General features: G+C 40.6%; 64 protein-coding genes and 2 pseudogenes (2 of these 66 only partly in view). 50 read left to right on the top strand and 16 right to left on the bottom strand.

Features of this window, described 5'->3' with window-relative positions:
- From dxs to ACB088_RS18305, 9 genes are all read left to right on the top strand, one after another.
- Nucleotides 1-1,485, top strand: the 3' portion of a protein-coding gene (gene dxs / locus ACB088_RS18265; protein WP_375037649.1) for a 1-deoxy-D-xylulose-5-phosphate synthase. 420 nt of this gene lie to the left of the window's left edge; the window shows 1,485 of its 1,905 coding nt (coding positions 421-1,905); its start codon lies beyond the left edge, outside the window; the stop codon is at nt 1,483-1,485.
- Between the two features lie 118 nt (nt 1,486-1,603).
- Entirely contained in the window at nt 1,604-2,434 is an 831-nt protein-coding gene (locus ACB088_RS18270) for an inositol monophosphatase family protein (RefSeq protein WP_003653693.1), read from the top strand.
- A 406-nt stretch (nt 2,435-2,840) separates the two neighbouring features.
- On the top strand, nt 2,841-4,826 hold the full coding sequence (locus ACB088_RS18275) for a DEAD/DEAH box helicase (protein ID WP_132070377.1): 1,986 nt from the start codon (nt 2,841-2,843) through the stop codon (nt 4,824-4,826).
- A 108-nt stretch (nt 4,827-4,934) separates the two neighbouring features.
- Nucleotides 4,935-5,144, top strand: coding sequence for a hypothetical protein (locus ACB088_RS18280; protein ID WP_375037650.1), 210 nt, complete (start codon nt 4,935-4,937; stop codon nt 5,142-5,144).
- A gap of 90 nt (nt 5,145-5,234) precedes the next feature.
- Nucleotides 5,235-6,053, top strand: coding sequence for an ABC transporter ATP-binding protein (locus ACB088_RS18285; RefSeq protein ID WP_092710406.1), 819 nt, complete (start codon nt 5,235-5,237; stop codon nt 6,051-6,053).
- Nucleotides 6,050-6,829 (top strand): lipid asymmetry maintenance ABC transporter permease subunit MlaE, encoded by a 780-nt coding sequence (gene mlaE, locus ACB088_RS18290; protein ID WP_005038455.1) that lies wholly within the window; start codon nt 6,050-6,052, stop codon nt 6,827-6,829. Before ACB088_RS18285 ends, mlaE begins: the two co-directional genes overlap by 4 nt.
- Nucleotides 6,829-7,512, top strand: coding sequence for an outer membrane lipid asymmetry maintenance protein MlaD (locus ACB088_RS18295; RefSeq protein ID WP_198078130.1), 684 nt, complete (start codon nt 6,829-6,831; stop codon nt 7,510-7,512). The genes mlaE and ACB088_RS18295 overlap by 1 nt, the downstream gene beginning before the upstream one ends.
- A gap of 26 nt (nt 7,513-7,538) precedes the next feature.
- The gene (locus ACB088_RS18300; RefSeq protein WP_005038459.1) at nt 7,539-8,180 is read left to right on the top strand and encodes a phospholipid-binding protein MlaC; all 642 of its coding nucleotides are present in this window, start codon (nt 7,539-7,541) and stop codon (nt 8,178-8,180) included.
- Between the two features lie 11 nt (nt 8,181-8,191).
- Nucleotides 8,192-8,479, top strand: coding sequence for a lipid asymmetry maintenance protein MlaB (locus ACB088_RS18305; protein ID WP_003653685.1), 288 nt, complete (start codon nt 8,192-8,194; stop codon nt 8,477-8,479).
- Nucleotides 8,480-8,551: 72 nt separating this feature from the next.
- Here the strand turns inward: ACB088_RS18305 and ACB088_RS18310 are convergent, their stop codons facing one another.
- The gene (locus ACB088_RS18310; protein ID WP_004639553.1) at nt 8,552-9,565 is read right to left on the bottom strand and encodes a magnesium and cobalt transport protein CorA; all 1,014 of its coding nucleotides are present in this window, start codon (nt 9,563-9,565) and stop codon (nt 8,552-8,554) included.
- A 158-nt stretch (nt 9,566-9,723) separates the two neighbouring features.
- Here ACB088_RS18310 and ACB088_RS18315 point away from each other — a divergent pair, with 158 nt between their 5' ends.
- Entirely contained in the window at nt 9,724-10,305 is a 582-nt protein-coding gene (locus tag ACB088_RS18315; protein WP_375037651.1) for a TIGR00730 family Rossman fold protein, read from the top strand.
- 13 nt (nt 10,306-10,318) lie between these two features.
- Nucleotides 10,319-10,717 carry an NUDIX domain-containing protein gene (locus ACB088_RS18320; protein ID WP_133747466.1) on the top strand — a complete coding sequence of 133 codons (399 nt, stop codon included), beginning with the start codon at nt 10,319-10,321 and terminating at the stop codon, nt 10,715-10,717.
- 5 nt (nt 10,718-10,722) lie between these two features.
- On the opposite strand, the gene ACB088_RS18325 is transcribed toward ACB088_RS18320, so the two are convergent.
- Entirely contained in the window at nt 10,723-11,352 is a 630-nt protein-coding gene (locus tag ACB088_RS18325) for a ComF family protein (protein WP_375038825.1), read from the bottom strand.
- Nucleotides 11,345-13,390 carry an ATP-dependent DNA helicase RecG gene (gene recG, locus ACB088_RS18330; RefSeq protein ID WP_375037652.1) on the bottom strand — a complete coding sequence of 682 codons (2,046 nt, stop codon included), beginning with the start codon at nt 13,388-13,390 and terminating at the stop codon, nt 11,345-11,347. The genes ACB088_RS18325 and recG overlap by 8 nt, the downstream gene beginning before the upstream one ends.
- A 20-nt stretch (nt 13,391-13,410) precedes the next feature.
- On the opposite strand from recG, the gene ACB088_RS18335 reads away from it, so the two are divergent.
- Both ACB088_RS18335 and ACB088_RS18340 read left to right on the top strand, forming a co-directional pair.
- Complete coding sequence (locus ACB088_RS18335) at nt 13,411-14,226, top strand: SDR family NAD(P)-dependent oxidoreductase (protein ID WP_375037653.1); 816 nt, start codon at nt 13,411-13,413, stop codon at nt 14,224-14,226.
- A 79-nt stretch (nt 14,227-14,305) separates the two neighbouring features.
- Nucleotides 14,306-15,289, top strand: coding sequence for a putative solute-binding protein (locus ACB088_RS18340; protein WP_375037654.1), 984 nt, complete (start codon nt 14,306-14,308; stop codon nt 15,287-15,289).
- A 46-nt stretch (nt 15,290-15,335) separates the two neighbouring features.
- Here ACB088_RS18340 and plsB read toward each other — a convergent pair whose 3' ends face one another.
- Complete coding sequence (gene plsB / locus ACB088_RS18345; RefSeq protein ID WP_045433169.1) at nt 15,336-17,900, bottom strand: glycerol-3-phosphate 1-O-acyltransferase PlsB; 2,565 nt, start codon at nt 17,898-17,900, stop codon at nt 15,336-15,338.
- 277 nt (nt 17,901-18,177) lie between these two features.
- Between plsB and ACB088_RS18350 the strand changes: the two genes are divergently transcribed.
- Complete coding sequence (locus tag ACB088_RS18350) at nt 18,178-19,050, top strand: acyl-CoA thioesterase II (RefSeq protein ID WP_092710363.1); 873 nt, start codon at nt 18,178-18,180, stop codon at nt 19,048-19,050.
- A gap of 109 nt (nt 19,051-19,159) precedes the next feature.
- Complete coding sequence (locus ACB088_RS18355) at nt 19,160-20,425, top strand: dicarboxylate/amino acid:cation symporter (RefSeq protein WP_009388008.1); 1,266 nt, start codon at nt 19,160-19,162, stop codon at nt 20,423-20,425.
- Between the two features lie 48 nt (nt 20,426-20,473).
- Here the strand turns inward: ACB088_RS18355 and ACB088_RS18360 are convergent, their stop codons facing one another.
- The 7 genes and pseudogenes from ACB088_RS18360 to ACB088_RS18390 form a co-directional block, all read right to left on the bottom strand.
- Nucleotides 20,474-21,424 carry a metal-dependent hydrolase gene (locus ACB088_RS18360; protein WP_375037655.1) on the bottom strand — a complete coding sequence of 317 codons (951 nt, stop codon included), beginning with the start codon at nt 21,422-21,424 and terminating at the stop codon, nt 20,474-20,476.
- A gap of 124 nt (nt 21,425-21,548) precedes the next feature.
- Nucleotides 21,549-22,325 (bottom strand): ribosome biogenesis GTP-binding protein YihA/YsxC, encoded by a 777-nt coding sequence (gene yihA, locus ACB088_RS18365; RefSeq protein WP_092710353.1) that lies wholly within the window; start codon nt 22,323-22,325, stop codon nt 21,549-21,551.
- 100 nt (nt 22,326-22,425) lie between these two features.
- A complete protein-coding gene (locus ACB088_RS18370; protein WP_004639536.1) occupies nt 22,426-22,863 on the bottom strand; it encodes an Rrf2 family transcriptional regulator in 438 nt (145 codons plus the stop codon).
- Nucleotides 22,864-22,950: 87 nt separating this feature from the next.
- Nucleotides 22,951-23,715, bottom strand: coding sequence for a globin domain-containing protein (locus ACB088_RS18375; RefSeq protein WP_375037656.1), 765 nt, complete (start codon nt 23,713-23,715; stop codon nt 22,951-22,953).
- A gap of 2 nt (nt 23,716-23,717) precedes the next feature.
- Nucleotides 23,718-23,869, bottom strand: a pseudogene (locus ACB088_RS18380) (hypothetical protein).
- Nucleotides 23,859-25,406: a helicase HerA-like domain-containing protein gene (locus tag ACB088_RS18385; protein ID WP_375037657.1), complete on the bottom strand. Its 1,548-nt coding sequence runs from the start codon at nt 25,404-25,406 to the stop codon at nt 23,859-23,861. The pseudogene ACB088_RS18380 and the gene ACB088_RS18385 overlap by 11 nt, the downstream one beginning before the upstream one ends.
- A 43-nt stretch (nt 25,407-25,449) precedes the next feature.
- Nucleotides 25,450-26,640 carry a PLP-dependent transferase gene (locus ACB088_RS18390; RefSeq protein WP_375037658.1) on the bottom strand — a complete coding sequence of 397 codons (1,191 nt, stop codon included), beginning with the start codon at nt 26,638-26,640 and terminating at the stop codon, nt 25,450-25,452.
- 168 nt (nt 26,641-26,808) lie between these two features.
- On the opposite strand from ACB088_RS18390, the gene ACB088_RS18395 reads away from it, so the two are divergent.
- The 30 genes and pseudogenes from ACB088_RS18395 to ACB088_RS18540 all read left to right on the top strand — a co-directional run bounded on the left by ACB088_RS18395 (nt 26,809) and on the right by ACB088_RS18540 (nt 43,020).
- Nucleotides 26,809-27,537, top strand: coding sequence for a type 1 glutamine amidotransferase (locus ACB088_RS18395; RefSeq protein ID WP_307012150.1), 729 nt, complete (start codon nt 26,809-26,811; stop codon nt 27,535-27,537).
- Between the two features lie 252 nt (nt 27,538-27,789).
- Complete coding sequence (rpsJ, locus tag ACB088_RS18400; protein ID WP_000070912.1) at nt 27,790-28,101, top strand: 30S ribosomal protein S10; 312 nt, start codon at nt 27,790-27,792, stop codon at nt 28,099-28,101.
- Nucleotides 28,102-28,159: 58 nt separating this feature from the next.
- A complete protein-coding gene (rplC, locus tag ACB088_RS18405; protein ID WP_004639526.1) occupies nt 28,160-28,798 on the top strand; it encodes a 50S ribosomal protein L3 in 639 nt (212 codons plus the stop codon).
- An 11-nt stretch (nt 28,799-28,809) separates the two neighbouring features.
- Nucleotides 28,810-29,412, top strand: a complete 603-nt coding sequence (rplD, locus tag ACB088_RS18410; RefSeq protein ID WP_003653663.1) for a 50S ribosomal protein L4 — start codon at nt 28,810-28,812, stop codon at nt 29,410-29,412.
- Nucleotides 29,409-29,729: a 50S ribosomal protein L23 gene (gene rplW / locus ACB088_RS18415; RefSeq protein ID WP_003653662.1), complete on the top strand. Its 321-nt coding sequence runs from the start codon at nt 29,409-29,411 to the stop codon at nt 29,727-29,729. Before rplD ends, rplW begins: the two co-directional genes overlap by 4 nt.
- 11 nt (nt 29,730-29,740) lie before the next feature.
- Nucleotides 29,741-30,565, top strand: a complete 825-nt coding sequence (gene rplB / locus ACB088_RS18420) for a 50S ribosomal protein L2 (RefSeq protein WP_004789629.1) — start codon at nt 29,741-29,743, stop codon at nt 30,563-30,565.
- A 13-nt stretch (nt 30,566-30,578) separates the two neighbouring features.
- Nucleotides 30,579-30,854 carry a 30S ribosomal protein S19 gene (gene rpsS, locus ACB088_RS18425; protein WP_001138119.1) on the top strand — a complete coding sequence of 92 codons (276 nt, stop codon included), beginning with the start codon at nt 30,579-30,581 and terminating at the stop codon, nt 30,852-30,854.
- An 11-nt stretch (nt 30,855-30,865) separates the two neighbouring features.
- Nucleotides 30,866-31,195, top strand: a complete 330-nt coding sequence (gene rplV / locus ACB088_RS18430) for a 50S ribosomal protein L22 (protein WP_004639524.1) — start codon at nt 30,866-30,868, stop codon at nt 31,193-31,195.
- Between the two features lies 1 nt (nt 31,196).
- Nucleotides 31,197-32,013: pseudogene (gene rpsC / locus ACB088_RS18435) on the top strand (30S ribosomal protein S3).
- Nucleotides 31,953-32,366: a 50S ribosomal protein L16 gene (rplP, locus tag ACB088_RS18440; protein ID WP_002049688.1), complete on the top strand. Its 414-nt coding sequence runs from the start codon at nt 31,953-31,955 to the stop codon at nt 32,364-32,366. Before rpsC ends, rplP begins: the two are co-directional and overlap by 61 nt.
- Nucleotides 32,366-32,563, top strand: coding sequence for a 50S ribosomal protein L29 (gene rpmC / locus ACB088_RS18445; RefSeq protein WP_000849928.1), 198 nt, complete (start codon nt 32,366-32,368; stop codon nt 32,561-32,563). The genes rplP and rpmC overlap by 1 nt, the downstream gene beginning before the upstream one ends.
- Complete coding sequence (rpsQ, locus tag ACB088_RS18450) at nt 32,560-32,817, top strand: 30S ribosomal protein S17 (RefSeq protein ID WP_001291845.1); 258 nt, start codon at nt 32,560-32,562, stop codon at nt 32,815-32,817. The genes rpmC and rpsQ overlap by 4 nt, the downstream gene beginning before the upstream one ends.
- 92 nt (nt 32,818-32,909) lie before the next feature.
- Nucleotides 32,910-33,278 (top strand): 50S ribosomal protein L14, encoded by a 369-nt coding sequence (gene rplN / locus ACB088_RS18455; protein ID WP_001982634.1) that lies wholly within the window; start codon nt 32,910-32,912, stop codon nt 33,276-33,278.
- A gap of 9 nt (nt 33,279-33,287) precedes the next feature.
- Nucleotides 33,288-33,605 (top strand): 50S ribosomal protein L24, encoded by a 318-nt coding sequence (rplX, locus tag ACB088_RS18460; RefSeq protein WP_002116820.1) that lies wholly within the window; start codon nt 33,288-33,290, stop codon nt 33,603-33,605.
- Nucleotides 33,606-33,620: 15 nt separating this feature from the next.
- On the top strand, nt 33,621-34,157 hold the full coding sequence (gene rplE, locus ACB088_RS18465) for a 50S ribosomal protein L5 (protein ID WP_003653658.1): 537 nt from the start codon (nt 33,621-33,623) through the stop codon (nt 34,155-34,157).
- Nucleotides 34,158-34,166: 9 nt separating this feature from the next.
- Nucleotides 34,167-34,472, top strand: coding sequence for a 30S ribosomal protein S14 (rpsN, locus tag ACB088_RS18470; RefSeq protein ID WP_003653657.1), 306 nt, complete (start codon nt 34,167-34,169; stop codon nt 34,470-34,472).
- A gap of 11 nt (nt 34,473-34,483) precedes the next feature.
- Nucleotides 34,484-34,879 (top strand): 30S ribosomal protein S8, encoded by a 396-nt coding sequence (gene rpsH, locus ACB088_RS18475; RefSeq protein ID WP_003653656.1) that lies wholly within the window; start codon nt 34,484-34,486, stop codon nt 34,877-34,879.
- A gap of 13 nt (nt 34,880-34,892) precedes the next feature.
- Nucleotides 34,893-35,426 carry a 50S ribosomal protein L6 gene (rplF, locus tag ACB088_RS18480; protein WP_003653655.1) on the top strand — a complete coding sequence of 178 codons (534 nt, stop codon included), beginning with the start codon at nt 34,893-34,895 and terminating at the stop codon, nt 35,424-35,426.
- Nucleotides 35,427-35,440: 14 nt separating this feature from the next.
- Nucleotides 35,441-35,791: a 50S ribosomal protein L18 gene (rplR, locus tag ACB088_RS18485; RefSeq protein WP_003653654.1), complete on the top strand. Its 351-nt coding sequence runs from the start codon at nt 35,441-35,443 to the stop codon at nt 35,789-35,791.
- A 2-nt stretch (nt 35,792-35,793) separates the two neighbouring features.
- Nucleotides 35,794-36,291: a 30S ribosomal protein S5 gene (rpsE, locus tag ACB088_RS18490; protein WP_003653653.1), complete on the top strand. Its 498-nt coding sequence runs from the start codon at nt 35,794-35,796 to the stop codon at nt 36,289-36,291.
- A gap of 6 nt (nt 36,292-36,297) precedes the next feature.
- Nucleotides 36,298-36,474 carry a 50S ribosomal protein L30 gene (rpmD, locus tag ACB088_RS18495; protein WP_003653652.1) on the top strand — a complete coding sequence of 59 codons (177 nt, stop codon included), beginning with the start codon at nt 36,298-36,300 and terminating at the stop codon, nt 36,472-36,474.
- A gap of 3 nt (nt 36,475-36,477) precedes the next feature.
- Complete coding sequence (gene rplO, locus ACB088_RS18500; protein WP_003653650.1) at nt 36,478-36,918, top strand: 50S ribosomal protein L15; 441 nt, start codon at nt 36,478-36,480, stop codon at nt 36,916-36,918.
- A 45-nt stretch (nt 36,919-36,963) separates the two neighbouring features.
- Entirely contained in the window at nt 36,964-38,283 is a 1,320-nt protein-coding gene (secY, locus tag ACB088_RS18505; protein ID WP_170834093.1) for a preprotein translocase subunit SecY, read from the top strand.
- Nucleotides 38,284-38,303: 20 nt separating this feature from the next.
- Nucleotides 38,304-38,420, top strand: coding sequence for a 50S ribosomal protein L36 (rpmJ, locus tag ACB088_RS18510; RefSeq protein ID WP_000867907.1), 117 nt, complete (start codon nt 38,304-38,306; stop codon nt 38,418-38,420).
- Nucleotides 38,421-38,525: 105 nt separating this feature from the next.
- Nucleotides 38,526-38,882: a 30S ribosomal protein S13 gene (gene rpsM / locus ACB088_RS18515; RefSeq protein WP_003653646.1), complete on the top strand. Its 357-nt coding sequence runs from the start codon at nt 38,526-38,528 to the stop codon at nt 38,880-38,882.
- Nucleotides 38,883-38,901: 19 nt separating this feature from the next.
- Nucleotides 38,902-39,288 carry a 30S ribosomal protein S11 gene (gene rpsK, locus ACB088_RS18520; protein ID WP_001040166.1) on the top strand — a complete coding sequence of 129 codons (387 nt, stop codon included), beginning with the start codon at nt 38,902-38,904 and terminating at the stop codon, nt 39,286-39,288.
- A 12-nt stretch (nt 39,289-39,300) separates the two neighbouring features.
- Entirely contained in the window at nt 39,301-39,927 is a 627-nt protein-coding gene (gene rpsD / locus ACB088_RS18525; protein ID WP_003653643.1) for a 30S ribosomal protein S4, read from the top strand.
- A gap of 17 nt (nt 39,928-39,944) precedes the next feature.
- Entirely contained in the window at nt 39,945-40,952 is a 1,008-nt protein-coding gene (locus ACB088_RS18530) for a DNA-directed RNA polymerase subunit alpha (RefSeq protein ID WP_003653641.1), read from the top strand.
- 18 nt (nt 40,953-40,970) lie between these two features.
- Nucleotides 40,971-41,348, top strand: coding sequence for a 50S ribosomal protein L17 (gene rplQ / locus ACB088_RS18535; protein ID WP_375037659.1), 378 nt, complete (start codon nt 40,971-40,973; stop codon nt 41,346-41,348).
- Between the two features lie 181 nt (nt 41,349-41,529).
- Nucleotides 41,530-43,020: a flavin-containing monooxygenase gene (locus ACB088_RS18540; protein ID WP_375037660.1), complete on the top strand. Its 1,491-nt coding sequence runs from the start codon at nt 41,530-41,532 to the stop codon at nt 43,018-43,020.
- A 51-nt stretch (nt 43,021-43,071) separates the two neighbouring features.
- On the opposite strand, the gene ACB088_RS18545 is transcribed toward ACB088_RS18540, so the two are convergent.
- Nucleotides 43,072-44,244, bottom strand: coding sequence for an acyl-CoA dehydrogenase family protein (locus ACB088_RS18545; protein ID WP_017388309.1), 1,173 nt, complete (start codon nt 44,242-44,244; stop codon nt 43,072-43,074).
- Nucleotides 44,245-44,433: 189 nt separating this feature from the next.
- On the opposite strand from ACB088_RS18545, the gene ACB088_RS18550 reads away from it, so the two are divergent.
- From ACB088_RS18550 to ACB088_RS18570, 5 genes are all read left to right on the top strand, one after another.
- On the top strand, nt 44,434-44,691 hold the full coding sequence (locus ACB088_RS18550; protein WP_017388310.1) for a succinate dehydrogenase assembly factor 2: 258 nt from the start codon (nt 44,434-44,436) through the stop codon (nt 44,689-44,691).
- 6 nt (nt 44,692-44,697) lie between these two features.
- Nucleotides 44,698-45,087, top strand: coding sequence for a hypothetical protein (locus ACB088_RS18555; RefSeq protein WP_375037661.1), 390 nt, complete (start codon nt 44,698-44,700; stop codon nt 45,085-45,087).
- Between the two features lie 770 nt (nt 45,088-45,857).
- Nucleotides 45,858-46,946 carry a hypothetical protein gene (locus ACB088_RS18560; RefSeq protein WP_375037662.1) on the top strand — a complete coding sequence of 363 codons (1,089 nt, stop codon included), beginning with the start codon at nt 45,858-45,860 and terminating at the stop codon, nt 46,944-46,946.
- 83 nt (nt 46,947-47,029) lie between these two features.
- Nucleotides 47,030-47,605 (top strand): rhombosortase, encoded by a 576-nt coding sequence (rrtA, locus tag ACB088_RS18565; protein ID WP_003653628.1) that lies wholly within the window; start codon nt 47,030-47,032, stop codon nt 47,603-47,605.
- Between the two features lie 178 nt (nt 47,606-47,783).
- A complete protein-coding gene (locus tag ACB088_RS18570; RefSeq protein ID WP_281836256.1) occupies nt 47,784-49,979 on the top strand; it encodes a TRAP transporter large permease subunit in 2,196 nt (731 codons plus the stop codon).
- Between the two features lie 161 nt (nt 49,980-50,140).
- Here ACB088_RS18570 and ACB088_RS18575 read toward each other — a convergent pair whose 3' ends face one another.
- The 4 genes from ACB088_RS18575 to rnr all read right to left on the bottom strand — a co-directional run.
- Nucleotides 50,141-50,566 carry a hypothetical protein gene (locus ACB088_RS18575; protein ID WP_092710319.1) on the bottom strand — a complete coding sequence of 142 codons (426 nt, stop codon included), beginning with the start codon at nt 50,564-50,566 and terminating at the stop codon, nt 50,141-50,143.
- A gap of 11 nt (nt 50,567-50,577) precedes the next feature.
- Nucleotides 50,578-50,787: a YheV family putative zinc ribbon protein gene (locus ACB088_RS18580; protein ID WP_004639498.1), complete on the bottom strand. Its 210-nt coding sequence runs from the start codon at nt 50,785-50,787 to the stop codon at nt 50,578-50,580.
- A 40-nt stretch (nt 50,788-50,827) separates the two neighbouring features.
- Nucleotides 50,828-52,882 (bottom strand): M3 family metallopeptidase, encoded by a 2,055-nt coding sequence (locus ACB088_RS18585; protein WP_375037663.1) that lies wholly within the window; start codon nt 52,880-52,882, stop codon nt 50,828-50,830.
- A gap of 134 nt (nt 52,883-53,016) precedes the next feature.
- On the bottom strand, nt 53,017-55,415 hold the 3' portion of the coding sequence (gene rnr, locus ACB088_RS18590) for a ribonuclease R (protein ID WP_005038501.1). The gene runs 16 nt beyond the window's last position; only the last 2,399 of its 2,415 coding nucleotides appear in the window; its start codon lies off the right edge, out of view; it ends in the stop codon at nt 53,017-53,019.

The raw sequence follows: 55,415 nt of genomic DNA on the forward strand, positions 1-55,415 counted from the left end.
GCACGTCGTTATCAAAACGACCCATGTGAAGTAGTTTGTATTGTAGGTGATGGTGCAATGACAGCGGGTATGGCATTTGAAGCCATGAACGATGCTGTTGCACATAATGCCGATTTAATTGTTGTGCTCAATGACAATGACATGTCAATTTCTTGTAGTACAGGTGGCTTTGCTAAACATTTGGCTGCAATTTGGGAAAAAGGTCATTTAGTTAACGTTAATGAAGATGGCGAAGCGTATATACAGCCACATCCAAAATGGACTTATAACTCTCGTTTGCATCAATCAGCAACAGACGCAGCCGATAATTTATTTAAAGCAATTGGTTTTGATTACTTTGGTCCATTTGATGGCCATGACGTAAATCAACTGGCGCAAGTATTTTATGCTCTAAAGAAGCGTAAAGGTCCACGTTTAGTACACGTCTATACTAAAAAAGGTAAAGGTTTTACTCCTGCAGAAGCGGATCCGATTACCTATCATGCAATTAGCAAAATTAATGCAACCTCAGCAGGTAAAACACCACCTAAATATTCTGATGTATTTGGTCAGTGGTTATGTGATGAGGCGGCGCAAGATGAGCGTCTACTCGCGATTACACCTGCAATGTGTGAAGGCTCAGGCATGGTTCAGTTTGCTAAAGAATTCCCACAGAGATTCTTTGATGTTGCGATTGCTGAACAGCATGCTGTAACACTTGCAGCAGGAATGGCTTGTGAAGGCTTAAAACCTGTTGTTGCAATCTATTCGACGTTCTTGCAGCGTGGTTACGATCAGTTTATTCATGATGTTGCATTACAAAACCTTGATGTGACTTTCGGGATTGACCGTGCTGGTTTGGTTGGTGAAGATGGTCCAACTCATGCAGGTGCATATGATTATGCATACATGCGTACAGTTCCAAACATAGTCATCATGGCGCCAAAAGATGAAAATGAATGTCGTCAGATGCTTCATACAGCCTATGTCTATAATGGACCCGCTGCGGTACGTTACCCACGTGGTGCTGGTGTAGGTGTTGAAATTCAGCAAGAGTTGACCACTATTGAATTAGGGAAAGCTGAAATCGTTGCTGAAATAAAGACTAGCTGTGAAGAGCAGATTACAATTTTGGCATTTGGTAGCAGAGTGATGGTTGCTATAGAGGCTGCTGAACAATTTGCACAAAAACATGACGTGGGTGTGCGTGTTGTAAATATGAGGTTTGTGAAACCGCTTGATGAAAAAATGATTCGTGATTTAGCTGAAAATACTCATTTATTTGTTACAGTTGAAGAGCATGCCGTTATGGGCGGTGCAGGTAGCGCTGTCAATGAGTTTATGGCGCAAGAACAAATTGTGAAACCTATCATTAATTTAGGATTGCCAGATTTGTTCATACAACAGGCTTCACACGGACAAATGTTACAAGACTGCGGGTTGGATGCTAAAGGTATTTTGAGCTCAATTGAGAGAGTTTGGCTTAAGCTCAATCAGGTGGTTTAGGCCTCCAATAAAATTTTTGAAACATTTTCCCCCTAAAAGCGCATATATTTGCTAAAATATCTGCGCTTTTATGCATTATTCTTTGTCAAAATCTTCAAATTTGTCTAGTGGGTGTTCAATGGAACCTATGGTGGTTATGGCTGCGCGTGCGGCTCAAACAGTTGGTCAAGAGCTTTTAAAAGCGCATCAAAATCGTCATAAACTCGATTTACAAGTTGAAGAGAAAGGCATTGATGGCCCAGTAACACGTGTAGATCGTTATTTAGAACAATTAGCGATTGATACGTTACGTAAAAGTTATAAAAACCATAGCTTCTTAGGTGAAGAGTTTGGTTTGCAAGAAGGCAAAGGCCATGATGCAGAGTGGTGCTGGGTAATTGACCCGCTTGATGGCACACAAAACTTTATTAATGGTTTCCCTCATTTCTGTATTTCTATTGCAGTTCAACATAAAGGTGTTACTCAACACGGCGTAATCTACGATCCAGTACGTGATGAGTTGTTCTCTGCTAGCCGTGGTCGCGGTGCAGTTATGAATCAACGCCGTATTCGTGTAAATGTAAAAGATAGTTTAGAAAATACATTCTTGGCAGTAGGCCATCCTTACCGCGCTAAACGTGCTGGCGAAATCGTATCTTATGCAGAGCAGCATTTCGCATCGTTATTAGCGGTTACTCAAGCAGGTGCACAAATCCGCCGTGGCGGTTCAGCTGCTCTAGATTTAGCATATGTAGCTGCTGGTCGTTTTGATGGTTTCTTTGAGCTTGGTTTAAAGCCATGGGATATTGCTGCTGGTGAACTTATTCTTAAAGAAGCAGGTGGTGTAGTTGTTGACGCGCGTGGTGGCAATAACTCATTTGAAAATGGTCAAGTACTTGCATGTTCGCTTAAGTTATTAAAACCTTTAATGCAAACAGTTGTTCCAGCTTGGGATAAAGCTGCAAAATAATTTAGCGTATTATAAATAAAACCCTCTTTAATCAGAGGGTTTTGTGTTTTAAATAAAGAGTAAAATTAAATTAATTCAAGAAATATAGATAAAGTTGATTAAAACAGGTGACTTTTAATTTATTTCTGCTATAATCCGCCAACGCACTTAAATTTCCGTTCATTACCTGAACATTCTGTTCTATTCATTGTAAGCGCACGCCGTCCATAGAGAGGACCATTTCTTGCGCCCCGATCGCTCAGCGATTCTTCAGGTTCGGCCGTAATCAAGCATGCGTTTAGTCCACATCGTCGTTACTCGGATTGCTGCTGAATAAAAGCTTTCAGCTAATTTTGCTTTGCCGCTTTTTGCCGATGTCTATTTTGTATTTATTAAAAATGGAGCACCCACAAGGGTGAAACTCTCTATGAGCAAATCTTTTGCCGAATTTTCTTTGCATGAAACCTTACAACAAGCGCTTGAAGGTTTAGGTTTTACTACCCCGACTGCTGTACAAGAACAAGCAATTCCTGCTGCTTTAGAAGGTAAAGACCTTCTCGTATCAAGCCAAACTGGTTCTGGTAAAACTGCAGCATTCTTACTCCCAACATTAAATGCTTTAGCTGGTCAAGAGTCTGTTGTACCGTTCAAAGACCGTATGAAAGCAGTGACTCAACCGAATATCTTGGTAATTTCACCAACTCGTGAATTGGCACAGCAAGTAAGTCAAGATGCAATTGCACTTGTACGTCACATGAAAGGTGTTCGTATTGCTGCCATTATGGGCGGTATGCCATTTGCAAAACAAATTCAACAATTAAAAGGCGCGCAAGTTGTTGTTGCAACACCTGGTCGTTTACTTGACTTGGTGAATCGTCGTCAAATTAAATTAGATCAAGTAGATGCTTTAATCGTTGATGAAGCGGACCGTATGCTTGACCTAGGTTTCTCTGAAGACTTAGAAGCAATTAGCGAATTAGCAGCTAACCGTAAACAAACATTAATGTTCTCTGCAACATTTGCTGATCGTATCATTCGTCTTGCATCATGCATGATGAAAGATCCTATGCGTATCGCAATTGAAACAGGTCATTCAACCAATACAGATATTACGCAAACATTGCATTGGACTGATGGCTTCGAACATAAGAAAAAATTACTTACTCATTGGTTAAGTGATGAAAACTTAGATCAAGCTGTTGTTTTTGCTAGCACGCAAGAAGATACAGATATGTTGGCAGAAGAACTTGCTGAAGCAGGTCATTCTGTTGTTGCACTTCATGGTGCAATGCCACAAACAGTTCGTAACCGTCGTTTACGTAGTATTCGTGAAGGTCGTGCAAAAATCCTAGTTGCAACTGACGTTGCTGCTCGTGGTCTTGACGTTCCGACTATTTCTCACGTAATTAACTTCGGTCTTCCGATGAAGCATGAAGATTATGTACACCGTATTGGTCGTACTGGTCGTGCTGGTCGTACTGGTCAAGCAATTACTTTAGCGACTTATCGTGAACGCGGTAAGATTCGTGCACTTGAAGAATATTTAGAAGCACGTTTGAGTGTTTCTGAAATTGAAGGCTTAGAGCCATCTCCACCTCCTGCTCGTTCAGGTCGTGATGGCGGTGGTCGTGGCCGTAGTGGTAATGGCGGCGGTGGTCGTGATGGTCGTCGTAGTGGCGGCGGTGGTTTTGGTGGTGGTCGTCGTTTTGAAGGCGAAAGCAACTTTAAACGCCGTGAAGGTGGTCGTGATGACCGTCCACGTCGTAGCTTCGATGATAAACCACGTGGTGAACGCCCAGCGTTCGGCGGTGAAGATCGTCCGCGTCGCGAGTTCAATTCAGACCGTCCACGTCGTGAAGGTGGTTTTGAAGATCGTCCACGTCGTGAGTTCACTTCAGATCGTCCACGTCGCGAAGGTGGTTTCAATGATAAACCGCGTTTTGAATCGAATGATGACAACCGTGGTAATCGCGTAGATTATAAACCACGTCGCGAAGCTGGTTTTGGTGACCGTCCAAAACGTAGCTTTGGTGGTGAAGATCGTCCACGTCGTAGCTTCGATGATAAACCACGCGGTGAGCGTCCAGCGTTCGGTGGTGAAGATCGCCCACGTCGTAGTTTCGATGACAAACCACGTGGTGAGCGTCCAGCGTTCGGCGGTGGTGATGATCGTCCAAAACGTAGCTTTGGTGGTGAAGATCGTCCGCGTCGTAGCTTCGATGATAAACCACGCGGTGAGCGTCCAGCGTTTGGCGGTGAAGATCGTCCGCGTCGTAGTTTTGATGACAAACCACGTGGTGAACGTCCAGCGTTCGGCGGCGGTGATGATCGTCCAAAACGTAGCTTTGGTGGTGAAGATCGTCCGCGTCGTAGCTTCGATGATAAACCACCGCGTCGTAAATTCGACCGCTAATCAATATTTAGTTTGAAAAAAAAGGCCAGTAAAAATACTGGCCTTTTTTATTTTTCAGTTTTGTTATAAACTAACAAAATGTGAATTGGTTCAATTTTTTATTAAATAATGCGTAAAATTAAGCGAAAAGAAACAATAATGGCACAATTGAAGAACCTTTTGGTTCAGCATGGCTTGCCTTATCTCTTTATTGCACTCGTTTTGTGTAATGGGGTTTACTTCGCCTACGCTTTTACAAATGGAAGTTCTGTTGAGCAATTCCAAGCTTCTGAATTGACCTCTTTTTACGAACATACCTCTTCTATTTCTATAAAATAAGTTAGATTTGCTTTTGTTAAAATTACAACAAGTTTGCTAATTTTCAGTGTTATAGTATGCGTGCATAAAAGTGCAGGAACGATTGCCATTATGAATAATAAAACTCCTCTCTCGACTCAACCACTTATTGAAGTGAAAAACTTGAGTTTTAATCGAGGGGAACGCGTCATTTATGACAATATTAGTTTAAATATACGTCGAGGCCAGATTACGGCCATTATGGGACCTTCTGGTACAGGTAAAACAACTTTATTACGTCTGATTGGTGGACAGCTCGTTCCAGATCAGGGGGAAGTTTTACTCGATACAAAAGATATTGCCAAAATGTCTCGTCAGGAACTTTTTTCTGCCCGTGCACGTATGGGAATGTTATTTCAGAGTGGAGCTTTATTTACGGATATGTCCGTTTATGAAAATGTGGCGTTTCCAATTCGAGCGCATACTAAGCTTCCTGAAAATCTCATTGCTGAACTGGTTGCGTTAAAACTTGAATCAGTGGGTCTACGTGGTTCTGAACAATTAATGCCGACAGAACTTTCAGGTGGTATGAATCGTCGTGTAGCATTGGCTCGCGCGATTGCACTTGATCCCGATTTAATCATGTACGATGAACCTTTTGCTGGTCAAGACCCAATTGTGAAAGGTGTTTTGACGCGTTTAATTCGTTCACTACGTGAAGCGTTAGATTTAACAACAATTATTGTTTCGCATGATGTTGCAGAAACATTATCGATTGCTGACTACATCTATGTGGTAGCTGAAGGAAAAATTCAGGGAGAGGGTACACCTGAAGAGTTGCAAAAACATGCTTCTCCATTTGTACACCAATTCTTAACAGGTTCGGCAGAAGGACCAGTTGAATACCAGTTTAGTCCTCAAGCCTATTTAAATAACGAGGTTCGTCCATGAATACGATTGCCTGGTTAGGTAGACTCGTTATTGAGCGGATTCGAGGCATTGGTGCTGCGGCACATATGCTCTTGCAGATTATTTTTTCATTTCCTACCAAGGGTGGTTTTGGTCGTTTTGGTTACCAAATGCACCGCGTAGGTGTGATGTCCTTACTTATTATTACCGTTTCTGGTTTGTTTATTGGTGCGGTTCTTGGCTTGCAGATGTATAGCATTTTGGTTACTTTCGGTGCTGAGTCGATGTTGGGTACAGCGATTTCGTTAACCCTACTCCGTGAGCTTGCTTCTGTAGTTGCTGCATTGCTATTTGCAGGACGGGCCGGTTCTGCATTGACTGCCGAAATTGGTTCAATGAAGCAAAGCGAACAGCTTGCCAGTATGGAAATGATCGGGGTTGACCCTTTAAAGCAAATCGTATCACCACGTCTTTGGGCAGGTATAGTCAGTTTGCCAATGTTAACTGTGATATTTGCTGCGATTGGTATTATTGGTGGCAAGATGGTCGGTGTTGACTTTTTGGGTGCTGATGAAGGCTCCTTCTGGAGTGGTATGCAAAATACAGTGCGTTTCTGGCATGACATTTTCAATGGCACGATTATTAAAAGTATTGTTTTTGCTTTGATTTGTACATGGGTCGCTGTTTATCAAGGCTATGCCTGTGATCCGACACCAGAAGGAATCGCAACTGCCATGACGAGAACAGTTGTATATTCTTCATTATGTGTTTTAGGTTTTGATTTCGTGTTGACTGCGGTCATGTTCGGAGGGATTTAATGAAATCACGTAGTAGTGAACTGGCCGTTGGTATCTTTGTTATTATCTTCGGTATTGCGTTGTTTTTTTTAGCGATGAAAGTCAGTGGTCTTGTCGGTACGAACTTAAGTGATAGTTATACCATGAAGGCTCAGTTTGATAACGTCAATGGTCTAAAGCCTCGTGCTAAAGTAACAATGAGTGGTGTTACAATTGGTCGTGTTGATTCAATTACGCTTGATCCGGTTACGCGTTTGGCTACCGTAACATTTGGTTTAGATGGAAAATTGACAAGTTTCAATCCTGAACAATTAAAAGAAGTTCAGAAAAATGCACTGGAAGAGTTACGTTATAGCTCAGATTATACGCAGGCTTCTCCAGCGCAACAAAAAACAATGGAACAGCAACTGACCAGTAACATGACCTCCATCACCAGTATTGATGAAGATGCTTATATAATGGTAGCAACGAATGGTTTGTTGGGTGAGAAATATTTGAAAGTTGTACCTGGCGGTGGTGTGAACTACCTGAAACGAGGTGACACGATTTCAAACACTCAAGGAACTATGGATTTAGAAGATTTAATTAGTAAATTTATTACTGGTGGCGGGGCTGGTAAAGTTGCTGCCAGTTCAGGCTCAACAGAAGCGAGTGCTCCTGCAAGCACTGATAAAGATAGTGCACAAGCCTCATTTGTTGAGTAAAAGATTATTTGAAGGAGTGGTTCCTGGTGAATACGTTGTTTAAACAAACCCTGACAGCAAGTCTTTTGTCTACCATGATTGCAGGTACAGCTTTTGCTGCGCCTTCAGAAGCACCACCTGATTTTATCAAGCGTGTTGCTGATGGTTTGATTGCTCGTTTAAAAGCTGATCATGCTAAATTGCAAGCAAATCCTGCTTTAGTGAAGGCTATCGTACGTCAGAATTTAGACCCGTATGTTGATTCACAAGCATTTACACGTATTGTAATGGGTACTTATGCGACCAATCAGTATAGTACAGCTGCACAACGTGCTCAGTTTGAAACAAACTTCCGTAATACGTTAATTGAAAATTACGGTAGTGCATTTGCTAAGTATACGAACCAAAGCTATACAATGCGTCCTTATAAAGCAACTGCGGGTAAAAATCCTGTAGTGACATTGGACTTTAATCACAATGGTGAAAAAATTCCTGTGTCTTTCCAGTTAGCTGATAAAGGTACTCAGTGGAAAATCCGTAATATCAATGTTTCTGGTATTGATTTAGGATTGCAGTTCCGTAACCAGTTTGCTGCAACTGTGAAGCGTAATGGCGGCGATTTAAATAAAGCAATTGCAACCTTTCAACCGGATGCAGACGCTGCTGTTAATCAGAACAAACAGAAATAAGTAGGTGAATAGTGGTTCAGTATCTCAACCAACAATTGGTTGTTTCGGGAAAAATTGATTTTGAAAATGCCGAACAACAGTATAAAGCTGGGTTAGATATCATTAAGAAGCAACAAAGCTTTCCTTTAGTGGTAGATTTAACACAGCTTGAGCATGGTAGTACTTTGGCATTGGCTGTTTTAGTTCAATGGTTACGTGTTACTCCGCAGAATACTGGTTTACATTTTAAAAATGTACCCGAAAAAATGCTGAAGATTATTCAAGCCTGCCATTTGCAGGAAGATCTACATCTGATTTGATCTGTAAAATATAAAAAAGCACCTAAATATAGGTGCTTTTTTATGCTTGGAATTAGCATTTTATTACAAAGCTTATATCCATTTTTTCCAGCGGAAGTAAATAATAGGACCAATAAAGAAGCCCATAATAATGAGTAAAACAATAAAGAAACTAGTCGTACCATGTGCAAAAGGTAGCACATCTGTGTTCATACCATAGATACTGGCAATGAGCATCGGAGGAGCTAACATACTTGGTAAAATCGAGAATCGACGGATCGTGTCATTCTGCTCGGTATTAATGAATCCAGACGTTGTATCAAGCAAGAATCGTACTTTTTGGAATAAGAAGGCATCATGTTCTACGAGTGAGCGAACATCTTCACTGAGTTCTCGAATATCCGCATCATAAATATGGCTGCCTAATGCGCGTGGACGTGATAAAAAAGTAAGTACACGTCGCAAATCAATTAAACAGAGCTGCGCTTTTCCTAGCATATCTTCTTGTTGAGCTAGTCGCGTAATCATGTCGTCAAGATCTAGAATTTGTTCACGCTGGTGGTTATTTAGAACTTCAGTAGAGTATTTTTCTAAATCTTTGTGGATATCTTCCAAGATATCCGCAAGCTCATCGAGTTTTGCCTCAAGAAGGCCTAATAAAATCCATGTTGGATCTTTATAGTCCATGTCATAGTCATTTCGACGGGCACGTGCACGGAAGGCACGAAAGGCAACTAATTTTTCTCCCCGCATCGTAAAGAGACGGTCTTTATGTAAGATAAATGCAACCGTTTGCACCATCGCTAAAATGTGTGATGAATCTTCTGCATCACCATCAACTTGATAATTTTTATTTTTCGTTAAAAAATAGGTGCTGATATGCAAAATACCGTCATCATCACGGTAAAATCGTGCTGAGGATGAAATATCTTCAAGCGACTTTAGTGTGGGTAAGTTTTGATCATAGGCATCTAAGACCCATTGTTGCTCTTCTTGCGAGGGGGCAATAAGATCAAGCCAGACTAATTCGGGATGTAGATCAAATCCACCATTGATGGTGGCATCTTCCAGACTTCCGCGTTCTGTGGCATAAAAGGCTTCAAGCATGTGTCTTTTTTCCTCACGCAGTCTGATGGAAATGGATGGGTGTATTTTAGACAAGGATTTGCCGAAAAACACTTGCTAATACGCTATTTTGCAAAAAAAAACTTTATCGATAGTTTAGTTTGTCAGCATGACAGTTCAATAAAACGGTTTTTTACACTATGAATTCAATTTGTATTTTCTGTGGTTCATCTCTTGGTTCAAACCAAATTTTCCAACAAGTTGCCCAAATTACAGGCGAGGCTATTGCAAAACAAGGTAAGACCTTGGTTTATGGTGGTGGTCGCTCAGGTTTGATGGGCGTTGTCGCTGATAGTGCCTTACGGGCAGGTGGACAAGTCATTGGAGTAATACCTCGTGCTTTGGTCGATCGTGAGTTAGCTCATCCGGGCTTAACCAAATTATATGTTGTCGAAAATATGCATGAGCGTAAGACCAAAATGGCAGATCTTTCCGATGGCTTTATTGCTTTACCAGGCGGTGCGGGTACATTGGAAGAAATCTTTGAACAATGGACGTGGGCGCAATTAGGTATTCATCAAAAGCCATGTGCTTTCTTAAATGTAGCTGGCTTTTATGAAGATTTACTTAAAATGATTCAAGGAACGGTAGATAATGGATTTAGCCAAGCACGGTTCGTTGATAAATTGATCGCATCAGACAAAATCGAAGATATTCTTCAACAATTTGAACAATATCAGGCTCCTGCTCCAAAATGGGCAAATGCTGATGTACAGCCATAAAGAGGTTAAATAGGTGAAAACAATTACGGTCGCTGCTGCAGTGATCTTGAACGAGCAAAATCAGTTATTGCTCGTAAGAAAGCGTAATACCCATGCTTTTATGCAAGTGGGTGGTAAGCTGGAACCTAATGAGGCGCCAGAGATCACAATGCAGCGAGAAATTTTAGAAGAAGTTGGAAGTTCTTGTGTAATTGAGCAATTTCTTGGTCGTTTTGAAACAGCAGCGGCGAATGAACCAGATCATATTCTGGTCAGTCATTTATATCTTGTTCAACTCGATCAGGCTCCTAAAATTGCTGCCGAAATTGCAGAAATGAAATGGGTGGATTTAAATGATTCAGAAACACACCTCGCACCATTAACCCGTGAAATTGTTATTCCTTGGTGTGAGCAGCATTTATCTATAGTTTAATCATCTTAGTTCGTTAAAGTTGCCGCTAAACAAGCGGCATGAATGGTTGTACATCCTAGTTGCTTTAATACCTGATTAAGGGCGTAAATTGAACTTCCAGTGGTAACGACATCATCAATAACGAACACACGGCGATAACGCCGTTTTTCTTGAGTAAATGCAATAAATTGTTGCTCAATGTTCTCAAAGCGTTCCAGTCGAGAAAGCCCTTTTTGCGAATGCTCAGCAAGGCGTTGCACTGGCTGCCAAACAGGTATTTTTAATTGCTTGCTTAAGATATTTGCGAGCAATAGTGACTGATTAAAACCACGTTCAATTAAGCGTTGATTCGAAATCGGCATGGGTACAATCGCCTGTACCTTAGGAAATTTGAGTTGTTGTAAAATTTCACCTAATAAGATTTGATAATGTAATTTTTGTTCATATTTAAACTGCTGAATGATCCGATTGATTGGATATGCATAATCACAGGCCACAAGAACGGTTTGATCATTACGTTGAATTATTTGTTTAAGCCATGGTAACTGTTCCCAACAGTCCTTACAGAGCGAATCTTTTTCTCGCACACCTGACTCACACAACAAGCAAGGTGAGAGTGAGTGGATAAGATGCTGCGGATTTAAGAAACTAAACATATGCATAACGAGGCGCTTCTGGAAGCCAACGTTTTAATAGCGCATCTGCTTGTTCTGGATAATCTTTTAACACTTGCTGAGCTACATAATGAGCTTGACTCAGTAAGTGGTCATCTCGCTCTAGACGAGCAACTCTAAATCCCATATCTCCAGTTTGTTTAGTACCTAGTAATTCACCCGGCCCGCGTAACTCAAGATCTTTTTCTGCAATCACAAAGCCATCATTACTTTCTCTTAAAATAGAAAGTCTCTCTTGGCCATTTTGTGAAAGAGGTGTTTTATATAAAAGTACGCAAAAGCTGGCCTGAGCGCCTCGACCTACACGACCGCGTAATTGGTGTAACTGAGAAAGCCCCAGACGTTCAGCATTTTCAATGACCATAATAGAAGAGTTAGGAACATCCACTCCAACTTCAATGACCGTGGTTGCAATAAGAAGCTGTAATTCATTATTTTTGAATGCTTGCATGACTGCTTGTTTTTCGTCAGCTTTCATTTTGCCATGCACCAAACCGATATTGAGCTCTGGAAAGCGTTCTTTCATTTCTTGATAAGTTGCCTCTGCTGCTTGAGCATCTAAAGTTTCAGACTGTTCAACCAGTGTACACACCCAATATGCTTGTTTTCCATCTCTGCAATTTGAAGCAATTCGTTGGAGTACTTCCTCACGACGATCAAGAGGAATGGTAACTGTTTGAATGGGGGTGCGCCCCGGCGGTAACTCATCAATAATTGATGTGTCTAAATCACCATACGCACTCATTGCCAGTGTTCGTGGAATAGGGGTGGCTGTCATGACGAGTTGGTGTGGAGTGAACTGCTCAGCACCTTTATTACGCAGAGCTAGGCGCTGATCTACGCCAAAACGATGCTGTTCATCAATAATCACTAGACCTAATTTGGCAAATCCAACATTATCTTGAAATAACGCATGTGTACCAATAATAAGTTCAGCATGACCTTCTTTAATTTGTTGCTCTGCTTGTGCGCGAGCTTTACCTTTTTGTTTTCCAGACAACCATGCAACAGTAATGCCTAAGGGTTCAAACCAACGCTTAAAATTTAAATAGTGCTGTTCTGCAAGAATTTCGGTAGGAGCCATCAACGCCACTTGCCAATCAGCTTCTAAAGCATGGCAAGCGGCTACAGCTGCAACCAATGTCTTTCCAGCGCCTACATCGCCTTGTACTAATCGAAGCATTGGTTGGTTCTGTTTCAAATCATTCAAAATTTCTTTAGATACACGTTTTTGTGCATTGGTCATTTGAAAAGGTAAAGCTTCTAATAGTTTTTTGGCTAATATTTTGCTGCTTGAAAAAGCTGGAGACGCGATTTGGCGAATATAAGCACGTCGATTAAGTAGGCTAATTTGATGTGCAACCAATTCTTCAAAAATAAGCCTTTGCTGTGCGGGGTGTGAACCTTGAGCCAATTGAACCATATTGGCATCAACTGGAGGCTCATGAATGTAATACAAAGCCTCTTTAAGCGCATAGCCATTGGTATATTGCTTGGGAAGCAACTCGGGTAAGGCATCACTGTGATGCTTTAAAGCTTGTTTTACATATTCGCGTAATTTCGGTTGAGTCAGCCCATCTGTACTGGGATAGATTGCTGTAAGCTGAGTTTTTGGTAGAGGCGTATGCTCATTAATGAGCTGAATTTCAGGATGATACATCTCAAGGCCGCGCGCGCCTACGCGAACTTCACCAAAAATACGTAAGCGATGACCGGGTTTTATTTTGTCAGTGAGGTTTTTATAAATATGATAAAAGCGTAAGGTCACTTTACCGAATTCATCCTGAACCAAGGCTGCCATAGATTTTCGTTTTCCCTGAGGGAAATCAATTGATCTGACCTCACCTTCGAGTAAATAGCTACGCCCAACCACAAGTTGATTCATTGCAATAATCGTACTGCGGTCTTCATAATCACGTGGCAGATGAAACAGTAAATCATCTGTGGTAAAAATATTTAGTTTTTCGAGCAGGGCTGCTGAAGCCGATCCAACGCCTTGTAACTGATGGACTGAAGTCATGTCCCCTCAACGAGTTTTCTATGCATATATTATTTATCGGTTATGGTAAAACATCTCAGCGTGTTGCTAAACAACTATTTGAGAAAGAACATCAAATTACCACAATCAGCCGTAGTGTAAAAACAGATAGTTACGCAACCCATCTTGTTCAAGATATCTTTAAACTCGATTTAAGTAAAATTGAACCTGTAGATGTTGTATATATTTTACTTTCCCCAAACGAGAGTACGGTTGAGGGCTATCAGCATACTTATGTAGATAGTATTGAACCGATTCGAGAAGCATTAAAACCACATCCGGTACAAAAAATAATCGTAGTCTCTTCTACGCGGGTATATGGTGAAAATGCAGGGGAGATCATTGATGATTTTAGTGAAATTCAGCCAAGCGATGCACAAGGCCATATCTTACGGAATATGGAGTTACTTTGGCAGAAGCATTATCCAAACCAATGTGTAATTGTTCGTCCTACAGGTATTTATGGAACTTCCGTTGCCCGTTTGAAGAAAATGGCTGAAAATAGTCAAAGCTATCCAAATATTCATTATAGTAATCGAATACACATTGAGGATTTAGCAAGCTTTTTAGCCTATATGGCTGACTCTGAAACTGATCAAGCGAGCTATATTGTGACTAATAATCAACCATTGCCGTTGCATGAAATTATATTGTGGTTTCAAAAACAGTTGGGATTGCCCGAGTTAACTTTAGAATCAAACCAAATCTCAGGTAAAAGAATATATGCGAAACATTTGCTTCAAACAGGTTTTCAATTAGAGCACCCAATTTGCTTTAATGACTATTTATTATGTTTAAATGTTCATGGTACAAAATAAAATTTTGATTAAACTTTAAATAAGAATAGAAATACCTGATGAGGCAGTCAAATTGCCGATAAAGATAAAAAGGTTGAAAGTGAAAAAAATTTGTTTAGCTCTTATTTTGAGCGTAACAGCTGTTGCGAGTTGGGCCGAGGATCAGGTGTGGTGTGCATATGATCCGATTGGTTCCCAAGGGGATATCACACGTCGTTTAAATGACATTCGGTTATATGCTCAGCAATATCAAGTCAAATTTAAAGTGGTTACCTATCAAAAAGAACAACAGGCTATACAAGCTTTTGACGAGGGTAAATGTTCAGGTTTAGCGGCATCTAATTTTAATACTTATCGTTATAACCAGTTTATGGGGAGCACCGCAGGTATTGGGCTTATTCCTAATAATCGTACTGCTAAAAGCTTATTGCAGCTTTTGAATCATCCAACAATCGAGAAAAGGTTAATGTCTAAGGACTATGAAGCGGTAGGGATGATTCCTGTTGGTACTGCCTATATGGTTCTAAAAAATAAGAAAATCTCTAGAGTTGCTCAATTAAGAAATCAGCGTATTGGGGTGTTACCAAACAATCCGCCACAACAGGCATTGGTACGAAGTGTGGGTGCTCAGCCAGTTTATGTTGATTTATCTAATGCGATTGTTCAGTTTAAGCAAGACAAAATCGATATTGTTCCCGTCCCAATATATGGACTATTGCCATATAATTTACAAAAAGAATTTGGACCAGATGTCCAAGTCATTAACTTTCCTTTGGCATATTTCGGCGTCAATTTAATTATTAAACCACAAGCTTATCCTGCTAATTTTGGCCGAAAAATTCGAGGGTGGTTTGTTCAAAACAGCCAATTACTGACTAACCGTGCGACCCAGTGGGAAAATCATTTACCTGCTTATTATTGGGTAGATGTCTCTTTTTATGAAAAACAGAGCTATGACGTTATGGTTGCAAAAATACGCAATCAGTACGTACTTTCAGGTTATTACGATGCTTATTTTGTTCAACTTATGAAGCGTCTGCGTTGTATGGATGATCCACGTTATTTTGAATGTCCAAGTCGCTAATAAAATAAAAGGCAACTTTCGTTGCCTTTTATTTTGACTCAAAATCTTAAGATTTTTTACGTTTTAAACGTCGTTTTGCTTGTTGAGATGCCATAGCTTCAAGTGCATCTTTTAACTCTTCGTCGGTAAAGGTCGTGATGTGTTGCAACATTTGTAAGGTTACTTCATCAAGAACCAACTGTGCACCCGCAGCCATTTGACGGAAATTATCATCAAATTCGATTTGGCCTTGGTCATTGGTTCGAATGTAATTTTGCTGTGTAAGTACTTTTAAGAAGCTTTGGAATAAAGCTTTATCGAAGAACTCTGGCGAATTAAATTCATATAGAACAGACAAACGTTGTCCAAGTAAATGACTTAATTCTTCAACCTGTTTAGCAGAAATATTACCCGAACCACGTTGAGTAATTAGTGCAAGCGTCATGTAGTAACGCTCAAGACTTTGCTTAACAGGAGTAGCTAAAACAACAAGTTGATTGTGCTCTTCAGTATTTGGTGCAGAGCTAATCAAGTTACCTTCATCGTCTTGTTGAATCAGTTTCGATTGAACCAATGCATCTGCATATTGCTCAATTTGTTCTTTAAGCTCGCTACTCTTCCATTTAAGGAATAACTCTGCCTTCAAGAATGGATACAGAGTATAGATGACATTGGTTAAATCTGAACGGCTGATTTTTCCATTGTGTTCAACAAGTGATGCAACCAATGACGGTAAAACAAAGGCGTGCAAAATGTTATTACGGAAATAGGTCAGAAGAACAGCTTGATTGTCTTCAATCCCAATAATATCGCCGAGTGCATGCTGAACTCGTTTAATGAGTTTAAGCTTTAAACCATAAGCAATAATTTCTTTACCAGAAAGTGGCGTTACTTCCATACGTTGGTCATATGGGAAGTTTGATGCCAGATTGCGGTAAGCTTCAAGCTGCTTAATACAGATTTCTTCATCAAGCGTATGCTTTGGAGTTGCAAGCAAAATAATAGAAAGTAAAGAGACAGGGTTAATCACCACAGCTCGGTTAATATTTTCTAAAATTGCATGTGCAGAGCTATTTACAGCATCTGAAACTGCTTGAGGAATTGGGTCGTCATTTTTCTCGATATGAACATTTTCTGCATTATGTTGTTTAAGCAGATCATCAAGGAAAACAGGCTCACCAAAGTTCACGTGGACTTTACCGAAAATACGTTCAATTTTTCGTAAGGTTTTCACAATACCAAAAATTGATTCGGCTTCTTTCGGTTTACCTTGCATTTCGCCTACATAGGTTGAGCCTTCCATCAGTCGTTCATAACCAATATAAGTTGGTAAAAAGACGATAGGTTTAGCACGGCCACGTAAATGACTGTGAACTGTCATGGCAAGCATACCAGTCTTAGGCGGTAATAGGCGTCCTGTACGCGAACGTCCACCTTCAATAAAGTATTCAAGAGGGGTGTTGCGTGACAAAATACTATATAAATATTCTTTAAATACCGTTGTATAAAGGCCATTTCCACGGAAAGAGCGGCGAATAAAGAATGCACCGCCTCCACGTAAAAGTTGCCCTACAAATGGTAGATTTAAGTTATCACCGGCAGCAATATACGGAACCATTAAGCCACGTTTATAAATCACATAGGATAATAATAAATAGTCAATGTGACTGCGGTGGCAAGGTGTATAAACCACTTCATAATCTTTTGCCAGTTCACGAACAGTGCTGAAGTTATGCACTTCTACGCCGTCATAAAGCTGGGTCCATAAACGTGTTAAAGCAAGATCGGCAAAGCGGACTGCTGAGTGTGAATAATCAGATACGACTTCATTCACATAACCAATCGCACGACGTTCAGCTTCGAGCATACTAACTTTTCCGCGAATACTTTCACGGCGAATTGCTTCTTGCACATCGCGAGATTTTACAACTGACTGCATGACATTACGGCGATCCGATAAATCGGGGCCTAAGACCACTTCACGTTGACGATCTAAGTAATCATTTAACGTACTTACAATATATGTAGCTGGTGAAAGGTTTGGATAATGCTGTTGTGCATATTCAACCAGTTCACGTAGCGATTGCGGTTCATGAAATTCTAAATAGGATTGGCGGCCATGCAAGCCAATGTTGACCAATTGCTTAACGGTGCTTGGTGTAGCCCATGTATCTGAAAATAAGAGCTTAAACCAAGAATCTTCTTTATCTGGTGTACGGCCCCATAAAACGGTAACCGGAACAAGCTCTATATCCAGTTCAGGATTTTCTTGTAAGACTTCAATTAATTTTAGTAAGCGTGGTGGAAAAGCATGAGGAGGAGGATTCAGTAAATTATTTTCATCATTGTGCTGTAAAAATAAAACCGATGCTTTTTCCTGATGAGTGCCAACAACTAATGGGTCTAACGCAGGTTTTAAATTTAAACGACGCGTTTCTCCATCAACCACCAAAGCATTGCTTCGAGAATGGTTTTGTAAGACATAGCACACCACTTTCTGGCGGTCAGTCTTTGCTTCTGTTTCTGATACTGGTTCAGTAGGAACTTCCCCAAGAACATGTGGTGTTACCACGAGGTCAAGTAGTTTACTCGAAAGCCGACGATACATTTGACCAAACCCACTCTTGGACATAAGAACTCCTACTTCTTAAAGACAAATCCCAGCACCAAATGCGGAGGGTAATTATTTTGAGGCATTTATTGAAAAAAACAATATGCTAATAGCTTATAAATTATAATGCTTTTGGCATATTTTATCGTTAAAAATCGTATTTTTAGCTGTTATATGAGCAATGTTCGTCAGAAGTTGACTGATTGTTCCATGTGCAAATAGTTTTTTATGGCACAATAGATTCTACACATCTGTCTTTTAATACGATTTTTTTACCTGAAATATGAAGGTATCTCTCATGAATGCGTTAACCCAAGAACTTGTCGAGCTTTTGACTTTAGAAAAGCTAGAAGAAAATATTTACCGTGGTATCAGTCGGAATCTGGTCGGTAAACGTGTCTTTGGTGGACAGGTTTTGGGTCAGGCTTTACGTGCAGCATCTTATACAACTGATCGCCCAGCGCATTCTTTACATGCATATTTTTTGTATGGTGGCGATATTAATGCCCCAATTATCTATGAAGTAGACCGTTTACGGGATGGGAAGAGCTTTGTAAGTCGTCAAGTTCGTGCGATTCAGCATGGGCGAGTAATATTTTCAGCGATGGTTTCTTTTGCTAATCCGGAAGAAGGTTTGAACTATCAACATCAAGAACCTGAGTATCCTGCACCAGAAACGCTTAAATCTGAAAATGAGCTGAAACAAGGTATTCTAAACTTTGTACCTGAAAATGTTCGTGCTAGCTTTATGCGCGAGCGTCATGTAGAAATTCGTCCAATTGATCCGGTAAATCCATTTCAGCCGCAACCAGAAGCTCCATATAATGCGCACTATATCCGCACGCATGACCGTATTCCAAAACAATTAGATGATATTGCTTTGCATCAAGCGATTGTTGCCTTTTATTCAGATTTTACTTTAATGACAACGGCTTTAAGACCGCATGGGCTGAGTTATATTTCTCCAAGTTTGCAATGTGCAAGCATTGATCATGCGATTTATTTCCATCGTCCACTGCGTGCGGATGAGTGGATGTTGTATGACATGGAAGCCACAGTGAGCGCGGCTTCACGCGGTTTAAACTTCGGTCGTATGTGGCAAAATGGTCAGCTTGTATGCAGTACAGTACAAGAGGGTTTAATCCGTTTGCGGGAAATTGAAACGCAATAGATTCCTCGAAAAAGCCATCTAACCAGATGGCTTTTTTCTTTTTAATGGGATCGATGTGACAAAAAATTGCTCGAATGAAAAGCAAGCTCATGTCATATTGTAAATAGGTATGCCAACTGAAAAAAATAATGCTGATATGAACTTAAATACACAAATTCTAATTGCCGCCATTTTAGGTTTAGCCTTTGGTTTCCTACTCACAATGTATCCAGACACTGCTTTTGTAAAGCATAGTTTATATGGGCTTGGAATATTAAGTAGTGTTTTTATTGGGCTCCTTAAAATGCTTTTGGTGCCTTTAATTTTTAGTTCGATTGTTGTAGGTGTATCAAATCTACAAGCAGGCGGACAGTTAGGGCCGGTCTGGAAAATCACATTTTTATGCTGTTTAACCACAACGACTTTAGCCTTAATTCTAGGCATCAGTTGTGCTCATTTATTTGAAGTTGGGCGTGGCATAGATATTTCTATTTTCCAGACATCTATGCAAAATTATCAGGCACCAGATAGTTTGAACCCTGCCAGTTTTTTCACTAATTTTATTCAAAATACTTTAATTAACCCATTTAAAGCGTTTAGTGATGGTAACGTTTTAGCTGTCGTAGTCTTTGCTTTATTCGTTGGTGTCGCTTTGGTGCAGGGTGGGGAACGTTTCAAAAGTATTCGTTTATTGAGTCACCAGTTCTTTGAAATGATGATGATGCTGGTTGGCTGGGTCATGAAATTAGCGCCGTTGGGTATTTTTGCTTTGTTAGCAAAGTTAATGGCAACAGAAGATATTTCAGTATTAAGTCGTTTGGCTGAGTTCGCGGTCGTTGTAACAGGCACAACCATTTTTCATGGTGCTGTTGTTTTACCACTACTGCTTTGGATTTTTGGTCGCATGAGTCCTTGGACTTTTTTCAAAGGGACTCGTACAGCACTGATTACTGCATTTGCAACCAGTTCTAGCTCTGCCACTATGCCGCTTAGTATGAAGTGTGCGCAAGAAAACTTAGGCGTACGCCCGCAAACAGCAGGATTTGTTATCCCATTAGGCACACAGTTAAACATGGATGGTACTGCACTATATGAAGCGGCAGCTGCATTGTTTGTGGCAAATTTGGTGGGTCTAGATTTAAACCTGACACAGCAAATTATCGTGTGTTTAACGGCGATGATTGCATCACTTGGTGCGCCAGGAATTCCAAGTGCGGGTATGGTTACCATGATTATGGTTTTACAATCTGTGGGTTTGCCTGCTGAGGCAATTGCAATTTTACTTCCGATTGACCGTTTATTAGATACAGTAAGAACGGTGGTAAATGTGCAGGGTGATATGATGATTAGTGTGGTTGTAGACCGTTATACGAAAGATAAAGATATCAGTGTCTAACTATCTATAGATCAAAAAAAGCAGGATTTTAAATCCTGCTTTTTTATTTTAAGCAGCTTGAAGTTCTGCTCTTTTTGCTGCTGGAGATTGAGATAAGTAACCTACAGCATCTTCAGTGCTACCTTCTTTGACTGGATCATACCAAGGCATGAGGTAATCAATTTGCTGGGCAATAAGCCAGAGTGGGTTAGGTAAAACCTGATTATCTTTTCGGCTAATTTTGTACCACTCTAAAGTAACCCACACTGGAAAAAATCTAGATTTAGCCGCATCTGCAAAACGTGGATCTTGTTTCATAATATGTGCAGCGCCATCTACCCATAATCCAAGTACAAGTGTGATAACAGCAAGACTCATATAGTAACGTGGAATATAGCCGCCACCAAGATGACGATATAAATCAAAGGCAACCGTGCGGTGTTCAATTTCTTCTGAACCGTGCCATTTAATCAGATCCACCATTTCTGGATCTGCGCCTAGTTCTTCCCATCGCTCGTTATATAACGCATATTTACCCAATACGCAGGTCATATGTTCAACAGTTGCAATAACTCCTAAACGGAATAAATCCCACTGTTTTTCTAAAATTTTTGGAACTTCTCTATCAAAAGGTTTATCTGCCAAAGCGATAGTAAATAGATAATTCATAATGTCCAGATTTCTCTGGATATCAATATTACGTGCGCTTAAATATTCTTTGTTTGCAGAAGTGTGGGCATTGGCATGCATAGCTTCCTGACGGATAAATGCCTGTACATCCTGCTTGAGTTTTTCATCTGTGATTTGCGGTAAAACCTTATTATACAAACGGCAAAACCAGAACTCTCCAGCGGGCAAGATATTATTAATTTCATTAATAAAATAACTTGCGAAAGGCTGGTTAGGAATCCAGTCGACAGGGGTATCTTTCCAGTCAAATTTTACTTTACGTGGAAGAATTTTATAATCAATAGAAGAGCCTAAAGCCTTGGCCTTCAAAAAAGATAACAATTTCATCATTTAGTCCTGATTTTTAACTCGATGAAGTTAAGAATGAGTATAAAAAAAGCCCCTACATTTGTGTTTAGCAATAGGGGACAATTGAGTATAAATTTAATGAAGAAATTGTATCTGTGAGGATAATTTAGCTTTCAGCATCCTCATCTGTCGCTTCAGGGATTGAATCGACATCAAATTCGGGCTGTTGATCAAGCGTAAAATGCAGGCGTCCACCCATGACACTTGCAAGCTCTTCCAAACCTAATTTATTAAGTGAAGAGAAAAGCTGGATAGAAAAATCAAGCTTCATTTTTTTAAGTTGCTGTTTAACTTCAAGTAATACTTTATTTGCAGGACCGCGATTAAGTTTGTCTGCTTTTGTTAATAGAATATGAACAAAGAGATGACGTGAATAAGCCCATTCCAGCATCATCATGTCAAAATGTTGTAGAGGATGGCGAATATCCATAAGTAGCACTAAGCCTTGTAAGCTTTGGCGATGGATCAGATAGTTTTCTAATTCCTTTTGCCACACCTTTTTCATATCTTCAGGTACAGCTGCATAACCGTAACCTGGAAGATCGACTAAGCGCTGATCTGGGTTACCTAGACTGAAAAAGTTAATCATCTGGGTACGGCCTGGCTTTTTAGAAGCGCGGGCAAGTTGTTTCTGATTGGTTAATGCATTAATCGCACTAGACTTACCAGCATTTGAGCGCCCTGCAAAAGCAATCTCGTAGCCGCTATCTTCAACACAAAGTGCCAATTTAGGTGCACTCATTAGAAACTCAGCTTGGCGTAACCAGTTTAGTGATTGCACAGCATAGGCTGTGATCGCCGGATCTGGTGCTTTTTCATAGCTGATCTTTTGTTTGGGTGCGAGTCTGGCTTTGGTGTCTTTCGATTTTTCACTACGACGCATAAAAAATAACTTTTTAGATGAGAGGGCTCGTGCCTAGTATAAAGGAGCTTGGTTATTCTTGCTAATTTTCAATAAATCTACTTATGAAAATCAATAGAAGTCAGATTTGTAAAAAGGCAATAGGAGAGTCAGGTGGGGCAGACTTTGACTGTTGCAAAACCTCTCCAAGCGTGTATTGGTCTAGACTTTGGTAAAAGCTTTCTAAAGCTTGGTCAAGAATACCTTTTAAACCACAGTGACTTCGTAATACACAAGGCGGTGTATTGCATTCAACGATTTGATTGTCACCCTGTAATATTCGAACAATTGAACCTAAATTTGAGTTAAGTGCATCTGGATTTAAGCGAATTCCACCGCCTTTTCCACGAATGGTAATAATCCATTCCTGCTTACCCATGAAGTGAACAACTTTAACCAGATGGTTTTGTGAAACATGCAAATCTTTCGCGATTTCTGCAATCGTGTAGGGTGCATCACTTGGGCGTGCAACATACATTAATAGTCGTAATGCATAATCGGTAAATTTATTAAGCTGCATGATCACCAAAAATGGAAGAGATTAAAAGGATGATCATCTTAGCCTGAAAGTCTAAATAAGAAAACTTTCAGGCAAGAGGTTTTTATATTAGAGCGTTAAAGGCGCTGAAACTTGAACTTGATCGCCAACTCTATAATGTTCAAGCAAGATGTTTGAAACTGAGAATTCAGTATGGTTTTCTTCAGGCTGAACTTCAAAATGATATGAGTTGTTTTCCTGAGCTTCTGTAAATTTAAAAGCTTTCGGTTGTTCAAGCTGCTCATCTGGAACTTGCACTTTAACAGAGATAAAAGCATTTGCAGGTCCACTAAGTACGTCTTCATGGTCAGTTGCTTTTAAGGTGAAACGTTTGCCAGATTCAAGAGGATCAATTTGAGTAATTTCAAATGAACGCCATCCAGCCCATCCACCATTTAAGTTTTTAAGTTGTTCATATTTTTGTTTTTCAACGCCAATTAGAATATCTGCCAATTGTAAATAAGCCTGTTTCCACGCCTCAATAAGTTCTGATTCAAATGGCACGTTGAGTACTTCACTAATTGAATGAAGTAAGTTGTCGCCAACAATTGAATATTGGTCTGGTTGAATATCTAAGCTCACATGTTTAGTCGTAATACGCTCAACTGCTTTCGCTAAAACAGTAGGGTTCTCAATATTTTCTGCATATGCAAGAACGGCAGCTGCAAGAGCACGAGGTTGACGTAAGCTAGTTTGGTCATCCAAGTTAAAAACATTTTTTAATTCAGGATTGTTATTAAGCATACGCTTATAAAAGTATGTGGTCAGCGTAACGCCGTGTTCACGTAAAACAGGTACTGTAGATTTAACGAGTTCGATTTGTTGTGGAGTCATGGCTAGACCTTATTTATCTGGCTATATAAGATGTATTTAAAATACATCTTTAAAAAAACAATCGCAATAGATTTTTTATAAAAACCATAAAAAAATTAGGGAATATAAAATTCCCTAATTTAAAACTGATATATCGAAGAAAGTTATTTACCAAATAGTGAACCCAGCAGGCCCCTTACTAATTTTTGACCTGTACTTCCCCCTAGACTGCGCGCGGCACTTTTTGCAAAAGTACCCACAATATCTTGCGTAAGTTTGGCTCGTTCACGTGCTGCTCGTTCTTCTTCTTTTTGCTGTTCACGTGCTAATCGTTCTTGTTCCTTTGCTTGCTGCTTTGCTAGGGTTTCTTGCTCTTTTTCTTGTTGTTTAGCAAGTTCGGTATTTTGTTGTTGTTGCTCACGTTCAGCGACTTTATTTTGTAGCATTTCATAAGCGCTATCACGATCTACAGCTTGTTCATAAATACCAGCAATAATACTTTTTGAGATTAGAGTTTGGCGCTCTTCTGGAGTGATTGGTGTAAAAGCAGAGTAAGGAGGCATCACCCAGCCACGTTCTACAATTTGTGGCGTACCTTGTTCATCAAGACAACTAATTAGCGCCTCACCAACAGCCAGTTCGGTAATGGCTTCATCAACTTTAAAGTTTGGATTGGCACGGAAAGTATCTGCTGCGGTTTTTACTGCTTTTTGATCTTTAGGGGTAAATGCCCGTAGCGCATGTTGAATACGATTGCCAAGCTGACCGAGAACACTTTCTGGTAAATCGAGTGGATTCTGAGTAATAAAATAGATGCCAATACCTTTAGAGCGAATTAAGCGTACAACTTGCTCAATCTTTTCTTGTAATGCTTGACTGGCATTGTCAAATAATAAGTGAGCCTCATCAAAGAAAAACACGAGTTTAGGTTTGTCCATATCGCCAACTTCTGGAAGCTGTTCAAATAACTCCGAAAGCATCCATAACAAGAAAGTGGCATATAGCTTAGGCGTATTCATGAGCTTGTCAGCAGCAAGAATATTGATATAACCATGTCCATTTGCATCGGTTTGTATAAAGTCTAGAATGTTTAAAGCCGGCTCACCAAAAAATTGTTCTCCACCTTGGTCGGCAAGAGCAAGTAAGTTACGCTGAATAGCGCCTAAGCTAGCTGGAGATAAATTGCCATATTCTGCTTTAAACTCTGCTGCGTGTTCACTAACGAAGGTGATCATGGCTTTTAGGTCTTTAAAGTCTACTAACAGTAGGCCCTGATCATCCGCAATTCGAAAAACTGCAGCTAATACACCTTCTTGAGTATCATTTAAATTGAGCATACGAGCCAATAAAATTGGCCCAATCTCAGAAATAGTAGTGCGAATAGGGTGGCCTTGTTGGCCGAACAGATCCCAGAAAACGACAGGGTTAGCAGCAAAAGGAACGCTATCAATCTGTAATAATTTGAGACGTTCATTAAACTTATCTGAAGCCTCACCTGATTTTGCGAGACTCGAAACATCGCCTTTAGCATCGGCAAGAAATACGGGAACGCCGATTCGAGAGAAATTTTCTGCTAGAACTTTCAAAGTAACTGTTTTACCTGTACCTGTCGCACCAGCAATCAGGCCATGGCGGTTAGCAAACTGAGAAAGCAAAACAATTTCTTTTGATGTGTCATTAAGATTTTTAGCAATAACAATCGGTGTACCCATATATTTTTATCCTTTGGTTCGAGCCACTATAATGTTGTCGTTTTTACAGTTGTTTCAGTGCATTTTCGATATCTTGAATTAAATCTTGCGGATCTTCCAGTCCTATACAGAAGCGAACTAATAAACCTTGTTGTAAATGTGTATTCTCAAGTTTCCTCATCATTTTTAAATCATAAAGCATGATCAGGCTAACTGGTCCTCCCCAACTAAATCCAAGTTTAAATAACTCTAATGCATCGCAAAAGCGACGTACTGCGGTAATGTCATAATCTGGTTTGAAAATAACGCTGACTAAGCCAGCACTTTGACCATTTGTGCAGATTTCTTGCCAATATTGATGGCCTGGGGCGGTCTCATCACTTGGATGTAGAACTTGTGCAAAGTGAGGTTGGTCCTTTAGCCACTTAAGTAAAGTTTGCGCATTGGTTGACTGTTGTTGATAGCGTAAAGACATATGAGCTAGACTGCGTTGGACTTGAGCCGCATCATCTCCTGAAACTGCAATACCTAAAATGGCGTGCGTACGGAACAGACGATGATGGAGTTTATCATCACGAGTTACAATGCTACCCATTAAGATGTCACCGCCACCGCTCGGATATTTGGTTAGAGCATGGACGGTTAAGTCGACTGATAGATGTTCATCTGAAAAATTAAAAGCATTAAAGGCAAGCCCAGCTCCCCAGGTGTTATCTAAGGCTGTTAATACACCATGTTTTTTAGCTTTTTTGACTAGATTTTTAAGATCAGGGAATTCTAAAGTAACCGAACCCGCAGCCTCCAACCATAATAGTTTACTTCTTTCAGTCGGTTGAAAACTTGAAGCATCAATAGGGTTATATACTTTAACAATAACGCCATATTGATTTTGTAGATGATTTAAATGTTCTAGATTCGGTCCATAAATGTTGTCTGGGACCCATACTTCATCATTAGTGTTTAAAAATGCTGAGTTCACAACATTAATTGCTGATAGGCCACTTGGTGCAAGCAAACAATGCAGCCCACCTTCAATTTGCGCAATATTGTCGCCTAAGGTGAAGGTGGTCGGGGTGCCATGCGTGCCATAGCTATAGTCGTAATCATCAGTCCAATGGCGATCAAAAAGGTGCGAAGTTGATTTAAAAATAATAGTGGATGCACGAAATAAGGGTGGTTGCACTGTTTCGATAAATTGCGGAGCCTTTCTTGGTGCGTGAATGAGGCGAGTCTGGAAGTCGTTATGCTTTTTCATAGTGCGTTGCATTTTAGATAATAAAGTTAGATTAAGAGAAATTTAAGTTCTTCGCTAGATTTACGAAGTTTTATAAGACGTTTCGTTACAGTAGACCCATAAAATAAAAACTTGGCTTTATTTTTGCAAAGACCACTACAACATTCTAACAACAATAGGTTTAAGCGCATGAAGTCGCATTTACGAGTTCACTATTTTCAACATATTGCAGGTGAGGGATTTGGAAGTTGTTACTCATTTTTAAAAGCCCATCACGCGACCATTAGCTCTACGGAGTTCTTTGCACTTCCGGTTGATCGATCACTTGAAATAGAGGCTTTGCCTAGAATCGAAGAGGTTGATTTATTACTGGTTATGGGTGGAACGATGAGTGTAAATGATGAGGCAAATTTTCCATGGCTTAAGATAGAGAAAAGATGGTTGCGCCGTTATTTGGCAGCAGGAAAGCCTGCTATTGGCCTTTGTTTAGGGGGGCAACTGATTGCTAATGCATTGGGCGCGGCGGTGAGCCGTAATCGCTATCAGGAACTTGGCTGGTCAACGGTCCAGAGAGTTGCAAATTTACCTCAAGAAAGCTTTCCGTTACCTGAAAAGATAAATGTTATGCAGTGGCATAGTGAGACATTTGAAATACCTAAAGGCGCTATACATTTGGCGGAGAGCAGAGCTTGTCGCAATCAGATGTATCAGATTGGAAAAAATGTGCTTGGTTTTCAGTTTCATCCAGAGATGACACCAGCAGCTTTAGAGCTCTTACTTGAAGATGAAGAGGAGTTGTCTATTTTTGACGGAGAATATGTTCAATCTACGCGTGAACTACAGTATTCAGAAGCACAAAAATTTGAGCAAGGTAATCAACTCCTAAATAAAGCTATTGAGTTTGTAATAAATACCTAGATGAGCTCTGAATACTCGATCAAAGCAGGTTTTGTGGAGAAAATAGAAAAAGAGAATTGCATAAGACTTAAACAATCGTTATAATGAGCGACCCTCAATAGGAGGGGCATTTGCTGCGAAGAAAGTGGTAAATGTGCATTACAGTCGTGGCATCGATCATGACCTTAGTGATTTTCACTGCCTTTGACACTTACCAATGGGTGAGATGCGTCAAGGGTGATTCTTTATATGTTTGGCTTGGAGTTTACTGGTATGTCTAACCAGAGAATTCGTATCCGTTTGAAGTCTTTTGATCATCGTCTGATTGATCAATCTGCTCAAGAGATCGTAGAAACCGCTAAGCGTACGGGCGCACAAGTTTGTGGTCCAATTCCGATGCCTACTCGCATCGAACGCTTCAACGTTCTTACTTCACCGCACGTTAACAAAGATGCGCGTGACCAGTACGAAATCCGCACCTACAAACGTTTGATCGACATCGTTCAACCTACAGATAAAACTGTTGATGCATTGATGAAATTAGATCTTGCGGCTGGTGTTGATGTTCAGATCGCTTTGGGTTAAGGCTTTCGGTTGATTAACTTTTAAGTTAATTAGGCCGCTTTTTTAGAGGTTTATGCACATGGCTATTGGTTTAGTCGGTCGCAAATGTGGTATGACTCGCATCTTTACAGATGCAGGTGTTTCTGTACCTGTTACAGTCATCGAAGTCGATCCAAACCGCATTACGCAAATCAAAACACTTGAAACTGATGGTTATCAAGCTGTTCAAGTAACTACTGGTGAACGTCGCGAATCTCGCGTAACTAACGCTCAGAAAGGTCACTTTGCGAAAGCTGGTGTTGCTGCTGGTCGTTTGGTTAAAGAGTTCCGTGTTACTGAAGCTGAGCTTGAAGGTCGTGAAGTTGGCGGTACTATTGGTGTTGATTTGTTCACAGTTGGTCAAGTTGTTGACGTAACTGGTCAATCAAAAGGTAAAGGTTTCCAAGGTGGTGTTAAGCGTTGGAACTTCCGTACCCAAGACGCTACTCACGGTAACTCAGTTTCTCACCGTGTATTAGGTTCTACAGGTCAAAACCAAACTCCTGGTCGCGTGTTCAAAGGCAAAAAAATGGCTGGTCACTTAGGTGATGAACGCGTAACAGTACAAGGTCTTGAAATCGTATCTATTGACGCTGAACGTTCTGTTTTAGTTGTTAAAGGTGCAATTCCTGGTTCAACTGGCGGTGACGTGATTGTACGTCCTACCATCAAGGCCTGAGGGGAAATACCGTGAATTTGAAAACTGTTTCCGGCTCTGCTGTTGAATTGTCTGAAGTTGCTTTCGGACGTGAATTTAACGAAGCTCTTGTACACCAAGTTGTTACTGCTTATTTAGCAGGTGGTCGTCAAGGTACTCGTGCTCAGAAGTCACGTGCAGACGTTTCTGGCGGTGGTAAAAAACCATTCCGTCAAAAAGGTACTGGTCGTGCTCGTGCGGGTTCTACTCGTAGTCCTATCTGGGTTGGTGGTGGTAAAACTTTTGCTGCTCGTCCACAAGATTGGTCTCAAAAAGTAAACCGCAAAATGTACCGCGGTGCAATGCAATGTATCTTAGCTGAACTTGTTCGCCAAGATCGTCTTGTATTAGTTGAAGAGTTTGCTATTGCAGCTCCAAAAACTAAAGAATTGCTTGCTAAGCTTGGCGATTTAAATGCCGCTCGTGCATTGATCGTTACTGAAGCTGTAGATGAGAACTTATATCTTGCAGCACGCAACCTTCCGCATGTAGATGTGGTGGATGCAACTGCAATCGATCCTGTAAGCTTGATCGCGTTTGATAAAGTTGTTATGTCTGTAGCTGCTGCTAAGAAAATTGAGGTAGAACTCGGATGAACAACGAACGTATCTATCAAGTCCTTAAAGGACCAGTCTTCTCAGAAAAGGCACAAGTTTTAGGTGATACTGTTGGCGTTCAAGTATTTAAAGTAGATATTAATGCTACTAAACTTGAAGTTAAAAAAGCAGTTGAAAAACTTTTTGGCGTAGAAGTTGTTAAAGTTAACACTACTATTACTAAAGGTAAAACTAAGCGCTTTGGTAAAACATTGGGACGTCGTTCTGATGTTAAAAAAGCATACGTCACCCTGAAAGCCGGCCAAGATGTTGAAATGGCTGACTTGGGCGATACCGCTGAAAGCGCAGCGGAATAAGGACGAAAATTATGCCGATTCAAAAATGTAAGCCAACGTCTCCAGGACGTCGCTTTGTAGAGAAAGTGGTTCATGATCACCTTCACAAAGGCGCGCCTTACTCACCGTTGGTTGAAGCAAAAAAACGTACTGGTGGTCGTAATAATAACGGTCACATTACAACTCGTCACGTTGGTGGTGGTCATAAGCAACACTATCGTATCGTTGACTTTAAGCGTAATAAAGACAGCATCCCAGCTGTTGTAGAGCGCATTGAATACGATCCTAACCGTACAGCACATATCGCTTTGTTGAAATATGCTGATGGTGAGCGTCGTTATATCATTGCACCTAAAGGCTTACGTGCTGGCGATAAAGTACAATCTGGTAACGATGCTCCAATTCGTCCAGGTAACTGCTTGCCACTTCGTAACATGCCGATCGGTTCTACACTTCATAACGTTGAACTTAAAATCGGTAAGGGTGCGCAATTAGCGCGTTCTGCTGGTGCTTCTGTTCAGTTGTTGGGTCGTGATGGTTCTTACGCAATTGTTCGTCTTCGTTCAGGCGAAATGCGTAAAATTCATGTTGAATGCCGCGCTGTAATTGGTGAAGTTTCTAACCAAGAAAACAACCTTCGTTCATTGGGTAAAGCTGGTGCTGCGCGCTGGCGTGGTGTTCGTCCTACCGTACGTGGTATGGCGATGAACCCAGTTGATCACCCGCACGGTGGTGGTGAAGGGCGTAATAAAGGTATTCAACCTGTAAGCCCATGGGGTCAAAAAGCTAAAGGGTACAAGACACGTACCAATAAGCGTACGACTAAGATGATTATTCGCGACCGTCGCGTCAAGTAAAGGAATCTGACTAATGCCTCGTTCTCTGAAAAAAGGCCCATTCGTCGATGCGCACTTGTTCGCTAAGGTTGAAGCGGCTGTTGCTAGTAACTCTCGCAAGCCGATTAAAACTTGGTCTCGTCGTTCGATGATCCTTCCAGATTTTGTTGGTTTAACAATTTCTGTTCATAATGGTCGTAATCACGTTCCAGTAATTGTTACTGAGCATATGGTTGGTCATAAACTCGGTGAATTCGCGCCAACTCGTACCTATCGTGGTCACGGTGTTGACAAGAAGTCTAAACGTTAATAGGTGTCATGATGGAAGTAACTGCTAAATTACGCGGTGCCGCTATCTCGGCACAAAAGGCACGTTTGGTTGCAGATCTTATTCGCGGCAAATCTGTTGCGCATGCTTTAAATATTTTAAACTTCAGCAATAAAAAAGCTGCTGTTTTAGTAAAAAAAGCATTGGAATCTGCGATTGCAAACGCTGAACACAATAACAGTTTAGATGTTGATGATCTTAAAGTTTCTACGATTTACGTTGATGAAGGCGTTAGCCTTAAACGTATTATGCCACGTGCTAAAGGCCGTGCAGATCGTATTACTAAGCGTACTTGTCACATCACCGTTAAGGTAGGGGTTTGATATGGGTCAGAAGGTTCATCCAATCGGTATCCGCCTAGGTGTTGTGAAACGTCATAACGCTAACTGGTATGCGAGTCCGAAACAATACGCTGAATACTTGCTTAAAGATCTTCAAGTTCGTGAGTTTTTAAATAAAAAACTTAAGAATGCGATGATCAGCAACATTCTTATCGAACGTCCATCAGGCGCTGCTAAAGTAACAATTAGCACAGCTCGTCCTGGTATCGTAATCGGTAAAAAAGGCGAAGATATTGAGAAATTACAGCGCGAACTTACTAGCATTATGGGTGTTCCTGCGCAAGTAAGTATCAACGAAATTGATCGCCCAGACTTAGATGCGCGTTTAGTTGCTGAAGCAATTGCTTCTCAATTAGAAAAGCGTGTAATGTTCCGTCGTGCTATGAAGCGTGCGGTTCAAAACACTATGCGTGCTGGTGCTAAAGGTATCAAAGTTGAAGTGTCTGGCCGTTTAGGTGGTGCAGAGATTGCTCGTACTGAATGGTATCGTGAAGGTCGTGTACCTTTGCATACATTGCGTGCAGACATTGACTATGCAACTGTGCGTGCAGAAACAACTTACGGTACGATTGGTGTTAAAGTTTGGATTTTCCGTGGCGAGATTTTAGGTGGCATGAAACAAGTCATGAACCCTGCTCCTGCTGAAGATCGTCCAGCTAAACGTGGTCGTGGTCGTGGTGAAGGTCAAGAGCGTCGTGGTCGTCGCGGTGACCGTGCTGCTGACAAGGGAGAATAATCCATGTTGCAACCTAAACGTACCAAATTCCGTAAGGTGCACAAAGGCCGTAATACTGGTCTAGCGCATCGTGGTAGTACAGTATCATTTGGTTCGATTGCAATTAAAGCAACTGAACGTGGTCGTATGACTGCGCGTCAGATTGAAGCTGCACGTCGTACTATTAGCCGCCGTATTAAGCGTGGTGGTAAAATCTTTATTCGCGTATTCCCGGATAAGCCAATTACTCAAAAGCCTCTTGAAGTGCGTATGGGTAAAGGTAAGGGTAGCGTGGAATACTGGGTTTGCCAGATCCAACCAGGCAAGATCCTGTACGAAATTGAAGGTGTGAACGAAGAATTAGCGCGTGAAGCATTTGCTTTAGCTGCTGCTAAACTTCCGTTTAAAACCACTATCGTGACTCGGACGGTAATGTAATGAAAACTAAAGATTTACGTGAAAAGTCGGTAGAAGAGTTGAAAGCTTTGCTTGATGAGCAACAGCTTAACCAATTCCGTCTTCGTATGGCGAAAGCAACTGGTCAGTTGGGTAAATCGCACGAAGTGCAAGTTGCTCGTAAGACAATTGCTCGTATTAAGACACTCCTTACCGAAAAACAGGGGAACGGACAATGAGTGAAAAAACAGTCCGCACGTTAACCGGCAAAGTCGTAAGTGACAAAATGGATAAATCTATTGTTGTTCTTATTGAACGCCGCGTTCAACACCCGTTGTATGGCAAGTCAATTCGCCGTTCAACTAAGTTACACGCTCATGATGAGAATAACGTCGCTAAAATTGGTGATGTTGTGACCATTAAAGAAAGCCGCCCAATTTCTAAAACTAAAGCTTGGACTTTAGTGGAAGTAGTTGAAGCAGCTGCTGAGTAATTCGACGTTCTTGTTGCATCATCGGTCAATTTCGAGTACTCTTTGAGCCTTTCGAAATTGTGACCGGTGATGCTCGGTTTTGGAGTAGGGCAATGATTCAAACCGAAACTATGCTCGACGTAGCAGACAACAGTGGTGCTCGCCGCGTACAATGTATTAAAGTACTTGGTGGTTCACATCGTCGTTATGCTTCTGTTGGCGACATTATTAAAGTTACTGTAAAAGAAGCAATCCCACGCGCACGTGTTAAAAAAGGTGACGTGATGAATGCGGTTGTAGTTCGTACTAAATTCGGCATTCGTCGTCCAGATGGTTCTGTGATCCGTTTTGATGATAATGCTGCAGTTATCCTGAACAACAACAAAGCTCCGATTGCTACTCGTATCTTCGGACCAGTGACTCGTGAACTTCGTACTGAACAGTTCATGAAAATCATTTCATTGGCTCCTGAAGTTCTATAAGAGGCAATCATGGCTAAGATTAAAAAAGGCGATCAAGTTATTGTGATCGCAGGTAAAGAAAAAGGCAAACAGGGTACTGTATTGTCTGTTTCTGAAGACCGCGTTAAGGTTGAAGGCCTTAACTTAGTGAAGAAGCATCAAAAGCCGAATCGTGTAACTGGCGCTGAAGGCGGTATTGTTACTCAAGAAGCTTCGCTTCATATTTCAAACGTGGCAATTTTAAATGCTACAACCCAGAAGGCTGACCGTGTTGGTTACCAAGTGATTGATGGCGTGAAAACTCGCGTTTATAAATCAAATGGTGAATCAGTGGCGGTAGCGAAGTAATAGGTTGAAAAGGCGATGGCCAGACTTAAAGCACGTTACAATGATGAACTTAAAGCCAAGTTAAAAGAAGAACTTAGCGTTAAGAACGTGATGGAAATTCCACGCATCACAAAAATCACCCTAAACATGGGTGTAGGCGCAGCTGCAACTGATAAGAAATTATTAGATGGTGCTGTAGTCGACATGCAACTAATTGCTGGTCAAAAACCAGTAATTACACTTGCTCGTAAATCTATCGCAGGTTTTAAAATCCGTGATGGGTGGCCGATTGGTTGTAAAGTTACTTTACGTGGCGACCAAATGTACGAATTCTTGGATCGTTTGATCTCAATCGCAATCCCTCGTATCCGTGACTTCCGTGGTTTCTCTTCGAAATCATTTGATGGTCGTGGTAACTACTCAATGGGTTTGAAAGAGCAAATCGTTTTCCCTGAAATCGATTTCGATAAGATTGATCGTATTCGTGGTATGGATATTACTATTACTACGACTGCTCGCACCGATGACGAAGGCCGTGCGCTTATGCGTGCATTCGGCTTCCCGTTCAAATAAGAGGTCGATATGGCTAAGAAAGGTATGATTAATCGCGAATTGAAACGCGAAAAAACAGTTGCTAAATACGCTGCAAAACGTGCTGAATTAAAAGCTACAATTGCAAATGTAAACGCAACTGAAGAAGAGCGTTTCGAAGCGACGTTAAAGTTACAAGCATTGCCACGTAATGCATCTCCGGTACGTCTTCGTAACCGTTGTGGTTTAACTGGTCGTCCTCATGGTTACTTCCGTAAGTTCGGTTTAAGCCGTAACAAATTACGTGACACAGTAATGCAGGGTGATGTACCAGGCGTTGTTAAGGCAAGCTGGTAAGGAGCGACTAAATGAGTATGCAAGATACCGTTGCCGACATGCTAACACGTGTTCGTAACGCACAAATGGCTAAGAAACAAACTGTTTCTATGCCTTCTTCTAAGTTGAAAGTTGCAATTGCAAACGTTCTTCAACAAGAAGGTTATGTTTCAAATGTAGAAGTTGCTCAAGAAGAGACAAAATCTACTTTGACAATTACTTTAAAATATTTCGAAGGCAAACCAGTTATCGAAGTGGTTAAGCGCGTAAGCCGTCCAGGTCTTCGCCAATACCGCGGTAAAGATAAACTTCCAAGCGTTAAGCAAGGTTTAGGTATTGCAATTGTTTCTACAAGCAAAGGCATCATGACTGATCGCGCTGCACGTGCTGCGGGCGTTGGTGGTGAAGTTATTGCTTTTGTTTCTTAATAGGTGATTCCTCATGTCTCGTGTGGCTAAAGCCCCAGTAACTGTACCGAATGGTGTAACAGTTACTCAGAACGGCCGGCAGGTCGAAGTGAAAGGCAGCAAAGGTACGTTGTCTTTCAACCTGCATGCGCTGGTCGAGCTAAAACAGGAAGAAGGTAAACTTCAACTTGCTCCAGTTAAAGAATCGAAAGATGCTTGGATGCAAGCTGGTACTGCTCGCGCTGTATTGAATAACCTTGTAAAAGGGGTTAGTGAAGGCTTCGAACGTAAGTTGCAGCTAGTTGGTGTTGGTTATAAAGCTGCGGTTAAGGGTACTGTTGTAAACCTTAACCTTGGTTTTTCGCACCCAATTGACTACGCTTTACCTGAAAGTGTAACAGCGGAAACTCCAACTGCAACTGAAATCATTTTGAAATCAGCAAACAAGCAGTTGTTAGGTCAAGTAGCGGCAGAAATCCGTGCGTATCGTTCTCCTGAACCATATAAAGGTAAAGGTGTTCGTTATTCGGATGAAGTCATTCTTCGTAAAGAAGCTAAGAAGAAATAAGGCGCGAGGTTCTTATGAACGAAAAGAAACAAACCCGTTTGCGTCGTGCGAAAAGCACACGCTTGCACATCCGTGCATTGGGTGCGACTCGTTTGTGTGTAAACCGCACTCCGCGTCACATCTATGCTCAAGTTATTTCAGCAGATGGTGGCAAAGTTTTAGCACAAGCTTCAACTTTGGATGCATCTTTACGTAGCGGTACTACAGGTAATGTAGATGCGGCTACTAAAGTAGGTGCTTTAATCGCAGAGCGCGCGAAAGCAGCTGGTGTAACTAAAGTTGCATTTGACCGTTCTGGTTTTAAATATCATGGTCGTATCAAAGCCTTGGCTGATGCTGCTCGTGAAAACGGCTTGGAGTTCTAATCATGGCTAAAGTTGAACAAAACGAAGGTCTTGTTGAAAAGCTGGTTGCCGTTGATCGTGTAGCCAAAGTTGTTAAGGGCGGTCGTATCTTCTCTTTCACAGCATTAACTGTTGTGGGTGATGGTAATGGTCGTGTTGGTTTTGGTCGTGGTAAAGCACGTGAAGTTCCAGCTGCTATTTCTAAAGCACTTGAAGCTGCACGTCGCAACATGATTACTGTAGACCTTGCAGGTACTACTTTACAACACCCTGTGAATGCTCGTCATGGTGCAAGCCGTGTATACATGCAACCTGCTTCTGAAGGTACTGGCGTAATCGCTGGTGGCGCAATGCGTGCCGTTCTAGAAGCTGCAGGCGTGCATAACGTACTTGCTAAATGTTATGGTTCTACTAATGCTGCTAACGTAGTAAACGCAACTTTCAAAGGTTTGCGTGATATGACTTCTCCTGAGAAAGTCGCTGCGAAACGTGGTAAATCAGTAGCAGAAATTCAAGGGTAATCAATCATGAAAACGATTAAAGTTACCCAGACTAAATCTTCTTCACATCGCTTGAAAAATCACAAGCTTTGCTTACAAGGTTTAGGTCTGCGTCGTATTGGTCATACTGTAGAAGTGCAAGATACGCCTTCTAACCGCGGTATGGTCAACAAAGTCTACTATATGGTTAGTGTAGAGGAATAAGCCATGACTCTGCGTTTAAATGAGCTTGCGCCTGCAGAAGGTGCAAAACGTGAAAACCGTCGTTTAGGCCGTGGTATCGGTTCTGGCGTTGGTAAGACCGGTGGCCGTGGTGTCAAAGGTCAAAAATCACGTAAAAGTGGTGGCGTTCGTCCAGGCTTTGAAGGTGGTCAAACAGCGATTTATCGTCGTTTACCTAAATTCGGTTTCACTAGCCAAATCGCTTTAAAAACTGCTGAAGTACGTTTATCTGAGTTAAGCAAAGTTGAAGGCGACATCGTTAGCCTAGAAACTTTGAAAGCTGCGAATGTTGTTCGTCGTGACCAAATTCGTGCTCGTATCGTACTTTCTGGTGAAATCACTCGTGCATTCACTGTTCAAGGTGTTGCATTGACTAAAGGCGCTAAGGCTGCAATTGAAGCAGCCGGCGGCAAAGTCGAGGAGTAATCTCGAGTGTCTATGTCTCCTAGTTCTTCAGGTCATGTCAACATGATGAAAGGTCAGCCATTTCATGTGAAATATCGTGAAATTATTCGCCGGATGAGTTTTCTAATCGGTGCATTGCTGGTCTTTCGACTAGGAGCGCATATTCCAGTACCAGGCATTAATAATGCTGCGTTAGAAAATTTATTTCATGCGAACCAAGGAACTATTCTTGGGCTATTCAATATGTTTTCTGGCGGTGCTTTAGAGCGAATGTCTATTCTTGCTTTAGGAATTATGCCTTACATTTCTGCATCAATTATTGTGCAGTTAATGTCTACGGTAATTCCTTCACTAGAATCCTTGAAAAAGGAAGGTGAGCAAGGTAAGCGTAAAATTAATCAATATACGCGTCAGGGTACATTATTGCTTGCAGTGGTTCAGGCAGTTGGTATGTGCGCAGGTTTGATTGGTCAGGGTATTACTCTGTCAGTTGGTCTTGAGTTTTATATACCAGCAGTTACATCACTTGTCGCTGGAACTATGTTCTTAATGTGGCTAGGTGAACAAATCACTGAAAGAGGTATTGGTAACGGTATCTCAATGATTATTTTTGCTGGTATTGTTTCTGGTTTGCCTAAATTAATTATGCAATCAGTTTCATCAGTAGATAATGGTCAGACAAGTTTAATTGGTCTTGTGATCTTTGGTCTTTTGTCTTTAGGTGTGTTGGCTGCCATTGTGTTTATTGAAAAAGCACAACGTCGTATTCCAGTAAACTATGCACAAAAGCAGCAAGGTCGTCGTATATTTACGGCACAGCAGACACATTTACCATTGAAAATTAATATGGCTGGTGTGATTCCTGCGATTTTTGCAAGTTCTTTACTATTGTTCCCAGCGAGTCTTGGTCAATGGGTAGGAAGTGCAGATGCAAATGCTGGATTAATTAAGCGTAGCTTACAAGATTTAGCTTTAGTATTGTCGCCTGGACAGCCTTTGTATTTGGTGCTCTTTGGTGCGTTAATTATCTTTTTCTGTTACTTTTATACGGCTTTAGTATTTAGCCCTAAGGAAGTATCAGAAAATCTAAAACGCAGCGGAGCTTATGTGCCTGGTATTCGCCCAGGTGAGCAAACTGCTCGTTACTTAGATCATATTCTTAATCGTTTGACGTTTATTGGTGCGATTTATATTACGGTCATTTGTTTAATGCCAATGATTCTACAAAGTTCTTTTGGGATCCCATTCTCTTTGGGTGGTACATCATTACTAATCGTAGTTGTCGTTGTTATGGACTTTATGGCTCAGCTACAAGCGCACTTAACATCTCATCAATATGATAATCAAACATTAATGAGAAAAACGACTGCTCATCCTAAGGGATAAGCGCACTTAGAGGTTTCATCATGAAAGTACAAGCTTCTGTAAAGAAAATTTGTGGTAGCTGTAAAGTTATCCGTCGTAATGGGGTTATTCGCGTAATTTGTAGCGCAGAACCTCGTCATAAGCAGCGTCAAGGTTAATCTAATCAAGACCTGTTGATTTCAGTAGGCGAATTGGGTTAATATCCGCCCCTCAAGATTTTGTGGGGCGGTTGATTATCTCTACTGCCTTTTTGGAGAAAGTGAATGGCTCGTATTGCCGGTGTAAACATTCCGGATAACAAGCATGCTGTTATCTCCCTCACTTACATCTTTGGTGTCGGTCGCCATACTGCTAAGAATATCTTAACTGCAGTTGGTATTACTGAAACTACTAAGATCCGTGAGTTGGACGATGCTCAGCTTGATGCGATTCGTGCAGAAGTTGCTAAGGTTCCTACCGAAGGTGACTTACGTCGCGAAATTTCCATGAACATTAAACGTTTAATGGATTTGGGTTGCTACCGCGGCCTTCGCCATCGTCGCAGCTTGCCTGTCCGTGGTCAACGCACCAAAACTAACGCACGTACCCGTAAAGGTCCGCGCAAACCGATTAAAAAGTAAGATTTCTGGAAGCTAAAAGATGGCTAAAGATACTCGCACACGCAAGAAGGTCACCCGTACCGTCTCTGAAGGTGTTGCACACATTCACGCGTCTTTTAATAACACCATTGTTACGATTACTGATCGTCAAGGTAATGCATTGGCTTGGGCCACCTCTGGTGGACAAGGCTTCCGTGGTTCACGTAAATCAACTCCGTTTGCTGCTCAGGTAGCTGCTGAAGTTGCTGGTAAAGCAGCTTTAGATTACGGTTTGAAAAATCTGGATGTCCTTGTAAAAGGTCCTGGTCCAGGTCGTGAGTCTGCGGTTCGTGCATTAGGCGCAGTGGGTTATAAAATTAACAGCATTACCGATGTGACGCCAATTCCTCACAACGGTTGCCGTCCACCTAAAAAACGTCGCGTGTAAGGAGAAACATTCATGGCTCGTTATATTGGTCCAAAATGCAAACTCTCTCGCCGCGAAGGGACAGACCTGCAACTTAAATCTGGCGTTAAACCTTTTGACGTCAAAACTAAAAAAGCTAACAAAGCACCTGGTCAACATGGTCAGGCACGCGGTGGTAAGCAATCTGAGTATTCACTACAATTACGTGAAAAACAAAAAGTCCGTCGTATTTACGGTGTGTTAGAACGTCAATTTAGTAACTACTATAAAGAAGCAGCTCGTGTTAAAGGCGCAACAGGTGAGAACTTGTTGAAATTGCTTGAAAGCCGTCTTGATAACGTTGTTTATCGCATGGGTTTTGGTTCTACACGTGCAGAAGCTCGTCAGTTAGTAAGTCACCGTAGCATTACTTTGAATGGTCGTCGTGTAAACATCGCATCTATTCAAGTTAAAGCTGGTGATGTAATTGCGGTTCACGAAGGTGCTAAACAACAATTGCGTATTAAAAACGCGATTGAGTTAGCTGCACAACGTGGTATTCCAGCTTGGATGGATGTTGATCATTCTAAGCTTGAAGGTACGTTTAAAGCTGCACCAGATCGTGCTGATTTACCTGCTGAAATCAATGAAAGCTTGATTGTAGAATTGTATTCTAAATAATCCTTGAGGTAGCAATAATGACGCGTACTGCAAACGAGTTTCTAACTCCGCAAGCGATCAAGGTCGAAGCGGTTAGCGGGACCTCGGCAAAAGTGATTCTAGAACCTTTAGAGCGTGGTTTTGGCCACACTCTAGGTAATGCTTTACGTCGCATTCTATTGTCTTCTTTACCTGGCGCTGCTGTGGTTGAAGTTGAGATAGAAGGTGTCGAGCACGAGTACAGTACTTTAGAAGGCTTGCAGCAGGACATCGTCGAGCTCTTGCTGAACCTAAAAGGATTGTCTATTAAGCTGTTCGATCAAAATGAAGCATATTTAACATTAGAGAAACAAGGTCCTGGCGAAATTACTGCTGCTGACCTTCGTTTACCTCATAATGTTGAAGTGGTTAATCCAGAACATTTAATAGGTACTTTGAGTGCTTCAGGCTCATTAAAAATGCGCTTGAAGGTTGCTCAAGGTCGTGGTTATGAAACATCTGATTCTCGTTTCCCTGAAGGTGAAACACGTCCTGTTGGTCGTTTGCAATTAGATGCTTCTTATAGCCCGATTAAGCGTGTTTCTTACACCGTTGAAAATGCGCGTGTAGAACAACGTACCGATTTAGATAAACTGGTAATCGACCTCGAGACAAATGGAACGGTTGATCCTGAAGAAGCAATCCGTAAAGCGGCAACAATCTTGCAACAACAAATTGCAATTTTTGTTGATCTTCAGAAAGACCAAACTCCAGTTGCTCAAGAGCCTCGTGAAGAAGTTGACCCAATCTTGCTTCGCCCAGTAGATGATCTAGAGCTTACTGTTCGTTCTGCTAACTGTTTGAAAGCAGAAAATATTTACTACATTGGTGATCTTGTTCAACGTACTGAAGTTGAGTTGTTAAAAACTCCTAACCTTGGTAAAAAATCGTTAACAGAGATCAAAGATGTTTTGGCATCGAAAGGCTTACAACTCGGTATGCGTCTTGAAAACTGGCCACCAGCTAGTCTTCGTATGGACGACCGTTTTGCCTATCGTAGCCGTTAATTAAGTAGGACTATCACCATGCGTCATCGTAATAGTGGTGTGAAATTAGGCCGTACAAGCAGCCATCGTAAAGCGATGTTCCAAAACTTGGCTAATTCTTTATTTGAACACGAGTTGATCAAAACAACTGTGCCTAAAGCTAAAGAATTACGTCGTGTTGCTGAGCCTTTAATCACTCTAGCAAAAAACGATACTGTAGCAAATCGTCGTTTAGCATTTGCTCGTACTCGTAATGCTGCAACTGTAGGTAAATTATTTACCGTACTCGGCCCTCGTTACAAAGAACGTAACGGCGGTTATCTACGTGTTCTTAAAGCGGGCTTCCGTGCTGGTGATGCAGCGCCGATGGCTTACGTTGAGCTTGTAGATCGTGAAGTGGACACTTCAGCTGAATAATTGATTTTATTCAAAAAAGACCGGTTTTATGCCGGTCTTTTTTATTTTTGTTAATTAATAAAATTATAAAAATGTCCTCAAGTGACATAAAAAAACGGATAAACGGTCAAACTTGACATTGTGTATTGTCAAAATTGTGCTTTAATAAACTTATATTCTCAACAATGGGTATAAAAATAAAATGGAAAAGCAAGTTGATATTTTAATCATTGGCGCAGGTATCTCAGGAATTGGAATTGCTGCCCATTTATCAAAAAATTCTCCACAACGCCAATTTGAAATTTTAGAGCGTCGTGAATCTTTTGGTGGAACATGGGATCTTTTCCGTTATCCAGGCATTCGCTCAGACTCAGATATGTCCACATTTGGTTTTAATTTTAAACCATGGTGTAAAGCGAATGTATTAGCTGATGGTGCTTCTATTAAAGGGTATTTAGGCGAAGTAATTGATGAATATAAATTAAAAGAAAAAATTCACTTTGGTCATCGTGTGCTTTCTGCTAATTATGATTCTGAATCAAAGAAATGGCAGGTTGTAATTGAAGATGGTAAGAAAAAACAACAGACTTGGATTGCTAATTTTGTTGTAGGTTGTACAGGTTATTATAATTATGATCAGGGATATGCTCCTTCTTTCCCAAATCAAGAAGCTTTTAAAGGGCAGCTTATTCACCCACAGCATTGGCCTGAAAACTTAGATTATACAGGTAAAAAAGTCGTTATTATTGGTAGTGGCGCAACTGCAATTACTTTAGTACCGGCAATGGCTAAAGGTGGTGCTGGTCATGTAACTATGTTGCAGCGTTCACCAACGTATATTGCTAGTGTGCCGTCTATCGACTTCGTTTATGAAAAAACGCGTAAATTTATGTCTGAAGAAACAGCTTATAAATTTACGCGCGCACGTAATATTGGTATGCAGCGCGCTATTTATGCGTTATCGCAGAAACATCCAAAGACTGTACGTCGTTTACTCTTAAAAGCAATTGAAGTGCAGTTGAAGGGTAAGGTAGATATGAAGCATTTTACACCTTCATATAACCCTTGGGATCAACGTTTGTGTGTGGTACCTGATGGCGATTTGTTTAAAATTTTGCGTGAAGGTAAAGCAAGCGTAGAAACTGATCAGATTGAGAAATTTACCGAAAAAGGTATTCTACTTAAATCTGGTAAACACCTTGATGCTGATATTATTGTTTCTGCAACAGGTTTACAAGTTCAGATTATGGGTGGTGTTCAGGCGACTATTGATGGGAAGGCAGTTAATTCATCTGAGCATATGCTTTATAACGGTGTGATGTTAAGTGATGTACCAAACATGGCTATGATTATTGGTTATGTAAATGCATCGTGGACCCTTAAAGTTGATATCGCTGCGGAATATATTTGTCGCTTGCTAAATTATATGGATAAAAATCACTATGATGAAGTGATTCCATCAGGTGATAAAACTGAAATGGAAGAAGATACTGTAATGGGTAAATTGTCTTCAGGTTATATTAGCCGTGCGGCACATGAACTTCCAAAACAGGGTAAGCATGCTCCATGGCAAGTAACTAATAACTATTTAGAAGATAGAAAGTCGCTGAAAAATTCAAAATTTGAAGATGGCGTTCTAAATTTTCATAAACGTTCAGAAACTAATGAGCGTAAGCCAAAATTAGTATCTTAATAGATTTTAGATATAGAAAAGGGGCGTAATGCCCCTTTTCTTATGAAGGTATTAAAGTGTTCTTGAAATTAACTCTTTCATGATTTCATTGGTACCTGCATAAATTCGATTTGCTCGGTGGTCTATATAGGCACGTGCAATTGGATATTCAAGCATGTAACCATAACCACCATGTAATTGAAGACACTCATCTACAATTTTTGAGAACATGTCTGAAATTTTATATTTAGCAGCTGCGGCAGCTTCTACACTTAATTTTTCTTCAAGTTGTAATTCCATACAACGATCTAAATAAGTACGGCAGAAATCTATTTCTGTTCTCAGTTCAGCAAGTTTAAAACGCGTATTTTGAAAAGCACCAATATGTTTGCCAAATGCTTTACGGTCTTTTGTGTATTGAACCGTATGTGCAAATGCAGCTTCAGCTCCTGCCTGACAAATAATAGCAACTAGCATTCGTTCCCAAGCTAACTCTTTCATGAGCATGATAAAACCCATGCCTTCCATACCTAAAAGATTTTCTTTAGGAACACGAACATTATCGAAAAACAATTCGCACGTATCTTGGCCTTTCATTCCAATTTTATTCAGAGGCTTACCTTTGCTAAAGCCAGCTCTGTCTGCTTCAACAATGATGAGTGATAAGTTCGCTGAACCTTTGTCGTTATTACCCGTTTTACAAACGACTACGACCATGTCACATAAGTAGCCATTAGTGATGAAAATCTTTGAACCATTAATGACATAATCATCACCATCAAGAACAGCTGTGGTTCTTACTGCTTGTAAATCAGAACCCGTGCCTGGCTCAGTCATGGCAATAGCTGTGACAACCTCTCCAGTTGCCATCTTCGGTAGCCACTTTTGTTTTTGTTCTTCATTACCAAAGTTGTTCACGTAATTGGCAACAATATCTGAATGCAAAGAAAAGCCAGTACTAGAGTCCATAGCATAAGCTTGTTCTTCGATTAAGATCATACTGTACAAGCGGTCTACTCCAGAACCACCATATTGCTCTGGCATTGTGGTACACAACAGGCCTAATTCTCCAGCCTTATTCCAAAGATCGCGATCAACATGTTGCTGTTTTTCATATTTTTCAATATTGGGAACAACTTCTTTTTCATAGAATTTACGGACTGTTTCGCGGAAGGCCTCATGTTCTTCGTTAAATAATTGTCTCGGTAACATATTTGGAATGGGACGGATAGCACCAGATTGCATTTGTATTTCTTCCTTGGTTCGGGTGTGATGTTATGAACTTAAACATACGGAAGCCTTGCTTATGTAACAATGTGATGAATGCTCAATTATGAGTACAAGATGATAAATTTGGTCAATTTGATATTTTTAGCGATCTTTGGAATGTGATCAGGTAAACTAAGCGCACTATCAACGCAGATGGGGAAATAAATGTCTGACGAAATGACCTTGGAAGAACGTAAAGTAATTTATCGAGCACGCCGCGGCTTAAAAGAAATTGACGTCTATTTTGACCCTTATGTAAAAAACTATTATCTAAAAGCGGATTCGGCAGAGAAGGCCTTATTTGCAGAATTAGTTGAACAAGAAGATCCTGATTTACTCGATTGGTTTATGGAAGTTTCTGAACCTCCACGTACAGAATTACGTGAATTTATTTATAAATTAAAACAGTACGTACATGGCTAAACTGTTTTGATAAAAGAATTAAATTTTGAGCTGAAATATAGTCGTTTCTCGATAATATTTCAGCTTTTTATTGGCTTGAGTTTAGCCATCCTATTTTATCAATTGTTATCACCCATTTGGTGGTTGATTGCTTTCATCCTTTTATCTATTAGTTTTCTATTTTTTTTAAGACAATCACGAATTTCTCAAATTGCATATTTAGACCAAAAATCGTGGTCAATTGCATACTCCTCACAAAAGATAATCTCTCGTGTCGAAATTTCTAAAATAATTGATTATCAGTTGTTTATGGTTATTTATTTTGAGGGGGCATCTATAAAGGTAGCCATAATTTGGTTTGATCAACTTTCTTTGCAGCATTGGAAAAAGCTAAAAGTCTTACAGAAACTTCATTAATTGTTAGACAATTCTACATTTGTATATTTATTTAAAAATTATAAAAAACAATAATTTAATATTTATTTTTTTGCTTGAGTTTAGGATTGTCTAATTAAAAATTAGAAAAAAGCTAAGGAAATACAATTGTCTGACAATTTCACCTATGGGTATCTAGTTGATCGGTTAAAGTACAAACACCAACGTAAAGTGTGTCGGAGGTCTCAAAATGGAGATGCCAACATGGTCGTTCTTGGTCATTGCCATCATTTTGGCAGTGGTGATTGGAAGAGCAGGAACTTTACTCAGGGAATATCTTAACAAAGTTAATTTTAGCAAAGTTAAGAGACAGAGGATGCAACGTCGTCGATCAGTCAATTATTAAATTGGTTAGTCGATTAATTTCATCAAGTGTCCAGTTTATAACTGGGTGCGATTGTAGTAAAGGAGGTCTCTCATGGAGATTTCAATGTGGATGTTTCTGTTAATTGCAGTGCTTATGGCTGTGGTAGTAGGAAGAGCAGGAACTTTACTTAAGGATTATCTAGAACAAAAATAATATAAGCCGTTAAAAGCTTATCTCAGTTAATAAGTAGCATGTGCTGAACCGTCGCAATGCTACTTTTTTTTGCCTAAAATTTCTGTTTTCTGAAAAAACTGTCAATTTTATCTACTGTGAAGTATGTCAAAGTATAAGCGCTACAATTAGAGTAATTACTCTTTTATTCAAGATATGCATCTGCTAATGTACATCTGAAAAGGAAAAAACAAATTACATAGAGGACAGGAAGATGTCTAAAGTCCAAAAAATAAGCCAAGGTTTGGCGGTAAGTTTGCTTGCAGCTTCAGTTTTATCAGGTTGTTCATACGTCGTGAAAACCGGAGCAAATGTTGCTTTAGGTTTTACGGAAAAGCACGTCGTTCCACCTATTTTAGCAATGCAAGATGCTGAAATGGTTTGTAATACGGGTAGTGCATTAACACCTGCAATTATGTCTACCAAAGGTATGGGTGCAGATCCAACTCGTGTTGCTGTATTAATGTATGCCGCATCAGGTGTATGTGCGGAAAACCAAGCGTTAGAACAGGAATTACGTTATTTACGTGCATCAAAAGCAGGTCAAGTAACCGAAGCTCAAGATGCTCGTATTGCTCAGAAACGTTGGGCAGCAATTGCTGCTGAGCGTCAATATACGGGCTATAAATTGTTCGCTGACCGTTGGGAATCTAAATATAAATATCATTTAGGTGATTCTTGTCCAACGATGCGTAGTGATACTGATCAAACTGTATATTTACTAGGAATGATTAGTGGCCTTCAGGCTGTAACCAATGATATTAACTCTGGTGGTGCAGTCAATGTTCCAAAAGATATTGCTGCTATTGTAGAGCGCGGTATGGTTTGTCTAGATAATGAAAAATTCTGGGGCGCACCTAATGCAACACGTGCTGTTATTTGGACCTTACTGCCTGGGGCTGATGAAGGGAAACCTGACCCATATCAAACTTTAAAACAGTCAGTTCAAATTGGTGAACAAAAAGGTGTTCGCCTGTCCCATGCTTTGTATGCGGTAGCTGCCCAAGCAAGTGGTGATGATGTAAAAATCCGTGATGCATTAAGATCATATGCCGCATCTCAAGCTGATGATAAGCCTGTCAATCCGAACTTTAAGTTAATCGATAGTATGGCTGGACTTATTGTACGTGGTATTTCTGACCGTTACTGGACTGAGCATACTGGTGTGCGTACTGGAGATGATGGTATGTCACATTTCTGGGATGATAAAAATGAAGGTGCAGCAGAGTTAGATGAATTGTTTGATGGAGGGACCGCATCTGAAGCTCCTGCAGACTCATCTGCTCCACCAGCAGCGCAGTAAAAATATTTGAAAGGTTAACTTCTTGCGAGACTGTTGTTAAGTTTTACAATGGTAGCAAGAAGTTTAATTTCAAGGAGTGTGCCATGAAGGATCATGTACTGAATCATAAAGTGCTTTTGGTCGCAGTGTGCATTTCTGTGTCTGCCTGTCTACAGGTGTTTCCTGATACATTTATTTATTGGCGTGAAAGCCTACTTGGCGAATTCTGGCGTTTGTGGACAGCGCACTGGGTACACGTTGGGTGGATTCATTTCCTTTTAAATATGATGGCATTCGCCTGTTTGCCTTTTATCTTCCCACATACCAAAGCGTGGCATCTTTTAAGTCTGCTTCTGCTTTTGCCACCGTTCATTAGTCTGGTGTTCTATTTCTATTTGCCTTATATCGAAGCGTATGCAGGGCTGTCTGGTGTGTTACATGGGCTCTATACAGCAGTTGCTTTAGTTTACTTGCAATATCGTAAAGAACGGAATTTTGCTTTTCTGGTTTTAGGATTAATTATTGCAAAACTGATATGGGAAAATACCTTTGGGCAAACAGGAACGGCTCAGTTAATAGGAAGCCCAGTTTTAACTGAAGCTCATCTCTATGGCGCGATTGGTGGCGCAATCTTTGGTGGGTGCTATTGGCTGGTACAGAGATTAAAAAAGAAATATTGACAATACGAACTGTTAAAAAAGTGATTTTAGTCATTCTTTATTAATAAAGTTTGATGCAAATTTGATCGTTGAATAAAGGGATTGGTAGAAGGGGTATGGATTTAACCCCTGACCAAGAAAATTGCATGACTCAAGTCTTTATTTTTTAAGGACTTGAGAGAACAAAATTGGAATATTTATGCAAGAATATCAAGAAAAAAGATCTGGATTAGGTCTGCTGGGTTATATCTGGAACGAATGGATCTCAACATTCGTTATCCTCACTCTGCTATTAATGACTTTAATCATTGGTACCGGGGAAATGATCCACGGACAGTTATTACGTATCGGGGAGCGTCTTTATGGTGACCCTGCTATAGGCATGCAATATTCATTTTTGCGTGCTGAACCTGAAAAGCCGACTTGTGATCGACATCCAAATATCGATGCTCAAGTAAAAGAACAAATGAAAGCGAATGCATCTGATGATTTCTCGAGTTTCTTTGGTGCAGCATCGGAAAGTGATGTCCGTGCATCACTACTCGCTGCGCAGCAACAATGTGACGAGAAATATCAGACATATGACAAGACAATTAAATATATCGAAGCTAACCCAGGGGTGCGTACTTACCGTGCTGTCGAAACAGGTTTCTTTGGTATTTTTAAATTTGGTACAGAGAATCGTGCCATTTTACTCATCTTTATGGTTCTGATTTCTGCGATTACGGCATCGTTAAAATTTCACCATATTGGCTTACGTAATCCGGCAACAAAAATAGATTACAAAGTCTATTCCATCTTTATGGTGATTGGTAATGCCTTACTCAGTACCTCTGTAATCAGTCAGTATCGTTCAGTCATCAATTCTGGTGTGACACCGACCTATGAAACGGTAACTATTTACTGGATATGGATGATTCTATTTGTTGTGCTGACTTTAATTAGTCTTTATCAACTATTTGTTTCACCACCAGCAAAACGTGAAGGCGGTAATATTGGTTTAGCCTTATTAAGTGTGCCTTTATATGCTTACATGGCTTTGATTACCGGTATCGTATTTACATTCTTTATGGATTATCCAATGGGGCAAGGGATTTACCTTGGTTTATTGGTTGAGTTTTCAGGTATTTTCCTAAACCTTGCCTTGTTTATTTGGGCAGGTATGCTCCTAACTCAAACACGTGTTATGGATTTATTCCTTAATGTGCTTCGTCCATGGAATTTGGCACCAGAAACCCTAACATGGTTAATTCTAATTGCAGCTGCGGTACCAACGGCTTATACAGGTGCATCAGGTATTTTCGTTATTGCGGCAGGTGCAATTATTTATAAAGAAGTCTGGAATGCGGGTGCTCGCCGTCAATATGCTTTGGCTGTGTCTGCAATGTCAGGTTCTTTAGGGGTTGTTGTACGTCCATGTCTATTGGTCGTTTTAATTGCTATGCTTGATAGTCGTCATGTAACGTCTGATGAATTGTTTGGTCACGGTATTTATGTATTTTGGCTAACAGCATTTATTTTCTTGGGTGTTTCATTACTATTGGCTGAAGAAAAATTCCGCGTGAATTCACCAAAAGTAGCGATTCCGGGTATGTTGCGTGCCTTTGTACCAGTGATCCCATACATTCTGATTACTGTTGTTGTTCTTGCGATCTATAAATATGCGCTAGACACAGGAATGAATGAATTTACTGCGCCAGTAATTTTGCCATTAGTCCTGATCGCAATGATCTTGTATGACAAATTGGTGTCTACAAAAGAAGCTCCTGCAATCAATATTCATGAAGCAATTGTTCGTGAACATGAGCAAAAATCTCCATTCTTGCAGTCACATGATCCGCATAGTTCTCAATACCGTCTTGGTTTTGGTGGAGCACTTCGTTTTGCAACCTCAGAAACAGTCGGCCATATTGGCGCACTAATTATTTTGATGGCATTGTCTGCAAGTGTAGGTGGTTTAATTGAACGTTCCGAAGTGGTTGAATTATTGCCGACTCATTTAGGCAGTATCTATATATCACTGGCATGTATTGCACTATTGCTTGCCATTATTGGTATGTGTACCGATCCATTTGGTGCTGTAATTTTAGTTGCTGCAACCATTGCGCCTGTGGCATACGAAAATGGTATTCATCCAATTCACTTCTGGATGATTGTATTAGTTGCATTCGAGTTTGGTTATGTAACGCCGCCAGTAGCCTTGAACCATCTACTCACGCGGTTGTCCGTCGGAGATGATGAAGTGAACGCTGCGGATGCGGAAGCGAAAGAGAAATATACAAGCTTCTACTACCGTTATGAGCGCTGGTTACTACCAATTATTGTCTTGTTCTCATCATTGGTATTGGTTACTTATGTGCCATATGTATTTAAGTTATTCGATTGGTATAAATAACTTAAATTAAAGTATCTGTTATACAAAAAGCCCTCCTAAATGGAGGGCTTTTTTGTATTAGAATTCAGTAATTTTTGGAAAAAAGATGACTAAAATTATTTTAATTAAAATAAAAAAGCTAAAGATGAATAACTTTAGCTTTTTAAGTTCCCATTGAAAAACTATTGATGCTTGAGTTGAGCTTCAAGCAATTTAACTTGTTCTTCTTTGAGTTTCGTTAATTGATCTGCATCTGCATGCTGAGCTTTTAATGAACTTTCTTGATCTTGCAACTGACGGTGGATGTCATCGAGTTTAGACACTTCTTCTTTTGCTAAAGATTCTTGAGCAGGTACAGGCTGTTTAAGCACATCTTCATTCACCAGTTGTTGTGAACTCGCAGCCTCTGCTTTCGGTTCAGAAGCTGATGATGGATCAGTGGCTTTAACAGGCGCAGGTGTCGAAACAGGATGAGGATCAACCATTGGTGTGGATGACTCGGTTTTTTTGAAAAACCATTGTGCAGCGAAAAAAAGCACTACGAGAATGCTTAAGCCCCCAATTAAAATCCACAATAGTTTTGAGTTTTGTTTTCTTTGTAGTGGCATCTCTAAGACCTTTAGTCAGGACGACGAGGCTTGAACTGTATTACTCCAACTTCATCAGGTACAGCAGGTGCTTCAGGCTCATCAATATGAGTCGGACGATTTTCGCTATAACCGCATTCGATACATTCAATCCATTCGTCTTCAGCGGTGGTTAGCATGACAATCCGATCTGTTGCTTCACATTTTGGACATTTAGCCCCAGCAATGAAACGTTTTTTCATCTTTATCACCCTAACCACACGATCAATTTAGGCCCATAGTTTAAGCGGTTTTGCTGTCATTCGTCCAACCTTGATGACGTAACAATGCATCAATTTTAGGTTCACGACCACGGAAATTAACAAATGCTTCAAGCGCAGTGTCTTTTCCGCCTACAGCTAAAATCGCCTGACGGAATTCTTTACCCGTTTGAGTATTGAAAATACCTTCATGTTCAAAACGGTCAAATGCATCGCTAGCTAACACTTCTGCCCATTTGTAAGAGTAATAACCTGCTGCATAACCGCCTGCAAAAATATGACTAAAACTATGTTGGAAACGGTTGTATCCGACCGTAGGAACGACAGCATATTGGCTACGTATTTCATTTAAAGTCTGCTGAATTTGCTCACTGTTCAGTGCTGGTGTTTTGGTGTGAATTGTTAAATCAAACAAGGCAAATTCAAGTTGACGTAAAGTCTGCATGCCAGATTGGAAGAAGCGGGCATTTAATAAAGCATCGAGCAATTCTTGCGGTAAGGTCTGTTTACTCTCAATGTGCTCACTTAATACATCTAGACTTTCTTTATCCCAAGACCAGAACTCCATGAACTGACTTGGAAGTTCTACCGCATCCCAAGCAACACCATGAGTACCTGCAACCGAAATGTTATCTACTTCGGTCAGCATGTGATGTAGACCATGTCCAAACTCATGGAATAAGGTGATGACTTCATCATGAGTCAGTAAAGCAGGCTGATCACCTACTGGAGGTGTAAAGTTACATACCATGTAGCAAATTGGTTTTTGCAGACCGTGAAGAGTTTGCATGCGTGAGCGGAAACCGTTCATCCATGCACCACCACGTTTGCCCGTACGTGCATAGATGTCAAAGAAGAATCCACCAATTACTTGGCCTTGGTCTTCTAATTCAAAATAACGTGCATCTGGATGCCAGACGGGTGCTTGTCGCTCAATGATGTTAATACCATATAGGCGCTGCACGATCTGGAATAAGCCCTGAATGACTTTAGGTGCAGGGAAGTAAGGTTTTAACGCTTCTTGAGATAAGTTGAACTGTTGTTGTTTAAGCTTTTCAGAATAATAAGTGGTATCCCAAGGTTGAAGTTCATCTACCCCATCTTGTTTAGCAATATCTCGAAGTTCAGCAACTTCTTGAAGAGCAGGAGCACGTGCATGTTCGGCTAGATCAACCAAAAACTCATGTACTGTTTTTACATCTGGCGCCATCTTGCTTGCAAGAGAATATTCAGCATAGTTATTGAAACCGAGTAGCTTCGCCATTTCTTGACGAAGACTCAAAATTTCTTCCATAATTTTGCTGTTATCAAACTCAGCTTGCTCAGACTGATCAGAAGCACGAGTGACATAGGCTCTGTAAAGCTCTTCACGCAATGAACGGTCATCTGCATAAGTCATAATGGCAAAGTAAGCAGGAAAGTCGAGTGTCGCTACTGCTTGATCTAATTCACGCTGTTTACCGTACTGTTTCAATAACTCAACATTACTTTCTGGAAGGCCTTTTAGCTCAGCTTCTGTAAGGGGTTTAAAGTAAGCTTGTGTTGCATCAAGTACATGATTAGAAAAATCAGAAGAAATTTGTGACAAGCGTGCAGAAATCTCTGCATAACGTTTTTTCTCTTCACCCTCTAAAGCCACACCTGAAAGTTTAAAATCACGTAAGGCAAGGCGAATAGCACTTTGTTGGGCTGGACTAAGAGACGTATAGCCCTGACCATCATGGATATGTTGATACGTTTGATAGAGCGCCGTGTGTTGACCAAGCTGAGTATAGTATTCACTCAACGCTGGTAATAACGATTGATAGACTTCTCTGGTTTCAGCATTGTTCATCACAGCATTTAAATGTGATAAAACACCCCATGATTCACTCAGATTGTTTTCAAGTGTATCGACTTGTTCAAGTACGGCAAGTTGTTGAGCGGTATCGCTAGGTACAACTGTAAGCGTATTTAAAAATTCTTGACCTGCTTGAATCGCTTGTTGGATGTCTTCTTTTAAATTTTCTAATTCAATTTGATCAAAACGCGGAGTTGGTAAGGTCGCTTGTTGAAAAGTCATTGCTGTCAGCCACATTATTTTTTAAACATGGTATTAGATGTAGGTCCTGTCAGGTAGGAAATCAAGTTTAATTTGCAAAATAAGCTTTTTAAAAAGAAATAAGCTCCAAATCGGAGCTTATTTCTAAATTGGCAACATCTATTGTTTAATTATTCTGCCTTTGATTTTGCATTGGCCTTTTTCTTTTTAGGCTTAGACTTTTTCTTTACTTTTTCTGGTTTACTTTCGGCTTTCGCAGAAGTTTTTTTACCAGGCTTTTTAGTATAAGAACTAGGCTTGGCTTTCTCTTTCTTTTTGTGAACAGGCTTTTCGCCATCACTACTTGTTGGTTTGCTAAAAACTTCTTCAGTTGCCTGTGAAGATGTTTTGGTTGTGCGTGGAGCTCGGCTACGAACTACTCGTCCTGCATGTGTGACTTGTTGAAGAAGCTGGAAGTCAATTTTACGTTCTTCAAGATTTACGCCAGCAACCTGAATTTTAACTTCATCACCTAAACCAAAAACTTGGCCTCTATTTTGGCCTACCAGATTTTGGCTCGCTTGGTCATAAATAAAGAAGTCATCACCGAGTTGGCTAATATGAATCATGCCATCGACATATAAGTCTTTCAGTGTCACGAACAAACCAAATTCAGTTACGGCACTTACAATACCAATGAATTCCTCGCCTAAATGCTGTTGCATATAGTGACATTTCAACCAAGTCGTTACACTACGAGATGCTTCATCTGCACGGCGTTCAGTTTTAGAGAAATGTTCACCAGCATCATCTAGTGCAGCACCAGAGAGAGGTGAAGGTTTTTGTTTCAAGTGTGCCTTAATAGCACGGTGTAACAATAAATCTGGATAACGACGGATTGGCGAAGTGAAATGGGTATAGGCTTCATAAGCCAAACCATAGTGACCCGCATTTTTTGCGCCATAATAAGCTTGCATCATCGAACGTAATAAAACGGCATGAATGCTTGGTGCATCAATACGATCTTTGGTTGCTTCGATGACTCGTTGATAATCTGCTTGAGTTGGCTGGTCAGGGAAGGGTAGACCAAGTAATTTCACAAAGTCTTTTACTTTCTGAATACGTGAAAACTCAGGAGCTTCATGTACGCGATACAACATTGGGATATCATTTTCTAATGCATATTCAGCAGCAGCTACGTTAGCAAGCAACATACATTCTTCAATCAGCTTATGAGCTTCATTACGTGTACGTGGCAAAATTTCTTTAATCCCGCCTAGTTCATCAAAAGTCATGTACGTTTCAATGGTTTCAAATTCCATTGCATGACGGTCGGCACGTAAGTTTTTCAAAATTTGATAAAGCTGGAAAAGCGTATTTAAGGATTTATGAACATCGCGATCTTTTGGAATCGCATCTGTTGCCCCTTCAAAATATTGTGCTACTTGAGTGTAGGTCAAACGTGCTTTTGAGTGCATCACTGATGGATAAAACTCAAATCCAGTTACACGGCCTGTACGAGAGAGTTTAAGGTCACAGACCATACATAAGCGGTCTACATGCGGATTCAGAGAGCACAGACCATTTGATAAGGCCTCTGGCAGCATTGGTAATACAAAGTGTGGGAAGTATACAGAAGTACCTCGTTCCTCAGCTTCTTCATTGAGGGCTGAGTCTAAGCGCACATAATGACTTACGTCTGCAATTGCCACCACAACACGGTAACCACCACCAGGACGTTTTTCTGCATAAACTGCATCGTCAAAATCGCGTGCATCTTCACCATCAATCGTAACTAATGCTAAATCTCTTAAATCAATGCGGCCTTCACGGTCTTGAGCAGATGGCTCTTTAAAACTTTCTGCTTCTTTTAATACCTGATCTGGAAACTCATATGGCAAACCAAATTCAAGAATGGTTTGTGGAATGATAATTTCTGTATCAGCTTTATCGGCCATAGACTGAATAATATGCGCCGTTGAAAACTCTTCGCGGGTCGGATAGCTATCAATTGCAACACGTAGCATATCGCCAACATTCGCTTCAGCGTGTTTTACGAGTTCTTTTTCTAAAGGAATAGGTTGGTGCTGATTAGGACTGTTGGGTTGAATAAAATATTCGCCCTCATGAACTGACAGTTTACCGATCATTTGTTTGACGCGATGTTGTAAAACTTCTGTAATAAAACCCCAGGGTTTACCTTTACGGTCTACTGAAGTCTGGCGCACTCTAACTCGGTCGCCATTAAATACTAAACGTAATTCACGTTCAGGAAGTAAGAGGTCAGTTTGACCATCAATATGTGCTGTACCTAAACCTTTACTATTAATATAAACAGTTGCTTCATATGTTGGTTGATCTGCCACCAACTGAAATTTAAAACCGTCTTTCATGATTTGACCATCACGAACCATAGCACTTAAACGATGACTTAACGCTTCGATACTTTTTTGGTCATGAATATTAAAATGATCGACAAGCTCTGCATGAGATTGTGGTGTTTGCACCTGCTCCAATGTATCTAAAATAAGAGTACGGCTTGGAATAGGATTGTCATAACGTTCAGCTTCAGCTTTCGCTTCAGGGTCAG

The sequence above is a fragment of the Acinetobacter sp. RW6 genome, assembly GCF_041956835.1.
GTDB lineage: Bacteria > Pseudomonadota > Gammaproteobacteria > Pseudomonadales > Moraxellaceae > Acinetobacter > Acinetobacter calcoaceticus.

What these genes read in the sequence shown, in the direction of transcription:
- rplP (WP_002049688.1), top strand. Translation starts at nt 31,953, where the DNA reads ATGTTGCAACCTAAACGTACCAAATTCCGTAAGGTGCACAAAGGCCGT.
- ACB088_RS18350 (WP_092710363.1), top strand. Translation starts at nt 18,178, where the DNA reads ATGAATGCGTTAACCCAAGAACTTGTCGAGCTTTTGACTTTAGAAAAG.
- ACB088_RS18335 (WP_375037653.1), top strand. Translation starts at nt 13,411, where the DNA reads ATGCATATATTATTTATCGGTTATGGTAAAACATCTCAGCGTGTTGCT.
- recG (WP_375037652.1), bottom strand. Translation starts at nt 13,390, where the DNA reads ATGACTTCAGTCCATCAGTTACAAGGCGTTGGATCGGCTTCAGCAGCC.
- rpsK (WP_001040166.1), top strand. Translation starts at nt 38,902, where the DNA reads ATGGCTAAAGATACTCGCACACGCAAGAAGGTCACCCGTACCGTCTCT.
- ACB088_RS18575 (WP_092710319.1), bottom strand. Translation starts at nt 50,566, where the DNA reads ATGCCACTACAAAGAAAACAAAACTCAAAACTATTGTGGATTTTAATT.
- ACB088_RS18570 (WP_281836256.1), top strand. Translation starts at nt 47,784, where the DNA reads ATGCAAGAATATCAAGAAAAAAGATCTGGATTAGGTCTGCTGGGTTAT.
- ACB088_RS18280 (WP_375037650.1), top strand. Translation starts at nt 4,935, where the DNA reads ATGCGTAAAATTAAGCGAAAAGAAACAATAATGGCACAATTGAAGAAC.
- rplV (WP_004639524.1), top strand. Translation starts at nt 30,866, where the DNA reads ATGGAAGTAACTGCTAAATTACGCGGTGCCGCTATCTCGGCACAAAAG.
- rplE (WP_003653658.1), top strand. Translation starts at nt 33,621, where the DNA reads ATGGCCAGACTTAAAGCACGTTACAATGATGAACTTAAAGCCAAGTTA.
- ACB088_RS18395 (WP_307012150.1), top strand. Translation starts at nt 26,809, where the DNA reads ATGAAGTCGCATTTACGAGTTCACTATTTTCAACATATTGCAGGTGAG.
- ACB088_RS18545 (WP_017388309.1), bottom strand. Translation starts at nt 44,244, where the DNA reads ATGCAATCTGGTGCTATCCGTCCCATTCCAAATATGTTACCGAGACAA.
- rplO (WP_003653650.1), top strand. Translation starts at nt 36,478, where the DNA reads ATGACTCTGCGTTTAAATGAGCTTGCGCCTGCAGAAGGTGCAAAACGT.
- rplQ (WP_375037659.1), top strand. Translation starts at nt 40,971, where the DNA reads ATGCGTCATCGTAATAGTGGTGTGAAATTAGGCCGTACAAGCAGCCAT.
- ACB088_RS18315 (WP_375037651.1), top strand. Translation starts at nt 9,724, where the DNA reads ATGAATTCAATTTGTATTTTCTGTGGTTCATCTCTTGGTTCAAACCAA.
- yihA (WP_092710353.1), bottom strand. Translation starts at nt 22,325, where the DNA reads ATGCGTCGTAGTGAAAAATCGAAAGACACCAAAGCCAGACTCGCACCC.
- ACB088_RS18275 (WP_132070377.1), top strand. Translation starts at nt 2,841, where the DNA reads ATGAGCAAATCTTTTGCCGAATTTTCTTTGCATGAAACCTTACAACAA.
- rpmJ (WP_000867907.1), top strand. Translation starts at nt 38,304, where the DNA reads ATGAAAGTACAAGCTTCTGTAAAGAAAATTTGTGGTAGCTGTAAAGTT.
- ACB088_RS18360 (WP_375037655.1), bottom strand. Translation starts at nt 21,424, where the DNA reads ATGATGAAATTGTTATCTTTTTTGAAGGCCAAGGCTTTAGGCTCTTCT.
- rpmD (WP_003653652.1), top strand. Translation starts at nt 36,298, where the DNA reads ATGAAAACGATTAAAGTTACCCAGACTAAATCTTCTTCACATCGCTTG.
- rpsN (WP_003653657.1), top strand. Translation starts at nt 34,167, where the DNA reads ATGGCTAAGAAAGGTATGATTAATCGCGAATTGAAACGCGAAAAAACA.
- rplF (WP_003653655.1), top strand. Translation starts at nt 34,893, where the DNA reads ATGTCTCGTGTGGCTAAAGCCCCAGTAACTGTACCGAATGGTGTAACA.
- secY (WP_170834093.1), top strand. Translation starts at nt 36,964, where the DNA reads ATGAAAGGTCAGCCATTTCATGTGAAATATCGTGAAATTATTCGCCGG.
- rpsD (WP_003653643.1), top strand. Translation starts at nt 39,301, where the DNA reads ATGGCTCGTTATATTGGTCCAAAATGCAAACTCTCTCGCCGCGAAGGG.
- rplX (WP_002116820.1), top strand. Translation starts at nt 33,288, where the DNA reads ATGGCTAAGATTAAAAAAGGCGATCAAGTTATTGTGATCGCAGGTAAA.
- ACB088_RS18355 (WP_009388008.1), top strand. Translation starts at nt 19,160, where the DNA reads ATGCCAACTGAAAAAAATAATGCTGATATGAACTTAAATACACAAATT.
- rpsH (WP_003653656.1), top strand. Translation starts at nt 34,484, where the DNA reads ATGAGTATGCAAGATACCGTTGCCGACATGCTAACACGTGTTCGTAAC.
- plsB (WP_045433169.1), bottom strand. Translation starts at nt 17,900, where the DNA reads ATGTCCAAGAGTGGGTTTGGTCAAATGTATCGTCGGCTTTCGAGTAAA.
- ACB088_RS18540 (WP_375037660.1), top strand. Translation starts at nt 41,530, where the DNA reads ATGGAAAAGCAAGTTGATATTTTAATCATTGGCGCAGGTATCTCAGGA.
- rpsM (WP_003653646.1), top strand. Translation starts at nt 38,526, where the DNA reads ATGGCTCGTATTGCCGGTGTAAACATTCCGGATAACAAGCATGCTGTT.
- ACB088_RS18295 (WP_198078130.1), top strand. Translation starts at nt 6,829, where the DNA reads ATGAAATCACGTAGTAGTGAACTGGCCGTTGGTATCTTTGTTATTATC.
- ACB088_RS18325 (WP_375038825.1), bottom strand. Translation starts at nt 11,352, where the DNA reads ATGTTTAGTTTCTTAAATCCGCAGCATCTTATCCACTCACTCTCACCT.
- ACB088_RS18270 (WP_003653693.1), top strand. Translation starts at nt 1,604, where the DNA reads ATGGAACCTATGGTGGTTATGGCTGCGCGTGCGGCTCAAACAGTTGGT.
- mlaE (WP_005038455.1), top strand. Translation starts at nt 6,050, where the DNA reads ATGAATACGATTGCCTGGTTAGGTAGACTCGTTATTGAGCGGATTCGA.
- ACB088_RS18530 (WP_003653641.1), top strand. Translation starts at nt 39,945, where the DNA reads ATGACGCGTACTGCAAACGAGTTTCTAACTCCGCAAGCGATCAAGGTC.
- ACB088_RS18550 (WP_017388310.1), top strand. Translation starts at nt 44,434, where the DNA reads ATGTCTGACGAAATGACCTTGGAAGAACGTAAAGTAATTTATCGAGCA.
- ACB088_RS18585 (WP_375037663.1), bottom strand. Translation starts at nt 52,882, where the DNA reads ATGTGGCTGACAGCAATGACTTTTCAACAAGCGACCTTACCAACTCCG.
- ACB088_RS18560 (WP_375037662.1), top strand. Translation starts at nt 45,858, where the DNA reads ATGTCTAAAGTCCAAAAAATAAGCCAAGGTTTGGCGGTAAGTTTGCTT.
- ACB088_RS18580 (WP_004639498.1), bottom strand. Translation starts at nt 50,787, where the DNA reads ATGAAAAAACGTTTCATTGCTGGGGCTAAATGTCCAAAATGTGAAGCA.
- ACB088_RS18385 (WP_375037657.1), bottom strand. Translation starts at nt 25,406, where the DNA reads ATGGGTACACCGATTGTTATTGCTAAAAATCTTAATGACACATCAAAA.
- ACB088_RS18375 (WP_375037656.1), bottom strand. Translation starts at nt 23,715, where the DNA reads ATGACTCCACAACAAATCGAACTCGTTAAATCTACAGTACCTGTTTTA.
- rpsJ (WP_000070912.1), top strand. Translation starts at nt 27,790, where the DNA reads ATGTCTAACCAGAGAATTCGTATCCGTTTGAAGTCTTTTGATCATCGT.
- rpmC (WP_000849928.1), top strand. Translation starts at nt 32,366, where the DNA reads ATGAAAACTAAAGATTTACGTGAAAAGTCGGTAGAAGAGTTGAAAGCT.
- rplW (WP_003653662.1), top strand. Translation starts at nt 29,409, where the DNA reads ATGAACAACGAACGTATCTATCAAGTCCTTAAAGGACCAGTCTTCTCA.
- rrtA (WP_003653628.1), top strand. Translation starts at nt 47,030, where the DNA reads ATGAAGGATCATGTACTGAATCATAAAGTGCTTTTGGTCGCAGTGTGC.
- rplN (WP_001982634.1), top strand. Translation starts at nt 32,910, where the DNA reads ATGATTCAAACCGAAACTATGCTCGACGTAGCAGACAACAGTGGTGCT.
- rplR (WP_003653654.1), top strand. Translation starts at nt 35,441, where the DNA reads ATGAACGAAAAGAAACAAACCCGTTTGCGTCGTGCGAAAAGCACACGC.
- rplB (WP_004789629.1), top strand. Translation starts at nt 29,741, where the DNA reads ATGCCGATTCAAAAATGTAAGCCAACGTCTCCAGGACGTCGCTTTGTA.
- rpsS (WP_001138119.1), top strand. Translation starts at nt 30,579, where the DNA reads ATGCCTCGTTCTCTGAAAAAAGGCCCATTCGTCGATGCGCACTTGTTC.
- rplC (WP_004639526.1), top strand. Translation starts at nt 28,160, where the DNA reads ATGGCTATTGGTTTAGTCGGTCGCAAATGTGGTATGACTCGCATCTTT.
- rpsQ (WP_001291845.1), top strand. Translation starts at nt 32,560, where the DNA reads ATGAGTGAAAAAACAGTCCGCACGTTAACCGGCAAAGTCGTAAGTGAC.
- ACB088_RS18285 (WP_092710406.1), top strand. Translation starts at nt 5,235, where the DNA reads ATGAATAATAAAACTCCTCTCTCGACTCAACCACTTATTGAAGTGAAA.
- rpsE (WP_003653653.1), top strand. Translation starts at nt 35,794, where the DNA reads ATGGCTAAAGTTGAACAAAACGAAGGTCTTGTTGAAAAGCTGGTTGCC.
- ACB088_RS18370 (WP_004639536.1), bottom strand. Translation starts at nt 22,863, where the DNA reads ATGCAGCTTAATAAATTTACCGATTATGCATTACGACTATTAATGTAT.
- ACB088_RS18390 (WP_375037658.1), bottom strand. Translation starts at nt 26,640, where the DNA reads ATGAAAAAGCATAACGACTTCCAGACTCGCCTCATTCACGCACCAAGA.
- ACB088_RS18310 (WP_004639553.1), bottom strand. Translation starts at nt 9,565, where the DNA reads ATGCTTGAAGCCTTTTATGCCACAGAACGCGGAAGTCTGGAAGATGCC.